The sequence below is a fragment of the Citrobacter sp. Cpo109 genome (genome assembly GCF_030332565.1).
GTDB lineage: Bacteria > Pseudomonadota > Gammaproteobacteria > Enterobacterales > Enterobacteriaceae > Citrobacter > Citrobacter portucalensis.
Map to the genome: position 1 here is coordinate 173,014 of NZ_JAOWHQ010000056.1, position 57,235 is coordinate 230,248.

Below are 57,235 nucleotides of genomic sequence, written 5' to 3' on the forward strand. Positions count from 1 at the left end.
CTGATGTTTTATATACGGGTTGCAGAATCGACCGGTTACCGCGCTGGCAAAAGAAGCTAACTCATCACGTGGCAAATCCAGTACCGGAATGATCTCTTCATAGATCGCTTTCTCCACGAAAGCACAAATCTCAGCGTCATTCATCGCCTCACCCACGGTGTCCAACCCTGCCTGCCAGGCAACAGGGACCAGCGCGGTGTGAGCACCGTTGAGAATCGCCACTTTGCGCTCTTTGTACGGTTTGATGTCATCCACGATCAGGACATTCAGCGGATACTTATCCAGACGTAGTTCTGCGGCTAATGACTTCGGCCCCTGAATGACAAACAGATAGAAATGTTCTGCGGTATCGAGGAAAGCATCATGATAGCCCAGTTCAGCTTCGAGCTTAGCTACCTCATCACGCGGATAGCCGGTAACAATACGGTCCACCAGCGTGGAGCAAAATGCATTGGCCTGATCCAGCCACTGAATAAACGCTTCCGGCAGCGCCCATTCCTGAGCGTAGCGCAGAACCAGTTCACGCAGCGCATCACCGTTATAATCAATCAGTTCGCAAGGGATGATAATCCAGCCTTTATCCAATGCGCCGTTAAAATAGCTGAAGCGTTCGAACAGCAGACGCGTCAGTTTAGCCGGATAACTAACCGCTGGCGCGCCGTCAAACTTATCGCCCGCGTGGTAACTGATACCTGCTTCCGTGGTGTTAGAGAACACAAAACGCATATCAGGATTATGCGCCAGCTTCAGGAACTCATCGTATTCGCTATAGACGCTGATTTCACGGTTAACTGAACGAATTAGACGGGCATCACTGACGGCCTCGCCCTTCTCATTCAAACCACGAATGATAGTGGTATAGAGGCCATCCTGCGTACTCAGCGATGGCGGGAAGGAACTTTCGATAGGACGAACAATGACCACACCAGCGTTCAGATCGGTATGTTCGTTGAGCAGATCTACCTGCCAGTCTACAAAGGCGCGCAGGAAGTTTCCTTCACCAAACTGAATAATGCGTTCAGGATACTGAGCACCGGGGAAATCGCGACGATTTAGTGTTTGCACAATGGGTTCCCTTTATGATTAGTCATACAACCTGATTGAATTGGTCCAATAGGTTAGCAAACTTTAATACATTGAAACCCTGTTTTGATCAATCCCCGGCGACAAATTAGAGCGTTTTATAGAAAAGTGTGGTTCCGGTCAGCGTCCCATCGGGCATTTGGGCATAGTCAGGTATCACCCCTACCTTTTTCCACCCGCAATTGTGGTAGAACAACTCCGCACCACTGCCAGTCGCCGTATCAAGCACCAGCAGCGTTTTACCTTGTTGACGCGCGCAACTTTCCAGTTCGTTCATCAATTCACGGGCCAGGCCACCGCGTCGCGCTGAGGGGTGAACCAGCAGTTTGGCGACATCAGCACGATGAGGTTGATTTTCGGGTTGATCGATAATGAGTTGGACGGTACCGACAAGCACCCCCTGCGCATTCTGCGTACCAAGAACGATCCGTTCTCCGCGAGAAACACTTTGCGCGACCTTCATCCAGAAAGGCTCTGATTTTTCGCGATTAAAGGGCAGCATAAAACTGATGGAGGCGCCGTCATTGACGCACTGTTCAAGAACATCGCTGAGCTCGTCGATTCGCGACAGAATCTGTGTCGCGCTCAGCACAAAGCAGGGTTTGCCGGAAGCCATGGTTTCTCCTTAGATTGACCCCTTCATACTGCTTTTAACAATTACACAACACAAGGGGGCATATCATAGGAAAATATTATCTATGGCTTGTTCATTTGGAGTACTAACCAGTGGTAAATAACCGTGACAACGTAACGTTGCTGTTCATCGTTTAGCACTACACCCTGAGGTATATCATGCCATTTCGCCAGACACCCTCGACAGCACGTCGCCGTAGCATGTTGAGCGATAAATACCGGGTGACCACGCATAGGAGTCTGTTTACCATCATTGGCGGGAAACGCAGGTGCTAGTCGTTTAGCTATAAAATCCGCAGCATGTTGTTCGATAACTGGTGCCCCTTTATCCAGACAATACTGCCTTTCTTTCTGACCAAGACGAAACCGCGAGCGAAACGTTGATTTCGCCAGCCGGACAAAAAGAGGATCGAGCGTTTTCATCAGTAGACCGAGCGCCCCAGCTGTTGTGTTAATTGTTCCAGCACGGCGATACCGGCCAGTGAATTTCCCGCCGGATCCAGTTCCGGACTCCAGACAGCAATCGCCATCTCGTGTGGCACGATCGCCACGATGCCGCCGCCGACGCCAGATTTCGCCGGAAGCCCAACCCGCCAGGCAAATTCCCCTGCGTTCTGATACATGCCGCTGGTCGCCATCAGCGCATTGATCTGCCGGGCCTGCATCGGTGTGACCACAGGCTCCGCAAGATGAAAGGCATGCCCTTGATTTGCCAAAAAGACAAAAGTCCGCGCCAGTTCCACACAGCTCATTTTCAGCGCGCAGTAGTGAAAATAGTTCTGCAAAACGGTGGGCACGTCATGGTGAAAATTGCCGAAGGATTTCATCAGCCATGCAATAGCGGCGTTACGCGCCGAGTGCTCAAACTCCGATCGCGCGACCGTCGCATCATAGGCGATATCCGAAACGCCGCTTAATGCCCGCACCACTTCCAGCATCCGTTGACGAGGTGCGCTTAGACGCCCTTGCAGCATATCGCAAACCACCAGCGCCCCGGCATTAATAAAGGGGTTGCGAGGGATACCCTGCTCCATTTCCAGCTGCACCAGGGAGTTAAATGGATGACCGGAAGGATCTTTGCCGACGCGCTGCCAGATCTCCTCTTCCTGATAGTGACGCATCGCCACGACCAGACTGAGCACCTTTGAAATTGACTGAATAGAAAAACGTTCTTGCGCATCTCCCGCCTGATAGTGCTGCCCATCAACGGTACAGATAGCAATACCCAGTTTTGAACCGTCGACGGAGGCTAATGCCGGAATGTAATCAGCGACTTTACCCTGACCAATCAGCGGACGAACCTGCTGCACAATGGTCTCTAAAATTGAATTGTCCATGGCCCTGGCCACAACATGCTCCTTGCTCGCAGGTATGAAAGGCCTGCGAGTATAACAGAGCTGAATACGCAACGTCAGGCCGGAAGGCGGAATCTGGCCACGGCCTGCATAAGCTGGTTAGATTCATGGTGAAGCTGTAAGGAAGAATCAGATGCAGCATTCACCAAATCACTGGTTTGTCGGGCTTCGCCGTTCAGGACATGGAGCTGACGGGTTAACTGGTGAATACTGTTCCCCTGATTTAACGTTGCAGTCGAAATGTCGTTCAGTAACGCGCCGAGGTTTTCCACCAGTGCGATAACCTGCTGCAAATTCTTATCCAGTCCGTTAACCGCGTGAAAGCCCTCTTCAATGCCCTGTAACGAGTGTTTAATCAGTGTCTGAATGTTTTGCGTAGACTGACCGCTTTTTCGCGCCAGCAGCCCAACTTCTTTCGCAACCACGGCAAACCCGCGCCCTTGCTCCCCGGCATGTGCTGCCTCGATTGCGGCGTTGAGAGCCAGGATATTTGTCTGAAATGCAATGTTGTCGATAAGCGTTGTAATCCCTCGCATTTCAGACGAGCGAGTCACAATCGCCTGCATTGACGCATTTACCGTCGCCATCATTCGGTCTCCACCTGCCGCAATATCACGCGCCTGCACTGCGCGTTGATTCGCCAGTTCAGCAAAGCCACTGTTATCCTCAACATGCGTTTCCAGAACCGAAATATGCGATGTCACAGTGCTCAACTCTTCACTTTGTTTTGCCGACTGCTGGTATAGCTGTTTATTGTTCTGCGCAAGTTCGTTGATATTTCCTACCATTGCGGTGGTGGCATCATTCACCTGCCGTACCAGCGCGCAGAGCCCCTGCTGCATTGCAGCAATACGCGAACTTAATTGCGTCACTTCCCGATTAAACTGACTCACCTGCGGGGCTGGCCGGGAAAGATCACCCGCCGCTAAAATATCGATATGATCGATCAGCCGTCGCAGCGGCATAATCACCCAACGGAACATACTACGCCAGACCAGAAAGGCGATAACCACCAGTACCAGAGGAATAAACAAAAATAGATTCTGTAAACGCTCAAGACTGGTCAACAGCTGCTGACGCCCAGCTTCCGCATGTCGCCCACTGCCCTGCTGAAAGCGCGCGTAATTACCGTTAAAGTCTGTCTGAAAGGCCTGCACGGGTACGGCAAAAAACGCATCAATGGAACCTGACTGCATCAGCCCGTCCGCCTGCTCCTTAATACCGCTATAAAAACGCTGATAGCTCTCTGTTAGATCCGGATCCGACTGCGGCTTCATATCCCGCCAGGCATCCCATGCAATTTTTGACTGCGCCAGCGCCCGATACGCCTCTTCCATTAACGGACGCCAACTCCCGTCCGATCCGGTGGCGGCATCCTGCATAAAATAAATCCCCGCACGGTTAAGTAAATCGCTGGCAGATAATAACGCCACCCGCGCTTCATCAACCTTTGCCTGCTGCAAAAGCGCGAGTTGATTACGCCCTTCATTCTGCTGTGCGTCACTGACTGAGGCCGAGAGCATCAAGGAGGACACGACCTGCAAAACTGAGAACAGCGCAATAATGCAAAAAATGCCGGTTAACAGACCGAACTGACGGGGTATTAGACGATGGGAAATTTGCGTTATGTTCATATTACTCTTCTGTATCAAAGCGTTAGTCGCGAGTGTACGGAGAGTAAATGACAGAAAAATTGCAGAAATAAGACAGGTGCCCCCAGCGGAGGCACCCACACCATCAAAGGCGGTTTTTCCAGACGGTCTGCACGTTACAAAACTCATGCAGGCCAAAGTGAGAAAGTTCGCGGCCAAAGCCACTTTTCTTCACACCACCAAACGCAACGCGGGCATCACTGGCGCTGTAACCATTGATAAATACGCCACCACACTCCAGGCGTGACGCCATCTTCTGCGCCAGCGCTTCATCCGCAGTAAACACCGTGGCGGATAAGCCGAAATCACTGTCATTCGCCAGCGCTAAGGCATGTTCAACATTCTTCGCCACGGTAATTGCCGCAACCGGACCAAACAGCTCCTGGCGGAACGCCGTCATTTCCGGAGTGACATCGCCCAGTACCGTCACGGCATAGTAACTGCCCTGACCCGCAATTTTTTCCCCGCCGAGCAGTAACCGTGCCCCTTCGGCAAGGGTGGCTTCTACCTGCTGGTGTAGCTCATCACGCAGATCAAATCGCGCCATCGGCCCCAGATCGTTTTCTTCGTTTAGCGGATCGCCCATTTTGAGCGCACTCGCAGCGGCCACAAAGCGTGAAGTAAATTCTGCCGCAATCCCTTCTTCGATAATAAAGCGCTTGGCTGCCGCACAAACCTGCCCTGTGTTCTGATAACGCCCAGCGACCGCCGCCTTAACGGCCAGATCGAGGTCAGCATCATTGAGGACAATAAACGGATCGGAGCCGCCCAGTTCAAGCACACATTTTTTCAGCGCGGCACCCGCCTGGGCGCCAATCGCCGCACCGGCACGTACGCTTCCCGTTACCGTTATCGCCGCGATACGCGGGTCATTGATCATTTGACTGACCCCGGCGTTATCGGCATTCACCCAACCGTAAACCCCCGCGAGTACACCAGCATCAGCGAAAACCTGCGCAATAATTGCTGCACAGCCGGTTACGTTAGGCGCATGCTTTAACAGATAGCCATTTCCGGCCAACAGAATCGGGACGGCACCTCGCATTACCTGCCAGAGCGGGAAGTTCCACGGCATGATCGCCAGAATGGTTCCTACCGGACGATACTCAATCACCGCCTGGTTATTCTCCACCAGCGTGGGTTCCGGATTGAGCATCGCCGGTCCATGCTCGGCGTACCAGTCACACAATGCAGCTGACTTGGCGACTTCAGCACGCGCCTGCTTAATGGGTTTACCCATTTCACGTGAGATACACTCCGCCATCTCTTCCGCACGATGGCGCAGAGCTTGCCCGATCTGGCGCAGCGTTTGCGCACGGTGCTCAACGGAAGTATGTTTCCATTCGTTATAGCCATTCGCGGCAAGGTTCAGCGCATGATCAATCTCTTCCGCGCTGGCCCACGGCGTCGCCGCCAGCCTTTCACCGCTGGCAGGGTCAATGGAAATCGCATGTGTTGCTGCTGTGATAGTCATAAGTGCCTCTCTTTATCGCAGGGTATGGTTATATCATGAGCATATTTACTCTTTCTGAAAAATGAATAATATTAACCATACCATTCACGAATAGAGAATATTATGGATCTGACGCAGTTGGAAATGTTCAATGCCGTCGCGGAGACTGGCAGTATTACGCAGGCCGCCGCGAAGGTGCATCGCGTGCCATCCAATCTCACCACCCGTATACGTCAGCTTGAAGCCGACCTGGGTGTTGATCTATTTATTCGTGAAAACCAGCGCCTGCGGCTTTCCCCATCCGGGCACAACTTTTTGCGCTACAGCCAGCGGATCCTGGCACTGGTTGAGGAAGCCAGGATGGTCGTCGCCGGGGATGAGCCGCAAGGACTCTTCTCTCTCGGCTCGCTTGAAAGTACAGCAGCAGTTCGCATCCCCGCCACGCTGGCTGAATATAACCAGCGTTACCCCAAAATTCAGTTCGCGCTGGCGACAGGTCCTTCAGGCACAATGCTGGACGGCGTGCTCGACGGTACATTGAACGCTGCCTTTGTCGATGGTCCAATTACCCATCCGGGACTTGAAGGAATGCCGGTCTACCGTGAAGAGATGATGATTGTCACGCCTAACGGTCATCCCCCCATTAAGCGGGCCAGTAACGTCAACGGTTGCAGTATTTACGCCTTTCGCGCCAACTGTTCCTATCGCCGCCATTTTGAAAGCTGGTTTCATGCCGATCGCGCCATGCCCGGCACCATTCATGAAATGGAGTCATATCACGGCATGCTGGCCTGCGTCATTGCCGGCGCGGGTATCGCACTGATCCCGCGTTCGATGCTGGAGAGCATGCCAGGGCATCATCAGGTCAACGCCTGGCCGCTAAGCGAGAACTGGCGCTGGCTGAATACATGGCTGGTCTGGCGCAGAGGTGCAATGACACGTCAGCTGGAAGCGTTTATTGAGGTGTTGAACCCTCAGTTATCACAGAGCCCGGAGTAACTGGCGCTCCTCAAAGAACATGAATACCTGTAAATCCGGGTGAAGTCATACGCCCGGAATTTCATTATTATTGAAATAGTTAAAAATACGAGGAATGTTCGGCAGCAAATTGTGGCGCCCTGCCAATGAAATGAGATCCGCATCACAAAATGATTGTATTTTCGCCAGCAAACGTTTTAAGATCGTGGCCTTACCTTTTCGCAGCTAATCCTCTTATTTGATATGACAACAGACACTGTTTCCCGCAAGGTCGCGTGGCTACGGGTAGTTACGCTTGCCATTGCCGGTTTTATTTTCAATACCACAGAGTTTGTCCCTGTCGGCTTGCTGTCCGACATCGCACAAAGCTTCAATATGCAGACCGCTCAGGTCGGGATCATGCTGACGATCTACGCCTGGGTTGTCGCCCTGATGTCGCTCCCTTTTATGTTACTTACCAGTCAGGTGGAGCGCCGAAAACTGCTGATCTGTCTGTTTGTTGTGTTTATCGCCAGTCATATTCTCTCTTTCCTGGCATGGAATTTTACCGTGCTGGTAATTAGCCGTATTGGTATTGCCTTTGCGCACGCTATTTTCTGGTCGATCACCGCATCGCTGGCGATCCGCCTGGCTCCTGCCGGTAAACGTGCACAGGCTCTCAGCCTGATTGCCACCGGCACCGCGCTGGCTATGGTATTGGGTCTGCCCATCGGGCGCATTGTCGGTCAGTATTTTGGCTGGCGCACCACCTTCTTCGCCATCGGCATGGGGGCGTTAGTTACCCTGCTTTGCCTGATTAAGCTCCTGCCCAAACTACCCAGTGAGCACTCCGGCTCTTTAAAAAGCCTGCCGGTGTTATTCCATCGTCCGGCATTGATGAGTCTGTATCTACTGACGGTGATTGTGGTCACCGCACATTACACGGCCTACAGCTATATCGAGCCGTTTGTGCAGACCGTCGCGGGTCTGAGCGCAAACTTTGCTACCGTGCTGTTGCTGGTTCTGGGTGGCGCGGGAATTGTCGGTAGCGTCATTTTCGGTAAGCTGGGGAATCTGCATGCTTCCGTACTGATTAGCAGTGCCATTGCCCTGTTGACGGTATGCCTGGTGTTGTTACTTCCCGCTGCTGACAGCGAAATGCACCTTGCTATCCTGAGTATTTTCTGGGGCGTCGCCATCATGCTGATAGGTCTGGGTATGCAGGTGAAAGTGCTGGCGCTTGCTCCTGATGCGACTGACGTCGCAATGGCACTGTTCTCAGGCATCTTTAATATCGGTATTGGCGCTGGCGCGCTGGTAGGCAATCAGGTGAGTTTGCACTGGTCAATGTCTACGATTGGTTACGTCGGCGCAGTGCCTGCCGTGGTGGCGTTGATATGGTCGGTGATTATCTTTCGTAAATGGCCGATATCGCTGGAAGAACAGCCTCAGCATTCGTAAAAAATGAGCCCGGTAGACATTACTGATTACCGGGCACAGTGTTCTAAGCGTAGGTTTTAATAATTTCCAGCACGCCGTTAATAATAAACTGCACGCCCATACACACCAGCAAGAAGCCCATCAGACGAGAAATCGCTTCGATACCACCTTTGCCGACCAGGCGCATGATCCCCCCGGAACTGCGCAAACAGCCCCACAGGATAATCCCAACAACCGCAAAAATAATCGGCGGCGCGATCATGATCACCCAGTCCGGAAATTCGGAGCCATGGCGCACGGTTGACGCGGAACTGATGATCATCGCAATCGTCCCCGGACCGGCAGTGCTTGGCATAGCCAGCGGTACAAAGGCGATATTGGCAGTCGGCTCGTCTTCCAGCTCTTCTGACTTGCTTCTCGCTTCCGGAGAATCATGTGCCTTCTGCTGCGGAAACAGCATCCGAAAGCCGATAAACGCAACGATTAACCCACCCGCAATACGGAGTCCGGGAATCGAAATCCCGAAGGTATTCATCACCAGTTGCCCGGCATAGTACGCCACCATCATGATGGCAAACACGTAAACAGATGCCATGAGTGACTGACGGTTACGCTCTGCGCTGTTCATGTTGCCCGCGAGGCCAAGGAACAACGCCACGGTGGTTAACGGGTTTGCCAACGGTAACAGGACTACCAGCCCCAGCCCTATTGCTTTAAACAAGTCCATCATAATGTCATCTTTCCTGTGCGTTAATCGTCAACGGCAAGTATACGGTGAAATCCAGAAGATAAGCCATTTTCGCGATGTAAGGATTCATTTTTCATCCGCACGTATAAACCATAATTATCAGATCGTTAAATTTCCATATTCCAGGTATTGAGTCTGATGATTTAGCAAAACGTGGCATTTGCGGATTCATTCGTTTGACTTATATTTGCCTAAGCAATAATATCAGCCGTGACTAACTACTTGCCAGGGCAATCATTGTGAAAAACACCAGTGATCTGTTTAACGAAATCATCCCACTGGGTCGTTTGATCTATATGGTTAATCAGAAAAAAGATCGTTTGTTAAACGACTATTTGTCACCGCTGGATATCACGGCATCGCAGTTCAAGGTGCTCTGCTCCATCCGTTGCGCGGTGTGCATCACCCCTGTCGAATTGAAAAAAGTGCTGTCTGTCGACCTTGGCGCCCTGACGCGGATGCTGGACAGACTGGCCTGTAAAGGCTGGATAGAAAGGCTTCCGAATCCACATGATAAGCGTGGCGTGCTGGTGAAACTCACCGAGCATGGCGCAGCAATTTGCGAGCAGTGTCATCAATTAGTAGGGCAAGACCTGCACCAGGAACTAACAAAAAACTTAACGGCGGATGAAGTAGCCACACTTGAGCACTTGCTTAAGAGAATCCTGCCGTAACCAGAAAGAGGTATGACGATGTCCAGACGCAATACTGACACAATCACTATTCATAGCATTTTGGACTGGATCGAAAATAACCTTGAATCGCCGCTCTCACTGGAAAAAGTGTCAGAGCGTTCAGGTTACTCCAAATGGCACCTGCAACGGATGTTTAAAAAAGAAACCGGTCATTCACTGGGTCAATACATTCGCAGCCGTAAAATGACTGAAATAGCGCAAAAACTAAAAGAAAGTAACGAGCCTATTCTTTATCTGGCAGAGCGTTACGGTTTTGAGTCTCAGCAGACGCTGACCCGGACATTCAAAAACTATTTTGATGTTCCGCCGCATAAATACCGTATGACGAATATGCACGGCGAATCACGCTATTTGCTCCCACTTAATCAATGTAATTGCTAAACGCCAGTTAACGACGTAACCGAGGAAATCATGAAACTTCTGTCTTATGCAATGCTGGCCCTGCTGTTTGTTGTTTCGGGCCAGAGCATGGCGGAACAGACCGCGCAACCTGCCACCCAGAACAGTCGCGACGCGATGATTATGCCCCCTGCGCACGATCAGTCCCCGTTCGATTTTAATCATATGGGTGCAGGCAGCGACAAGTCCGACGAATTAGGTGTGCCTTATTACAATATGCGCAACCTGTAATTATATTGCCCCGCCACTGCGGGGCTTTTTTTAGCCCCTCACCGACGCAACCTTACGCAACCGAAAGCCAAACACATTGATATACAACCCAGCCATGATCAGTAGCGCACCGAGCAGTTGCAATCCGGTCAGCGTTTCATCCAGCAGCACAACCGCACTCGCCAGTCCAACGACCGGCACCAACAGCGACAGCGGCGCTACACGCCAGGTCTCATAGCGTCCGAGTAACGAACCCCAGATACCATAACCCACGATGGTCGCCACAAACGCCAGATAAACCAGTGACAGAATGGTGGTCATATCTATCGCCACCAGACTTTGGGTAATTTGCGCTGGACCATCGAGAATTAATGAAGCAAGGAAGAACGGAGCAATAGGGATTAACGCGCTCCATACCACCAACGACATAACGGCTGGGCGCGAGGTATGCTGCATGATTTTTTTGTTAAAGATATTGCCGCAGGCCCAGCTTAGCGCCGCCGCCAGCGTCAGCATAAAACCGAGCATGCCAACATGCTGCCCGTTCAGACTGGACTCAATCAGCACCAGCACGCCAAATACCGCCAGCGCAATGCCTACCAGCTGTTTACCCTGCAGACGTTCGCCAAAGGCGAATGCCCCCAGAATGATGGTGAAAAACGCCTGAGCCTGTAATACCAGAGAAGCTAACCCGGCAGGCATACCGAATTTGATAGCGCTAAAGAGAAACGCAAACTGCCCAAAACTGATGGTCAGCCCATAGCCGAGCAACAGCGAAAGTGGGATTTTCGGCCTGGCAACAAAGAGTATTGCCGGGAACGCCACCAGTAAAAAACGCAGCCCTGCCAGCATTAAGGGGGGCATATTATGCAGCCCCACTTTGATGACCACAAAGTTCAGTCCCCAAACCACAACGACCAGTAACGCTAATAACCCGTCTTTACGCGACATACCACCGCCCCTGCAAATATTAAATTTTTGTAAACAAGTTAAGGTAACGGAAATCGTTGTGCCGTAACAGATCATTATTTCAGGTAGGCCACGCAAGGCATTTTCGGACAACTTATTGAGTGTACATCACAGTTTTAGCATGCTATTTGTTTCTTATATCTAAAAAAAACATAACAACATGCATTGTCGGGCAGGAAAATGAATATCTCTCTGAGAAGGTCCACTCTCGCGTTACTCGCGTCATCTTTGTTATTAACAATTGGCCGTGGCGCCACTCTGCCATTCATGACGATTTACCTCAGTCGTCAGTATGGCCTGGGTGTCGATCTGATCGGTTATGCAATGACAGTAGCACTGACTATTGGCGTCGTTTTCAGTCTTGGATTCGGCATCCTGGCCGATAAATTTGAAAAAAAACGCTTTATGCTGCTGGCAATTTGTGGCTTTGCGTCCGGCTTTATTGCGATCCCACTGGTGCATAACGTGGTGGTCGTGGTTTTGCTCTTTGCTCTGATCAACTGTGCCTACTCCGTCTTCGCCACGGTGCTGAAGGCCTGGTTTGCCGATAATCTGTCTGCTACCAACAAGACTAAAATTTTCTCGCTTAACTATACCGTGCTGAATATTGGCTGGACCGTTGGTCCACCGCTGGGCACGCTGCTGGTGATGCAAAGCATTAACCTGCCATTCTGGCTGGCTGCCGCCTGTTCAGCATTGCCACTGGTGTTTATCCAGACCTGGGTAAAACGTTCAACAGCACCATCAGAAGGTTTAAACGCCGCGGTGTGGTCCCCTTCGGTACTCCTGCGCGACCGGGCATTATTCTGGTTTACGTTATCGGCCTTTCTGGCATCGTTTGTTGGCGGTGCTTTTGCGTCCTGTATTTCGCAATACGTTATGGTGGTCGCCGATGGCGATTTTGCCGAGAAAGTCGTGGCGGTGGTCCTGCCCGTGAACGCCGCCATCGTAGTATCACTGCAATACGCACTTGGCCGCAGGCTCACCGCCACGAATATCCGCCCGTTAATGACAATGGGTACAGTCTTCTTTGTCGTTGGCCTGATCGGTTTCGCCTTTTCCGGCAACAGTCTGTTGTTATGGGGAATTTCTGCTGCCTTTTTCACTATCGGCGAAGTCATTTACGCGCCGGGCGAATATATGCTTATCGACAACATCGCGCCAGCAGGCATGAAAGCCAGCTATTTTTCCGCCCAGTCGTTGGGCTGGCTTGGCGCAGCGGTTAACCCATTAGTCAGCGGCGTCATTTTAACCACATTGCCGCCATGGTCGCTGTTTGTAGCGCTGATAGTGGCGATCGTTCTTGCCTGGGCGCTAATGATAAAAGGCATGCGCGCCAAGCCCTGGGGGCAGACGGCGGTCTGCTGATGAGTATAACGACAGAGCCGAAGCCGCTCTGTCGCATACCTCAGATAGCAACCAGTCCCCGTACGCCCTCGGCCTCCATATTTTTACCGTCGCCGCGTTGAATAATGCTGCCCCGCGACATCAGCAGGTATTTGTCGGCTAGCTGCTGCGCAAAATCATAGAACTGCTCCACCAGCAAAATGGCCATATCACCCCGGTGCGCCAGTTGAGAAATAACCTGACTAATCTCTTTAATTACCGAAGGCTGAATCCCTTCGGTGGGCTCATCGAGGATCAACAGCTGTGGGCGACTTGCCAGCGCTCGCCCAATCGCCAGTTGCTGCTGTTGCCCGCCGGACAAATCTCCGCCTCGCCGATGCTTCATCTCCTGTAAAACCGGAAAGAGCGCGTAAATATCATCTGGCACATGCCGGGCCTCCGGTGCTGAAAAACGGGAAAGACCGAGCAGCAGATTCTCTTCTACCGTCAAACGCGGAAAAATATCACGCCCCTGTGGAACATATGCCACACCGGCCCTGACCCGCTGATGCGGCTTCCAGTGAGTGACATTTTTATCCTGCCAGAGCACGCTTCCGCTACGGGCCGGAATAATCCCCATCAGACACTTTAGTAGCGTTGTTTTCCCCACGCCGTTACGCCCCAGCAGGCATGTCACCTCGCCGATACGCGCTTCAAAGCTCACCCCGCGCAGAATATGGCTGCCACCATAATATTGATTCAGTTCTTTCACCTGCAGCATATGAACTCCTTAACGCCCGAGATAGACTTCAATAACCTGCTCGTTGGCCTGCACATCGCGAAGGCTCCCCTGAGCGAGGACACGTCCCTGATGTAATACTGTGACGCGATCGGCAATGGTTTCAACAAATCCCATATCGTGCTCAACAACCATCAGAGAGTGCTTACCGGCAAGCTGGCGAAACAGCTCCGCCGTGTATTCCGTTTCCGCATCCGTCATCCCCGCCGCAGGTTCATCCAGTAGCAGTAAATGCGGCTCCTGCACCAGCAGCATGCCAATTTCGAGAAACTGTTTTTGCCCATGCGAAAGCAGTCCGGCGCGGCGGGTCCGCTCATTACCCAGCCGCAACAGCGCCAGTACTTCATCAATATGATCCTGTTGTTCGCCTGAGAGTCGTGCCCGTAGAGAACCCCAGACAGATTTATCATTTTTCAGCGCCAGCTCCAGATTCTCCTCCACCGTTAATGCTTCAAATACCGTGGGCTTCTGAAATTTCCGTCCAATCCCCTGACGCGCGATGGCGATGGGATCCAGCGTTGTTAAATCGGTCGACTGGTCGTATATCGCACGACCACTTTGCGGTCTGGTTTTACCGGTTATGACATCCATTAACGTCGTCTTCCCGGCGCCGTTGGGGCCAATAATACAGCGCAGTTCCCCGACGCCAATATTGAGAGAGAGATCCGTTAACGCCTGGAATCCGTCGAAATTAACGTTAATTTTTTCCAGTTGGAGTACCGGGTCCGTTTGTTCGCGAAACCGATCGCCCGGCATCTGGCGTGTAAAAAGTCCTTCATCCGGCTGCATTATTTGTCTCCTTTGCGAAACAGGCCAATCACACCACTAGGTAAAAAAAGCGTAACGCCAATAAAGATCAGGCCAAGAAACAGTTGCCAGTATTCCGGCATAATGACGGTAAACAGGCTTTTAGCACCGTTCACCAGTACTGCGCCAAATACCGGGCCGATCAGGGTTCCACGTCCGCCCAGAGCAACCCAAATCGCCGCTTCAATCGAGTTGGTCGGCGACATTTCGCTGGGGTTGATAATCCCTACCTGCGGGACATAAAGCGCCCCGGCCAGGCCGCACAGTACAGCTGAAAGCGTCCACACCAGTAACTTGAAACCTTTCGGATCGTAACCACAGAACATCAGACGGTTCTCGGCATCGCGCACGGCGGTCAGAATACGACCAAACTTACTGCGGGCCAGCGCAAGTCCCAGCCATATTGCCAGCACCAGCAGCATAACCGTCGCCAGAAACAGCGTGATCCTGGTTGACGTCGCGGTCACCGGAAACCCCAGAATGGTGGTAAAACCGGTAAAACCGTTATTTCCACCAAAGCCGGTTTCATTGCGGAAAAACAGCAGCATTCCGGCGAAAGTCAGGGCCTGGGTCATGATGGAGAAATAGACCCCTTTGATTTTTGAACGGAAGGCAAACCAACCAAATACCAGCGCCAGCAGGCCCGGCACCAGAACAACCAGCAGCATCGCCCAGAGAAAATGTTGCGTCCCCCACCAAAACCAGGGCAGCTCGCTCCACGACAGGAATGACATAAAGGCCGGTAATCCTTCGCCGGAAGCCTGACGCATCAGGTACATTCCCATCGCATAGCCCCCCAGCGCGAAAAAGATACCGTGTCCCAGCGAGAGCATTCCGGCATAGCCCCACACCAGATCCAGCGCAACGGCCACAATGGCATAGCAGAGAATTTTCCCGGCCAGCGTCAACGTCCACACCGATATGGCCAGCGGATGCTCCGCAGGTAACAGCGCAAGAAACGGCAGAATAATCAACGCCAGCAGTAAGCCCAGACCCAGCACGCGTGTTGCACGCGGCGCTTTACGCGCCAGCGTTATTGTCATTGGCATCGTCATCAGTCAATAACCCTCCCTTTCAGCGCGAACAGTCCCTGAGGTCGTTTCTGAATAAACAGAATGATCAGCACCAGGATCATGATTTTGCCGAGAACCGCCCCCACCTGAGGCTCCAGAATTTTATTGAAGATCCCCAGCCCAAATGCCGCAGCCACGCTCCCGGCAAGCTGTCCAACGCCGCCCAGTACCACCACCAAAAACGAATCGATAATGTAGCTTTGCCCCAGCTCCGGTCCTACGTTACCTAGTTGCGAGAGCGCCACGCCTCCCAGACCGGCAATTCCTGAACCAAGGCCAAAGGCCAGCATATCGACTCGTCCGGTGGGTACGCCGCAGCAGGCCGCCATATTGCGATTTTGCGTCACGGCACGCACGCGCAGCCCGAGGCGCGTTTTATTCAACAGCAGCCAGGTGAAGAACAGCACCAGCATGGCAAAGCCAAGCACCACTATTCGGTTCCATGGCAATATCAGATTGGCATAAGCCTGAATACCGCCGGAAAGCCATGCCGGATTGGCGACTTCCAGGTTTTGCGCGCCGAAAGTCATTCGCACCAGTTGGATGAGCATCAGGCTGATACCCCAGGTCGCCAGTAGCGTTTCAAGCGGACGGCCATATAAATGGCGTATCACCCCTCGCTCGAGCAGCATTCCTACTGCCGCAGTCAGCAAAAAGGCGACCGGAAGTGCAATAACCGGATACCAGGCTAACCCGTGCGGGAAAAACTGCCCCATCAACTGTTGCACCATCCAGGTACAGTACGCCCCGAGCATTAACATCTCGCCATGTGCCATATTGATGACGCCGAGCAATCCATAGGTTATCGCCAGACCCAATGCCGCCAGCAGCAAAATAGAACCCAGTGACAGTCCCATGAAAGCCTGCCCTAGAAGATCCCCAACCTTCATGCGATGCGAGATGGAATTCAGACTTTCGTCAGCGGCAGCACGCACTCGGGCATCGGGTTCATGTTCAGCCCGGGTGAATGGCTGCAGGCGCGCCTGAGTTTCAGGATCATTTGACGCCCCTAATAGTTCGATTGCCTGAAGCCTGACCTCCGGCGAGGTGCTACTCAGTTGCAGATTTGCCAGTGCAATAGCGAGTGCGGATTTCACATCACCATCTGACTCCTGAGCCAGTCGTTGTTGTAAAAACGGCAGCATGCCCGGCTGCGCCTCACGCTGTAATGCACGAGCTGCCTCTCCCCTTACCGTGACACTGTCACTTAAAAGTTGATGGACAGACAACGCTCCGGCTACCAAATTACGCAGGCGGTTAGTCAGGCGAGTTTTTTTTAGCTCTCCGTTTGGGGCTGTCGCTGTTCCTAACGGCTGTACGTGCGAGCCGTTCATGATGAAGGCATTTTTCGTGTTATCGGTCAGCAGGTTCTCATCTCGCAGCGCGCTGAGCAGCGGGATGCGCTGAACGTCGGGATTCACCGCCCATTGTTCAAGCAAGGCGGCCTGCTGAGCACGGTTGGCGGCGGTAAAGGAATCAGCATCTGCGGCCTGGGCTATCCACGGCAAAAACCACATCAGCAACAACACACCACGAATCAAGCGCATAGCTTTCATGAGCGTTCTCCAAAGCATTACCCTCCCGCAGGAGGGCGTTAGATCAGTTGCTGGCGGTTTTCACAGGCTGTTCAGATTTTTTATCATTACCAGCGATGTACGGACTCCACGGCTGGGCGCGGACCGGCTCATCGGTTTGCCACACCACGTTAAACTGGCCGTTGCCTTCAATCTCGCCAATCATGACGGGTTTATGCAGGTGATGGTTGGTCGCATCCATGGTCAGGGTAAAACCTGATGGTGCAGCGAAGGATTGCCCCGCCATAGCAGCACGAACTTTATCCACATCGGTAGTTCCGGCTTTTTCTACCGCCTGCGCCCACATGTGCAGGCCAACATATGTGGCTTCCATTGGGTCGTTCGTCACTACCGAATCAGCATTCGGTAATTTGTGCGCTTTGGCATACGCCCGGTAATCCGCGACAAACTTCTTGTTGGCCGCATTATCGACAGACTCAAAGTAGTTCCAGGCAGCAAGGTTGCCCACCAGCGGTTTGGTATCAATACCGCGTAGCTCCTCCTCACCCACGGAAAAAGCCACCACCGGCACATCGGTGGCTTTCAGCCCCTGATTCGCTAACTCTTTATAGAACGGTACGTTAGAATCCCCATTGATGGTTGATACCACCGCCGTTTTTCCCCCTGCGGCGAATTTTTTAATACTGGAGACAATGGTCTGGTAATCGCTATGTCCGAATGGGGTGTACACCTCTTCGATGTCTTTATCGGCGACCCCTTTTGAGTGCAAAAAGGCGCGTAAAATTTTGTTGGTCGTGCGCGGATAAACATAATCCGTGCCCAGCAGGAAGAAGCGTTTCGCGCTACCGCCATCCTCACTCATCAGATACTCAACCGCAGGGATCGCCTGCTGGTTGGGGGCTGCGCCGGTATAGAAGACGTTAGGCGACATCTCCTCACCTTCATATTGCACCGGGTAAAACAGCAGACCATTCAACTCTTCAAATACCGGTAAAACTGATTTACGCGAAACCGATGTCCAGCAGCCGAAAACTGCCGCCACCTTGTCCTGACTCAGCAGTTGTCTTGCTTTTTCAGCAAATAACGGCCAGTTCGAGGCCGGGTCAACCACCACCGGTTCCAGCTTTTTACCCAACACACCGCCCTGAGCATTTATTTCATCGATGGTCATCAACGCCACATCTTTTAGCGGCGTTTCGGATATGGCCATCGTGCCGGATAACGAATGCATGATGCCAACCTTAATGGTGTCGGCTGCCTGAACGCTAAAACTCACGCCCATTGCGACAACAGAGGCAGAAAGTGCAAAAGCTTTTAAAAATGTACGACGCTGCATAGTTTCACTCCTGAAATTAGACTTGCTGAAAGCTCCGGTGCAGCCGGGCAGACAAAACGGTGCAAATTAAGGGTGTTCAGAAGTGATAAGGCAAAAACGATGCCAGATATTAAAACCTCATATAAAATCAATAAATTAGCATCCCGCACACAAAAATCAGTATTACATCCCCCCCCCAAAAAGGATTAATCACACGAAAAAATGAACCACCATGAGACAACTCTGCATTATAAACGTGCAACAATCTGTGTCAGCATCACACCGTCATAACAGCGTCTCAGGGTTTAAAAACAAGGTTATTTGTGCGCAGATAAATGTGTCTCGTCACTATTATTTATTTTATTCGACGTGATCATGTCAAAAATTTACTTTTCAGTCGAAATAATCACACAGTTCAGTCTTTGTTTAAGATTGAATTGCTACTATAGTCATAAGCGAGGTGAACTTAAGGTAAGAGAGGAAACTCACAGATAAAGGAGCATTTACTATGCTGGGTAACATGAATATTTTTATGGCTGTTCTGGGAATTATTTTATTTTCCGGTTTTCTGGCCGCGTATTTTAGCCACAGATGGGATGATTGATGAACGGAGATAGTCCTGCACCGACCCGGCCCCTTGTTGCGTAGCTGCACAAGGGGCCATTTTTTTACCTGAATCGCGCTCGCTGTGCCTTTATCCTGATTTACAGATAAAAAAAACCGCCGGATATACCAGCGGTAAATGCTTGCATGGATAGATTTGTGTTTTGCTTTTATACGCTATCTGGCAATTCCCTGCGAAGATAACGGATAGTCAGCTAACCTATCATCGACAACCCCAATGAAAGTTAAACGAAACGCAACTACCTCAAAACGTTTTTCGAAAACTCACGCACTGAGGGGATACGAGGTTCCGTCATTGGTGTCCACCAACGCGATCCGCTCATTTTCATCCATAAACATGCAGCGATTCCTGCCAGTCTGTTTCCCCTGATACATCGCCCTGTCGGCCCGACCAAGCGCGGTATCCAGCGTTTCACCCTGTTGAACCCGGGTTATGCCTGCCGTCACCGTGATACCGATCTCTCCATCAGCGTAGGGAATTTTTTTCTGACCAATCAGACGACAAAGTCGCAAACCCGCCAGGCATGCCTGCTCGTCCGTTTTTGTTCTGATGATGATAATGAACTCTTCTCCACCGTAGCGGTACGCCGCCTCATCATATCGCGTCCATGACAATAAATTTGATGCCAGAGCGCGCAATACCACGTCACCGACCAGATGACCGTATGTATCGTTAACGTATTTAAAACGATCGATATCCAACAACAATATATAGAGATTAAGCGGTTCGGCGTCGAGCAACTGCCGATCAAAAGACTCATCGAGCATTCTTCTGCCAGGTAAACCTGTTAATACATCGATATTACTGCGGATACTCAATAAATATATTTTGTAGTCCATTACAGATGAGGTAAATGCCAGAAGCGCGTCCTGGAAACTGTCGAAATGCCATGAATGGCTACGTTTCTCCACTATAGCCAATAGCAACTCCTTGCCTAATAAATGCATCTTTTCGTGAGTGGCACTTATCTTGCTCACGTAACTACAATCATCCTCATTGTACCGCGATTGATTATTAAGCCACAGTCCAAATCGACAAACAAAATGCGAGTTTTCACCCATAATATCAGGCTGTGTTACATCTGAAGACACCACGCAGCGGAACATCTTTACCAGCCATTTGTAGTGGGCATCAATGGACTTGTTCAACTCAATCAAAATTGTATCTATTTCCTTCGTATTTCTCATCATCACGTTCTCTCTCCCTGTTCGAGCGTTTCTGATGGAATTATCTTAACGATAAAAAAGAAAATTTATGTAAATTTTTTAATAGTAATTAATAAGCCGCGATTAACAATAGCATTGCGCTATGCCACTGGTCGCGGCATAGCGTACATCACTCAGTTCATACCAGACTCAAATTGAACACGGCCATTGAGCCTTTTATTTTCGCGGATAGATAAAAACCGCTAAGAAAGCTGATGTGTATGCTTTAAACTTTTTATAGCTATCTTTTTCCGATTAGAGACCTAAATTGCAAGGTTACTTCTTAGGTAATATAAAAACCGGGCGTTACACCCGGTTGGGAATGCACGAAACGATAGTGAGCAGTAGGCCGGATAAGGCGTTTACGCCGCCATCCGGCAATCTGTTACAAGCAGCCGGATGGCGCTTCGCTTATCCGGCCTACAGCGTAATTCCCTTTTCAGCACAATGATGAATTTATCGGCGTCATTATGTTTAGCTAAGCTGAATTGAGGACTTTCCCCCTCTGAACAAACCTTACGCGCTCAAACCACGATGTTCCAGCATCGGCTCCATTCGGGGATCGCGCCCGCTCCACTGGTGATAGAGTTCAGCTAAATCAGTACTGTTACCGCGGGACAAAATAGCTTCACGGAACTTTTGCCCGTTTTCACGAGTTAATCCGCCCTGCTCTACAAACCACTGATAGCCATCATCGGCCAGCATTTGCGTCCACAAATAGGCGTAATAACCTGCGGCATAACCGCCGCCGAAGATATGGGCAAAATAGCTGCTACGATAACGAGGCGGCACAGCCTTGAGTTCCAAACCTTCTGCTGCCAGCGCCTGCTGTTCAAATTGATCAACCGAAAGAGATAACGCGCTATTTTCCAGACTGTGCCAACGCATATCCAGCAATGCGGCACTGAGCAGTTCGATCATGTCGTAACCTTTGTTAAACAGGCTGGCCCGCTGCATCTTATCCCGCAACGCCTGCGGCATTTGCTCCCCGGTATCAACATGACGAGCAAAACGAGCAAAGACCTGCGGATGACTCGCCCAGTGTTCGTTGATCTGCGAAGGAAACTCAACAAAATCCCGCGGAGTATTGGTTCCTGAAAGTGTGGCATAACGCTGAGTGGCAAACAGGCCGTGCAACGTGTGCCCAAACTCATGAAATAACGTAATAACATCATCCCACAATAACAATGCAGGCTGACCCTTTGCCGGTTTTTGATAATTACACACGTTATAAATAACCGGCCGGGTTTCATTGAGTTGCGATTGCTCAACAAAATTGCCCATCCAGGCACCACCGCTTTTCGATTCCCGGGCAAAGAAATCGCCGTAAAATAACGCCAGCCCTACGCCATCGTGATCGAATATTTCCCATACCCGAACATCCGGGTGATAAACAGGAATGTCGAACCGTTCTATAAATTTTATGCCAAAGAGTTGATTAGCTGTCCAGAAAACGCCCTCGTTCAGCACCGTATCAAGGGCAAAGTAAGGTTTGAGCTGCGCCTCATCAAGAGCATATTTCTCACGACGAACCTGCTCGGCATAAAATGCCCAGTCCCAGGCCTCGACGTTAAATTGCCCCTGTTCGTGATTGATAACATTCTGGATTTCGGCCTGTTCATCCAATGCCCTGGCTCGCGCAGCGGGAACAATCGCCCGCATGAAATTCAGTGCCGCCTCCGGTGTTTTTGCCATCTGATCGGCAATTTTCCATGCAGCGTAATTGGCAAAACCGAGTAGTTTCGCCTGCTGCATTCGGATCTCGACCAGTCGCTGAATAATCGCCCGAGTATCGTTAGCGTCATTGTTTTCTGCTCTCGTCCATGCTCGGTTGAACAGATTCTCACGGGTCTGGCGATCGCGTAACGCCGCAAGTGCCGGTTGCTGAGTCGTGTTCAATAGCGGGATAACCCAACGCGCTTCAAGCCCTTTCTCCTTTGCAGCTTCGGCGGCAACAGCAATTTCCTCTGCGCTGAGTCCGTCCAGGTAACGTGCATCATCCACCACCAGAGCACCGGACTTGTTCGCCGCCAGCAGACGTTGATTAAACTGGCTGGTCAACGTGGCGGACTCTGTATTGAGCGCTTTAAGGTTTGCTTTATCGACCTCATTCAGACGCGCGCCGGCTAATACAAAACGCTGGTGGATGACCTCCAGCAAGCGTGATGATTCGCTATCCAGCCCCAGTGAACCTCGCTGTTGCCAGACCGCTTCAACGCGCGAAAAAAGCGCGCCATTGAGATAAATATCATTGGCAAGGCTCGCCAGTTCCGCGGAAAATTCTTCGTCAAGGCGCTGTAGTTCATCGTTGGTGTGTGCCGCCGTCATAGCGAAGAAAATGCTGGTTACACGTGTGAGCAGCGTGCCGCTTTGTTCAAGCGCCAGCAACGTATTGGCAAAATCAGGGGCCTGCGGGTTTTGCACAATCGCCTCGATCTCTGCACGTTTTTGCCGCACGCCTTCATCGAACGCTGGGCGATAGTGCTGCACCTCTATCTGATCAAACTGCGGGGCCTGATACGGCAATGTGCTGTGGTGTAAAAAGGGATTCGTTAACGACATCTTCCACTCCTGAAAACGATTTGTTTACCAGAGTAGACTTCCCGGGAATCAACCGCAATCGCGTTACGCAGGAATAGCTCTGAACGGAAATGACGTGCTATGGTAGTACTACATAAAAAGCGTTGAGGAACAGTGAGATGATCGTTTTAGTAACCGGAGCAACCGCAGGTTTTGGTGAGTGCATTACGCGTCGTTTTATTGAGAATGGGCATAAAGTTATTGCCACCGGACGCCGCCAGGAGCGCCTGCAAGAGCTCAAAGATGAGCTGGGTGACCGCCTCTATACCGCGCAACTGGACGTACGTAATCGTGCATCGATTGAAGAGATGATGGACGCCTTACCCGCAGAATGGCGCAATATTGATGTTCTGGTCAACAACGCAGGTCTGGCGCTGGGCCTTGAGCCTGCTCACAAGGCCAGCATTGAAGACTGGGAGAATATGATCGACACCAACAACAAGGGGCTGGTTTATATGACCCGTGCCGTTCTGCCTGGTATGGTTGAACGCAACCGCGGTCATATTATCAATATCGGTTCTACCGCGGGCAGTTGGCCATACGCTGGCGGTAACGTCTACGGTGCGACTAAAGCGTTTGTTCGCCAGTTTAGCCTGAATTTACGTACTGATTTACACGGCACTGCAATTCGCGTTACCGACATCGAGCCGGGTCTGGTTGGCGGTACGGAGTTCTCTAATGTCCGTTTTAAAGGTGATGACGCCAAAGCTGAAAAAGCCTACGAAAATACCACGGCGCTGACTCCGCAAGATGTTACAGAAGCGGTATGGTGGGTGGCTTCTTTACCGGCTCATGTCAATATCAACACCCTTGAAATGATGCCTGTCACACAGTCTTTTGCCGGGCTGAGTATCCACCGGAGCTAATTTCTCTGCCCGGCCTTGTGCCGGGTATAGATAGCCTGAAAGAAGTGATAAAATATCCGGGTTAACTCTCTAAAAAGTAAGAATGAATGACCGTAGAAACGCAGCTCAACCCTACACAACCAGTAAATCAACAGATTTACCGTATTCTTCGCCGTGATATCGTGCATTGTCTGATTGCACCCGGTACACCGCTTTCGGAGAAAGAGGTTTCTGTACGCTTTAATGTGTCACGCCAGCCGGTACGAGAAGCATTCATCAAACTGGCTGAGAACGGTCTGATTCAGATCCGCCCGCAGCGTGGCAGCTACGTGAATAAAATTTCGCTGTCGCAGGTGCAAAACGGCTGTTTTGTTCGCCAGGCAATTGAATGTGCCGTGGTACGCCGCGCCGCATCGCTGATCAACGATCAACAGTGCTATCAGCTTGAACAGAATTTGCATCAGCAGCGCATCGCAATTGACCGAAAACAGATTAATGATTTCTTCCAGCTTGATGATGAGTTTCATCAGAAACTGGCTTTAATCGCCGAGTGCCAACTCGCCTGGGATACCGTTGAGAATATAAAGGCTACAATTGACCGCGTTCGTTATATGAGCCTGGATCATATTTCCCCGCCTGAAATGCTGCTACGCCAGCATCACGATATCTTTGCCGCCCTTGAGAAGCATGATGGCGATGCGGTCGAGCGCGCAATGATGCTCCATCTTCAGGAAATTGGTGAGTCCGTTCAGCTTATTCGTCAGGAAAATAGCGACTGGTTCAGCGAAGATTAATACTACGCTCACCTCACTCCGGGGTGAGTTTCTCCTGCGTTTTCCCCTCTCCCGCATAACTGCATAAAAAAAGCTGTGATTTTGATCGAAAACAAAAAAAATCATTAACGAGAAGCGTATTTATATTGCGCCCGTTACGTGGGACTAAAAGCCCACGGGCTTTGACGGTAAGTTGGAAAGGAGAAAACACCATGAAAACATACGATCGTAACCGTAACGCAATCACCACTGGCAGCCGCGTCATGATCAGCGACACCGGACTCACAGGCCGCATTACAGCGATAGATACCGATGGCCTGACCGCTGAGCAGATTCGCCGCGGGAAAACAGTGGAAATCGAAGGATGTGAAGGCAAATACGCCCCCCTCGAGCTGATTCGTTTAGGCATGAACTAATTGGTGTGAATGCCAGAAAACACAGCGCCATCTGGCCGTTGCAAGCCAGATGGCGACATAAAGCATAATCTTCGTTACTTCAGTTTTGCTGCATACTTCGCAACCGTCGCCTTCGCCCCTTCAGCCAGTAAAGTAAGATACGCTTGTGTGACCTGACGGTTGAACAGCTCAACCTGCGGCAGTTCGCGACCAAAAATAGCATCAATTGCCAGCAGCGCCTGAACGCGCTCTTCGCCCTCGTTACTGCTACGCACGGCATTCTGGATCACCGGCAACAATGGATCGCTAATTTCAATCGCCTGGCCCTGTTCATCCACACCACCGACGTAACGCATCCAGCCAGCGACACCCAGTGCCAGCAGCGCAAAGTCACTACCGTGCACAATGTGCCAACGAATGGAATCAAGCATACGCTGCGGCAGTTTTTGGCTACCGTCCATGGCGATCTGCCAGGTACGATGACGCAGCGCCGGATTGCTGTAGCGTTCAATTAACAGATCGGCGTAGCGCTGTAGGTCAACACCTTTTACTTTCAGCGTAGGTGCTTGTTCCTGCAACATCAGCGCACGTGCAGCAAGACGATAGTTTTCATCACCCATGCAATTGTTAATATGTTGATATCCCGCCAGATACCCAAGATACGCAAGGAAAGAGTGGCTGCCGTTGAGCATACGCAGTTTCATCTCTTCAAACGGAATGACATCAGCCACCAGTTCCGCCCCGGCCTTTTCCCATTCAGGACGGCCGGCAACAAAGTTATCTTCAATTACCCACTGGCGGAACGGTTCGCATGCCACGCCTGCCGGGTCGCGTACACCGGTGATATGTTCAATTTTGTCCAGCGTCTCCTGCGTAACCGCCGGGACAATGCGGTCAACCATGGTTGATGGGAATGTCACATGTTGTTCGATCCACGCGGCCAGTTCCATATCCACCGCTCGGGCATATGCAGTGACAACATTGCGCATCACATGACCGTTTTCTGGCATGTTATCGCAGGACATCACGGTAAAGGCAGCTAAACCCGCAGCTTTGCGACGAGCCAGGGCTTCAACCACCACGCCCGGCGCAGTTTTAGGCTGTTTGGGGTTTTGCAGATCGGCTGCAATCATTTGATTGTCTAACATCAGTTGGCCGGTCGCCGGAGAATGGCAGTATCCTTTCTCGGTGATGGTCAGGGAAACGATCGCGACCTGCGGTTCACACATCGCTGCCAGTACGCTTTCCAGACCATCAACCTGCGCATGCAATGCATTTTTCACCACACCCACGACTCTCGCAGTCCAGGCATCAGCAGACATCTCTGCAACGGTATACAGATTATCTTGCTGTTTCAGATCGAAAATCTGCTGCTCGCCGCCAATCAGGTTCACTTCGCAGTAGCCCCAGTCACTGCCGTGATCGGCGGCCAGAATGTCAGCGTAAACACCCTGATGTGCGCGGTGAAACGCGCCAAACCCCAGATGAACAATACGCGGAACCAGTTTTGTACGATCGTAGTCAGGAAGTGCAGCCTTAGCCGCTAAGAGCTTGTTTTGCATGGTATGGCCTACTTATAAATGAAATCAGGACTGTTCCAGAGTAACGCCTGTATGGTTGTATGTTTTGATTTGCATTAAGCTTTTTATGATTGGTATGACATCATGTAAAGCTGTGTAATAGCATGGGCAGCGTACGAGTACATCCGCCCATGCTACTGTCTTGTATCAGCTTGTCTGAGTCACCGAGCAACGAACCTTCTCGGCTTTTTTCACCTCGGCAGCATCCTCAAGTACGCTCAGGTCGCGATCTTTCACTTCTGGCATCAGCAACGCGGAAATTAAACCAATCAGTGAGTAAGCGATGACCATCACCAGAATTGGCCACCAGGAATTAGTCATGTTGCAGAAAATACCCGCCAGAACCGGACCAAAACCAACAGCAACTAACCCGCCCGCTTCTTTTGAAATCGCCATTCGCGTAAACCGGTTACGCGCACCGAACATTTCCGCCATGGTAATATTTTCGAGAGCAAATAACCCCAATACGGCAAAATTATGAATAACAATCAGTGCCGTCATAATGACACCCGGGCTATACGTTTTATCCACTACAATTGACAGCATCGGGTAAGCCAAAATAATTGCCGAGATATTCAGGATAATATAAGGCAAACGACGACCAAACTTATCAGACAACCAGCCAAGCAACGGTATTGTAATAAAGCCCAACACCGAACTGATCATTAAGGCATCAGTGGGTATAGATTTATCAAATAACAGCGTCTGCACTAAATAACCGGCAAGGAAGGTTTGGATTAATCCTGAATTACCCGCCTGTCCAAAACGTAGGCCGGTTGCCAGCCAGAAAGATTTACTGGTAAACATCGCCCCCAGCGTATTTTCTGACGAATTATTTAATGCTGGAGCGTTTTCTTCATCATTCACTTTCTCAAATACCGGGCTTTCTTTGAGATTCATACGCAACCAGATAGCAAAGATCATCACCACGACACTCGCCAGGAACGGAATGCGCCAACCCCAGGCTAATAACTCCTCACGGTCGAGCGCAAAGAACATCACCGCCCAGATAGCCGTTGCGCTAAGGGTTCCACAGTTGGTCCCCATGGCAACAAGTGAGGAAATAATGCCACGTTTACCTTTTGGCGCGTACTCGGCAAGCATCGTGCCTGCGCCCGAAATTTCAGCCCCTGCACCAAGCCCTTGCACGATACGCAGCGTCACCAGCAGCACAGGCGCAAAGATACCAATTTGTGCATATGTTGGCAGCACGCCAATTAAGGTCGTACAAATTCCCATCATCGTAATGGTAATAAACAGTACTTTTTTACGGCCGATGCTGTCTCCCATTTTGCCAAATATAAATGCTCCAACGATACGAGCAATATATCCTGCACCGTATGTACCCATCGCTAAAATAAGCGCCATGGCGGCAGACTGTTCCGGGAAAAATATTTCATGGAATACCAGTGCGGCACCCAAAGAATATAACTGAAAATCCATAAATTCGAGCGCAGTACCCAACCATCCGGATACGGCAGCTCTAACCAGATCTTTCGTGGATCTTTCGTGTTTTTCTTGATTCATATTGGCTATCTCTAAGAGGTAAGATGCGTACCACTTACTCGCAGTTATTTATATTATTCACTGAATGTAAGTAAGACTTTGCAGCAGTGCTGCTGATCTTTCTCAAACAATTCAATTGCGTCGGTAACGTGGTGATAGTCAAAAGTGTGAGTAATAAGTTGATTAGGATCGATAAGTCCGTTGACCAACCAATCAATCACAATCGGGAATTTGTTCGCATTTAATCTTGAGGAATAAATGGACAGTTCTTTCCCGGTAATGCCTTGTTGAATAATCTGACAAGGATCGCTGGAGAAGCCCATCAGAACAATTCGCGCGGCCGGCGATGCCAGCGTGATTGCCTCCTGTAAAATGGATGGATGGCAAGCTGCATCCACGATAATGGTCGGTTTTAGTCCGTTTTCCGCAAGGAACTCTTGCAACGAGTGCTGACTATTATTGATTGTCCAGTCTGCACCGCACTGCTTCGCCAGGGCCAGGCGCTCATCGATTCTGTCAGCAATCACTACGGTTTTGACCTTATAGACACGCTTAAGCGCCTGTACAGTGGTCAGTCCCATAGGCCCTGCGCCATAAATCAGCGCAATATCGTTTTCTGTTGGTTTAATTTGCCCGGTCACGTTTGCGGCGATAGTGAAAGGTTCCACCATAACGGCATGCTCATCAGGCACTGTATCGGGGATCGTCCAGGCATTTTTCGCTGGCACAACAGCGTACTCACTGAAACCACCATCGCGATGCACGCCCAGCACCACCAGCGATGTACAAACGTTAGGTTTACCAATTGAACAGGGATAACAATGTCCGCAGCTGATGACCGGATCAACGGACACCCGCTCACCTATTCGCGAATGGTCAACGCCATCACCTACCGCCTCTATCACGCCATAAAACTCGTGGCCAATCACGCGCGGGTATTGTGCAAATGGATTATGACCGCGATAAATATGACTGTCGGAGCCACAAATTCCCGCCAGTTTTACCTTTACCCTCACCTCACCTGCTAAGGGTTCTGGCACCGGTCGTTCGGCGATAATCAGCGTATTCGGTTTTTCAATTACGATACTTTTCATAGCAAATCACTCCTTACCAGTTCCACAGCGTGCCATCTTCCAGGCGAGCAACGGGCAGATATGCAGGGTCATACGGATATTTCGCCGCCAGTTTTTCGTCAAACTCGATCCCAAGACCAGGTTTGTCTCCTGGGTGCATATAGCCGTTATCAAAGGTCCAGTTATGTGGGAACACTTCCAGCATTTGCTCGGAATAGCCCATATATTCCTGTACGCCGAAGTTCGGCACCCACAGATCAAAATGCAGCGCGGCGGCCATGCACACAGGCGACAGATCGGAAGGTCCATGTGAACCGGTACGAACCTGATACAGCGACGCGAAATCGGCAATCCGGCGCATACCGGTGATACCACCCGCATGGGTGATGGTGGTGCGGATATAGTCGATCAGTTGTTCTTCAATAAGCTGTTTACAGTCCCAGATACTGTTGAACACTTCCCCTACCGCAATCGGCGTGACCGTATGCTGGCGGATCAGGCGGAAGCACTCCTGGTTTTCAGCTGGCGTTGGGTCTTCCATCCAGAACAAACGGTACTGTTCAATGCTTTTGCCAAAACGGGCCGCTTCAATTGGCGTCAGACGGTGGTGCATATCGTGCAGGAGATGTTCGTTGAAACCAAACTTGTCACGCACGGCAGCAAACAATTTTGGTGTGAAATCCAGGTATTTCTCCGTTGACCACAACTGCTCTTCCGGCCATTGCCCTTTGGTGGCGGGTTCGTAGGCCAGTCCTTTGCCTTTAGACATACCGTAAGTGGTTTTCATACCCGGCACGCCGCACTGCACGCGAATAGCTTTAAAGCCCATTTCTTTATGACGCGCATAATCTTCGAGTACGTCATCAACGGTATGGCCTGTGGTGTGACAGTAGACCATAACCCCTTCACGAGAAGCACCGCCGAGCAACTGGTACAACGGCATATTCGCCGCTTTCGCTTTAATGTCCCAGAGAGCCATATCCACCGCAGAAATCGCCGACATGGTGACCGGACCACGACGCCAGTACGCACCTTTGTAGAAAAACTGCCAGATGTCCTCAATACGATGCGCATCGCGACCAATAAGCTGCGGACACACGTGATCTTTCAGATACGACGCCACGGACAACTCGCGTCCATTTAACGTGGCATCTCCCAGCCCGGTGATCCCATCTTCTGTCGTAATTTTCAACGTTACAAAATTACGCCCAGGACAGGTGACAAACACTTCAGCCCCAACAATCTTCATTTCTTATTCCCTACATCTGTTCTTGTGATGCAGGAAATTTACTCAACTGAGCTACTACCATACAAGTATAAAGATCAAAAAAACGCTGTTTGATCACAAAAAAGGCGCTATGCGCGCCCCCATCCAGCCACAATGATCAACATGCCGCACAATGCCACCAGCGCGCCAGACCAGTCATATAAACTGAGTTTTACACCATCGACAATGCGTAGCCATAGCAGCGCGGTCACCACGTAAACACCGCCATAGGCTGCGTATACACGCCCGCTGGCTGCCGGATGCAGCGTCAGCAACCAGACGAATACAGCCAGTGATACCCCGGCGGGTATCAGCAACCAGGCTGTAGCCCCTCGCTTAAGCCAGAGCCAGGGTAAAAAGCAGCCAATGATTTCGCATAACGCGGTGACGAAAAAAAGAAATGTGGTCTTAAGCATTGATGTTATTCAGTTACCTTCGGTTTAACCATGATACGACAGAATCTCGTTAGCGTATCCATATCTACCGGGTGGGTATGCCCGCAAACTGGAATAGTGTAGAATTTAACCCTGTTTTATCGTTTTTACCCTTTCCCATAAAAGGAATTCACCATGAAAATTACACTGACCAAACGCCTGTGCCTGACGGCTATGCTGACGCTGGCTGCGGCTGTGTACACCTCTTCCGCATTTGCTGAAACCAGTAAACTGGTCATTGAATCCGGAGACAGTGCGCAAAGTCGTCAACAAGCCGCAATGGAAAAGGAACAATGGAACGATACGCGCCAGCTTCGCCAGAAAGTCAATAAACGTGCAGAGAAAGAATGGGACAAAGCCGATACGGCCTTTGATAGCCGTGATAAGTGCGAGCAGAGCGCTAATATTAATGCATACTGGGAACCTAACACCCTGCGCTGCCTCGACCGCCGTACTGGCCGCACCGTTGCCCCATAATCATTGCACTTTGAAGGATATTGAAAGGATACGATATGACTAGCGCCCTCAGTGTTAAGTTGCGCCCGCTGGAGCGTGAAGATTTACGATTCGTCCATCAGCTTGATAATAATGCCAGCGTAATGCGCTACTGGTTCGAAGAGCCTTACGAAGCGTTTGTTGAGCTGTCAGACCTGTATGACAAACACATCCACGACCAAAGCGAACGCCGCTTCGTGGTGGAATGCGACGGTGAAAAAGCCGGGCTGGTGGAGTTGGTTGAAATTAACCACGTGCACCGCCGGGCCGAATTCCAGATTATTATTTCGCCGGATTATCAGGGGAAGGGTCTGGCCTCACGGGCGGCTAAGCTTGCGATGGATTACGGCTTTACCGTGCTCAACCTCTATAAGCTGTATCTGATCGTCGATAAAGAGAACGAAAAGGCTATCCACATTTACCGTAAACTCGGTTTTATGGTGGAAGGCGAGCTGATTCATGAATTCTTTATCAACGGCCAATACCGCAACACTATCCGCATGTGCATCTTCCAGCAGCAGTATCTGGCAGAACACAAAACGGCAGGCCCTAACCTGTTGCAACCTACCGCTCAGTAAAGGCGATTAGTAGTAATCGATAGTGTTTTCAATCGAGTAATGATGCTCAACTGCCGGCTTCACGCTCTCGTCCACGATAACGAGCTGGCAGTTGACCGGATTTGCGTATTCATCGTATTTGCACGTTTGTTTGACATTGCCTAACGGATGATTGTTGAGCTGGCTCACCGCGGTGTAATCCAGCTTCTTCAACGGGTCGACCGACGGTTTGGCATCAACCTGTAAGGTATTGTCCTTACTGACGGTTGTTTTACCCAGCGGGTAGCCTTCGGCATCATATCGATACTGCACCTTCATCTCTTTCCCCGTTGCAGAAACGACAAAACCGTTATCGTCGGTATCCCACACCACACCTGCAGCAGGCAGTTCCGCCAGTTGGCATTTGCCCTGTAAACGGATCCGTTTTTCCAGCGTTTCGGCATCCCGATAGTAGTTAGCATCCAGGACCAGCGCCATACCGGTATTGTTTTCGATATCGTGCAGTTCAAGTGTATCGAAACACCCTTCCTGTGACAGGGTACCAGCGACGCGCTTGGTGACCTCACCTTTGTCGTTGAGCAGCGTCTGACTGAAATCTTTCACCGGCCCGCGCAGCGGATCGAAATCAAATTCATTGGAAAAACTGGCCATTTCCGGCGTAAAGGAAACCAGCCCTTTGGCATTATCACACCCAACCAGCACGACACACAGGAAACCTAACAGGGTCTGTTTCTTCACATTTTTCACCGGGATAAGAAGATAATTCTCAATCATATTAGCAAATACAGTTATTTACACCAGAAATGCTAATCTTAGTCTATGTCGATCATAAAGGAGCTGATGATGAAATACGTAACAGGAATTGCCACGATCTTACTGGCAGTTGCATCCCCACAGGTTCTGGCGGCACCTGCGTCATGTGAACGCGTGAAAAGCGATATCGAGCAGCGCATCATCAATAATGGCGTCGCAGAGTCCAGCTTTACGCTGAACATTGTCCCCAACGATCAGGCCGATCAACCTGATTCACTGGTGGTAGGACATTGTGCAAACGATACGCACAAAATTCTCTACACCCGGACTAACAGTGGAAACGCCCCTGCCAACAGCTCGCCTGCACAGGACGGGCACGTCGCCGAACCGCAATAAATCATACCCTCCGTACGCGGAGGGTTACTCCAGTTTGATATGCATTAAAATGCCATACTCATAAATGGGTAAACTCACTCTATTATTAGCATGCTATTAATTTCGCTATAGAGATTAATATATAGCGATAACTATAATGGAGTGAGTTATGTCTGATACTGAGCAATATGGAGGTATTAGCCGCAGGATGTTAGTGAAATCCTCGGCTATAGGTTCGTTGGCGCTTGCCGCTGGCGGGTTATCGTTACCTTTTGGGATGCGCACCGCAGCTGCTGCTGCGGTACAACAGGCGATACAACCGGCTGAAGAGAAAGTGGTTTGGGGTGCTTGTTCCGTGAACTGCGGAAGTCGTTGTGCCCTGCAACTCCACGTCAAAGATGACGAAGTCGTATGGGTGGAGTCTGATACGACCGGAGACGATATTTATGGTCAGCACCAGGTGCGCGCCTGTTTGCGTGGACGCTCAATCCGTCGACGGATCAATCATCCGGATCGCCTCAATTATCCTATGAAGCGCGTGGGCAAACGCGGTGAGGGTAAATTCGAACGCATAACCTGGCAGGAAGCACTGGATACCATCAGCACCAGTTTAAAAAATACCGTACAGAAATACGGTAATGAGGCCGTGTATATCAACTACACCTCTGGCATTGTCGGCGGCAATATTACTCGCTCCTCCCCTTATGCCTCGCTGGTCGCTCGATTGATGAACTGCTATGGCGGATTCCTGAGCCATTACGGCACATACAGTACCGCACAAATCGCGGCGGCAATGCCTTACACCTACGGCTCAAATGACGGCAACAGTACATCCGACATTGAAAACACGAAGCTGGTGGTGATGTTCGGCAATAACCCTGCCGAAACGCGCATGAGCGGCGGTGGCATAACATACTTCCTTGAGCAGGCCCGGGAGCGTTCTAACGCCCGCATGATCGTCATCGACCCGCGTTATACCGATACCGCTGCGGGTCGTGAAGATGAGTGGATCCCTATCCGTCCGGGAACCGATGCCGCACTGGTGGCGGGAATCGCCTGGGTCCTGATTAACGAAGATCTCGTCGACCAGGCGTTCCTCGACACATATTGCGTCGGTTATGACGAGAAAACCCTACCCGCTGACGCTCCCGCTAACGGACATTACAAGGCCTATATACTTGGCAATGGCGATGACGGTGTCGCTAAAACGCCCCAATGGGCCTCGCATGTCACAGGGATCCCGGCCGAGCGCATCATTAAACTGGCACGGGAAATCGGTAGTACAAAACCGGCGTATATTTGTCAGGGTTGGGGTCCACAACGTCAGGCTAACGGCGAACTGACTTCGCGCGCGATCGCAATGCTGCCAATCCTGACCGGCAACGTTGGCATCAACGGCGGCAATAGCGGTGCGCGAGAATCAACCTACACCATCACGATTGAACGTATGCCGCTGCCGGATAATCCCATCAAGACCCAGATATCCTGCTTTAGCTGGACCGACGCCATCGCCCGGGGTCCGGAAATGACCGCAACCCGCGATGGCGTGCGCGGGAAAGATAAGCTCGATGTACCGATTAAATTTATCTGGAACTACGCGGGCAACACCATTACTAATCAGCACTCAGATATCAATAAAACGCATGAGATCCTTCAGGATGATACGAAATGCGAAATGATAGTGGTCATCGAAAATTTCATGACATCTTCGGCGAAATATGCCGATATTCTGCTGCCGGACCTAATGACCGTCGAACAGGAAGACATCATTCCTAACGACTATGCAGGCAACATGGGATACCTCATTTTTATTCAACCCGCGACGTCACCGAAGTTCGAACGCAAACCGATCTACTGGATAATGAGCGAAGTCGCCAAACGCCTTGGCAATGATATCTATCAACGGTTTACGGAAGGCCGTACTCAGGAACAGTGGCTCCAGTATCTGTATGCAAAAATGCTGGCCAAGGACCCCGCGCTCCCTTCTTATGACGAGCTGAAAAAAATGGGGATCTATAAACGCAAAGATCCTAACGGGCATTTTGTCGCTTATAAAAAATTCCGCGACGATCCGCAGGCCAATCCGCTCAAAACACCCTCTGGAAAGATTGAAATTTACTCCAGCCGACTGGCGAAAATTGCCAACACCTGGGAGTTGCAAAAGGACGAAGTAATTAGCCCGCTTCCCGTCTACGCCTCCACGTTTGAAGGGTGGGACGATCCCAAACGCAGCGCATTTCCGCTGCAGTTGTTTGGCTTTCATTACAAATCCCGTACGCACTCCAGCTACGGCAATATCGATGTTCTGCAGGCGTCCTGTCGTCAGGAAGTGTGGATCAATCCCGTCGATGCCCAAAAGCGTGGTATTGCAAATGGCGATATGGTGCGGGTCTTTAACGATCGCGGGGAAGTACGTATTCCGGCCAAAGTGACGCCACGGATCCTGCCTGGCGTCAGCGCAATGGGCCAGGGTGCATGGCACGATGCAAATATGGCCGGCGACAAGATTGACCATGGCGCCTGCGTCAATACGCTGACAACACAGCGCCCTTCACCGCTGGCAAAAGGCAACCCACAGCATACTAATCTGGTCGAGATCGAGAAGGTTTAAGGACTAACCCATGACAACTCAGTATGGATTTTTTATTGATTCCAGTCGTTGCACCGGGTGCAAAACCTGCGAGCTGGCCTGCAAAGACTACAAAGACCTCACTCCTGACGTCAGTTTCCGGCGGATTTACGAATACGCAGGTGGTGACTGGCAGGAAGACAACGGCGTCTGGCACCAGAACGTTTTTGCCTACTATCTCTCCATCTCATGTAACCACTGCGAGGATCCGGCCTGCACCAAGGTTTGTCCAAGTGGTGCGATGCATAAGCGTGAGGATGGTTTTGTGGTGGTCGATGAAGACGTGTGCATTGGCTGTCGCTACTGTCATATGGCCTGCCCGTACGGTGCGCCACAGTACAATGCTGCGAAAGGACATATGACCAAGTGTGATGGCTGCCATGAACGCGCGGCAGACGGCAAAAAGCCCATCTGCGTCGAGTCCTGTCCGCTGCGTGCGCTGGATTTTGGCCCCATCGACGAACTGCGCAAAAAACATGGTGAACTGGCTGCCGTCGCCCCGCTGCCGGGTGCGCACTTCACCAAACCGAGTATTGTGATCAAACCAAACGCCAATTGCCGCCCGACCGGGGATACCACGGGTTTTCTGGCTAATCCAAAAGAGGTGTAAAATGGGAAATGGATGGCATGAATGGCCACTGGTACTGTTCACGGTGCTGGGACAGTGCGTAGCCGGGGCGCTGATCGTAAGTGGTTACGGCTGGCTGACCGCTAAGGATGGGCTGGTAAAACGACGTATCGTTCGCAGTATGTTTTTTCTCTGGCTGGTGATGGGCATCGCCTTTCTCGCCTCGGTCATGCATTTAGGTTCGCCGCTGCGCGCGTTTAACTCACTGAACAGAATTGGCGCATCGGCGCTGAGTAACGAAATCGCCGGTGGTTCACTGTTTTTCGCCGTCGGGGGCTTGTGGTGGCTGGTGGCGTTTCTCGGTAAAATGCCCGCAGCGTTAGGTAAAATCTGGCTGCTGTTGAGCATGCTGCTGGGCCTGGTATTTGTCTTTGCGATGACCAACGTCTACCAGATAGACACCGTCCCAACCTGGTATAACGGCTATACTACACTGGCATTTTTCATGACGATGCTGCTCAGTGGACCGCTTTTTGCCGCTCTGCTGCTGCGTGCTGCAGGTGTTTCTTTTAACGCCGCCAGATTCGCCGGTATCAGCGTGCTGGCCCTGCTGGTGACCGTGGCGGTTATTGTGCTGCAGGGACTGTCACTCGGCGAGATCCACAGTTCGGTACAATCCGCCAGCGCGCTGGTTCCCGACTACGGCAGTTTACAGGTCTGGCGAGTCCTGCTGCTGGCTGCGGGTCTGGGTTGCTGGATATGTCCGTTGATCCGTTGCAAAGGACCGTCCGTTGGCGGGTTGGCACTCGGATTAATTCTGGTGCTTGTCGGTGAAATCATTGGCCGCGGATTGTTTTACGGTTTACATATGACAGTCGGAATGGCTGTCGCAGGTTAACTTTCGGGTGCGGGGCAACCCGCACTGTTCAGGATTGTTTGCATGACCCATTTTTCACAACGAGACAACTTTTCTACTGCAGCGCGTGTGCTCGGCGCGCTGTTTTACTATGCCCCAGACAGTGCCGAAGCTTCGGCACTGGTCAGTGCGTTAAGAACCGATGGCTGGCAGGCGCAGTGGCCGCTTGAAAAGACAACGCTTTCGCCGTTAGCCGCTCAGTTTCAGGCTGAGGCCGATGAGTCTCTCCCGCAGGCCTGGCAACGTCTGTTTGTTGGTCCTTATGCGCTCCCTTCTCCGCCATGGGGATCCGTCTGGCTGGATCGTGAAAACGTGTTGTTTGGCGACTCCACGCTGGCATTACGTCAGTGGATGCGGGACAACGGCATCCAGTTTGCGATGCAGCAAAATGAGCCAGAAGATCACTTTGGTTCGCTGCTGTTGCTGACGGCCTGGCTTGCCGAGAACGAACGCCACACCGAGTGCGAGCAACTGCTGGCCTGGCATCTCTTCCCATGGTCATCACGCTTTCTTAATGTGTTTGTCGAAAAAGCCGACCACCCGTTCTACCAGGCGCTGGGTGAGCTGGCGCGTCTGACGCTGGCACAGTGGCAATCACAGTTACTGATTCCGGTAGCCGATAAGCCTTTGTTCCGTTAGTTTCGTCACAGGTAGGATGCGTCCTGCCTGTGGTGCATCCTGTTGCGCACGCTGAGCTTTTGCTTCTGTTACCTAATAGCCGCAAAATAGAGCGTCTGAATTTTCCAGTCTGGCCACTCATGCATCATTTACATGCTTACCCTGACCTGCGTGCCATGTTCCGCCGCCTGCTGATCGCCGCGTTGATTGGCGTCCTTGCTGCGCTGGCCGTCGCAGGATTTCGTCATGCCATGCTGCTTCTCGAATGGTTGTTTCTGAGCAACAACACGGGAAGTCTGGTCAACGCAGCGACAAACCTTTCGCCTTTAAGGCGTATGCTGACACCTGCACTCGGCGGTCTGGCGGCTGGATTACTACTGTGGGGTTGGCAAAAATTTAACCGTTTACGTCCGCAGGCTCCCACTGATTATATGGAAGCCCTGCAAACCGACGGACAATTTGACGTCAGTGCAAGCCTGGTGAAATCGCTGGCCTCGTTACTGGTCGTCGCCAGCGGGAGTGCCATCGGACGTGAAGGTGCCATGATTTTACTGGCGGCCCTGGCGGCCTCCTGCTTTGCTCAACGCTTTACCCCGCGTACAGAATGGAAGTTATGGATTGCCTGCGGCGCTGCTGCAGGTATGGCTGGAGCCTATCATGCTCCGCTGGCGGGCAGTTTATTTATTGCCGAAGTATTGTTTGGCACACTGATCCTCGCCTCACTGGGACCGGTAGTGGTATCCGCCGTAGTCGCATTACTCACCACCAATCTGCTTAGCGACAGCAATGCGCTGCTGTATACCGTGCACCTGTCGCGGGAATTACATGCTCTGGAATACGTTATGATTGTCAGCACCGGTCTGGCTGCTGGCATCTGCGGACCGCTCTTCATGTGGTTGATGACTGCCAGCCATAATGTATTTTTGCGCTTAAAACTCTCGCCGCCGTGGCAACTGGCGCTTGGCGGGCTGATCGTTGGCCTGCTTTCATTGCTCACGCCAGCGGTCTGGGGTAATGGCTACAGCGTGGTGCAGTCATATTTACTTTCACCACCGCTGCTGGCCGTGGTTAGCGGGATTTTTATCTGCAAATTACTGGCGGTGCTTGCCAGCAGTGGATCCGGTGCGCCAGGTGGCGTGTTTACGCCAACGCTGTTTGTCGGCTTGTCGGTGGGCATGTTGCTGGGTCAGGTATGGGGATTATGGCTTCCAGGCTCGGATGAAATTGCCATTTTGCTGGGATTAACGGGGATGGCCACACTGCTGGCGGCTACCACGCATGCACCTATAATGTCGACGTTGATGGTTTGTGAAATGACCGGGGAGTATCGCCTGCTCCCCGGATTACTGATTGCCTGTGTCCTGGCGTCGGTGCTGTCGCGTACGTTACGCCACGACTCTATCTACCGACAGCACGCTGCCGAGCATTGACAGGCGGATGTACTGCGACAGTTCACGCTGCTCTGCACGAGGCAGATAAGGCAGTTCACCGATCAGCGGTGCAGGTAATTTTTTACCCAGCACATCAATGATTTCCGCATAATGCGCCAGCCCAGGATTAATGCGATTCGCAACCCAGCCAATCAACGGCAGTCCGTCGCTGGCTATCGCCTGCGCGGTGAGGATCGCATGATTAATACAGCCTTCCTGGATACCCACTACCATCAGCACTGGCAGTTGTTCCTGCACCACCCACTCCGATAACGGACGCAGATCGTTCATCAAGCTCCGCCAGCCTCCGGTGCCTTCCACGACAACGTGTTCGACTTTTTCGCTGAGGCTTGCGAGACCGTTGGATAACAGGGTGTAATTGACCGGACCACTATGCGCCACGCTACTTTCATCTTCGCTCAACGCAATTGGGTTAATTGCCTCATAGGGCAGCTCGATAGATGACACACTTTGCAGTACCAGTGCATCTTTGTTGCGCAGACCTTCAGGCGTCTCTTTGCTGCCTTTGGCCACAGGTTTGTAACCTGCAACGCTTTTACCCCCTGACGCTAACGCTTGTAGTAATGCGCGGGAAACCACGGTCTTCCCAACAGAAGTGTCTGTACCTGTAATAAAGAAACGCTTCAGCATCACTAACTCCACCGTTATGCTTTGAAAATATAAGTCAGGAAAATAAAACAGTGGAGAAAGTCTAAGGTATGACGACCAGGATCAGCTTGAGATAGCGCAATTTTTCGTACAACAGTTAAAAAATGTTAACCCTGTAATAGACGAATCAACAAAGAACCGTTATACATCGCGTCCTTCACGAGTGCCGCCCCAGCCATCGTCCCCTGATTGGTAAACTGGGTACTTTCAACGACTATATGCTGACTGTAAGCCGGAAGCGCCTGCTGACGAATGCTGTCAGCGATGGTTGGGAACAAGATATCTGCCGCTTTACTGAGCGGAGAGCCAATCAATATCTTTTGCGGGTTGAACAAATTCACCATGATGGCAAGAATTCGACCGACGTGGGTCCCGACGCCGCTAATGATATCTTTCGCCAATAAATCACCCTGCATGGCCGCCAGACACAGCGCGTCTACCGTTAACGGTTGTCCGTGTAGAGAAGAACTCATTGACTGCTTCAGCCGCACCTGCGCCAATTCGAGCACGCTGTCGACGCTGGCGATTGTTTCCAGACAACCATGGTTGCCGCAGTAGCAGCGTTTACCGTAGGGATCGACCTGCGTATGGCCAATCTCCACCAGGCTACTGCTGCCTGCATGCAGCAAATGCCCGTCAGTGATCACCCCTGCACCCACGTTATGATCGATCACCACCTGAATGACGTCGCGAGCACCACGCGATGCGCCAAAAAGCGCCTCGGCCATCGTCCAGGCGCTGATATCGTGCTGAATATACACCGGCACACCGGTATGGTTCTCAAGCGCTTCGCCCAACGGCATCTCTTTGACATCTTCGTAAAATGGCATGCGATGAACGATACCGTTTTCAGTATCAATAATGCCGGGTAAGGTGATGGCAATGGAGGTTAAGCGCTCCAGCTTTTGCTGGTGGCGGATGAAAAACTGATCGACCTGCGTAATCACGCGATCCAGCAACGGTGTTTCGCTGACCAGCGCCATTTCAAGACAATCTTCAACCACCAGTTTGCTGCTCAGATCGCGTAGCGCCAGAAAAATCTCGCCGCGACTGATACGAATGGATAAGTAGTGCCAGGCTTCCGTTTCGACAACCAGCCCAACGGCCGGACGACCACGGCTACCCGCTTCCTTGATTTCCAGCTCTTGCACCAGATGCGCTTCGAGCATTTCGCGGACAATTTTGGTAATGCTGGCAGGCGCCAATTGTGCCAGGCGAGAGAGATCAATACGCGATACCGGACCCAGCTGATCAATCAGGCGATAAACCGCGCCCGCATTGGTCTGCTTAATTTGATCGATATGCCCAGGCTGACTATCAGCAACCACCACTTACTCCCTTTATTTTCGCGCTCCGAAATAATCTGCGGGCTATGGTGAAGCACTTCAATGGCTTCCGTCAACTTTTTACTTAGCCTTGTGATTTACTGCACATTTTCGCCCATTTTTAAACTAAATTAACCGCCCTGAACGGCCGCCAGCAACTGCTCACGAAAGCGTTGCGCGGCGTGACTTTGCTCATGATGCTTTGGCCACACTAACCACATTTCCGAGACAGCATCTTCTTCCGCTATCGGGATCCAACACATTTCATACAGCTGCACCCGTTTAAAAGAAGCAGGAAGTATAGAAACCCCTAATCCTGCGGCCACCAGCCCAATGATAGTCATCGCCTCGCCAACCTCCTGCGCAATCGTCGGTTTCAGTCCATAGCGACGCATCAGGCCCAGAATATCGTCATACAACCCTGTCCCCACATGGGGGTCAAAAAAGACAAATGGCTCATTCGCCAGTTCGGCCAACGTAACCACGGGTTTTTGCGCCAACGGATGCGCACGTGGGATCATTGCCATCAGTGGTTCATGCAGAATGATTTCACGCTCCAGCGTATCCGGTAGCTGCGTATTGCGCAGAAGTCCCAAATCCAGCGTTCCTTCATTGAGCGGGGCAATTTGCTCACGTGTGTTCATTTCACGGGTTTGCATATGCACTGCCGGGTAGCTTTGGCGAAACAGAGATAACGTATCTGAAACCGCTTTGATAAACGGCGCGGACGACGTAAAGCCAATACGCAATTCCCCTGCTTCTCCCAGATGCAAACGCTCAGCCCTGGCGGCGGCTTCATTAACCAGCCCGAGGATCTGCCGACTGTCCGCCAGAAACTGCTTTCCGGCAGAGGTCAGCGCCACGCTACGGTTAGTTCGGGCAAGTAACCGGGCGCCAACCTGCTGTTCAAGGATCTGGATCTGCTGGCTTAGCGGCGGTTGCGAAATGTTTAACCGCGCCGCCGCCCGACCAAAATGCAGCTCTTCGGCAACGGCCACAAAGTAACGTAAATGACGCAGTTCGATATTCATATTTTTAAAATATTATTTGAGATTATTAATATATTAGACAGAATATTGTGATTTTCATACTCTTATGGCTGGTCCTGTAGACGTAATTGAATGAGCAAGGATTTCAAGTGAGCCGTACAACAACTGTCGATACCGCGCCAACAAGCGATGTTGATGAACAGATAGTTACCCCGCCGGATGGTTTTATCAAACGCGGAACATCCCCATTTATGCGCGTCACGCTGGCGCTGTTTTCCGCCGGGCTGGCGACTTTTGCCCTCCTCTATTGCGTACAACCTATACTGCCAGTGCTTTCGCACGAGTTTGGGGTATCTCCCGCCAGCAGCAGTATTTCGCTTTCCATATCAACGGCGATGCTGGCGATAGGGTTGCTGTTTACCGGCCCACTTTCAGATGCTATTGGCCGCAAGCCGGTGATGGTTACCGCGCTGCTGCTCGCCTCTTGTTGTACGCTGCTTTCAACGATGATGACCAGCTGGCACGGTATTTTAATCATGCGTGCTCTGATAGGACTTTCACTGAGCGGCGTCGCGGCGGTAGGGATGACCTATCTGAGTGAAGAAATTCATCCCAGTTTCGTCGCCTTCTCAATGGGCCTGTATATCAGCGGTAACTCAATTGGCGGAATGAGTGGTCGCTTAATTAGCGGCGTGTTTACCGACTTTTTTAACTGGCGTATCGCGCTGGCGGCGATCGGCTGTTTTGCCCTTGCCTCTGCACTGATGTTCTGGAAAATCTTACCGGAATCCCGTCATTTCAGACCTACGTCGCTGCGCCCGAAAACGTTGTTTATCAACTTCCGCTTGCACTGGCGCGACAAAGGTTTGCCGCTGCTGTTTGCGGAAGGTTTTTTGTTGATGGGGTCGTTTGTCACGCTGTTTAATTACATCGGCTACCGCCTGATGCTCTCCCCGTGGGAGCTCAGCCAGGCGGTTGTAGGTTTGTTATCTGTGGCGTATCTGACTGGGACCTGGAGTTCGCCAAAGGCGGGTTCTATGACCACTCGTTATGGCCGTGGCCCGGTAATGCTCTTTTCAACAGGCGTGATGCTGGTTGGACTGTTAATGACCCTGTTCACATCGCTATGGCTGATCTTCGCCGGGATGCTGCTCTTTTCAGCCGGGTTCTTTGCCGCGCACTCCGTAGCAAGCAGTTGGATTGGACCACGAGCAAAACGCGCTAAAGGCCAGGCTTCTTCCCTGTATCTGTTCAGCTATTATCTGGGATCCAGTATTGCCGGTACGCTGGGCGGTGTGTTCTGGCACAGCTATGGCTGGAACGGTGTGGGCGGATTTATCGCCCTGATGCTGGTGTTGGCGTTGCTGGTCGGTGCGCGTTTGCACCATCGTCTGCACGTATAATCCACGATGCCCGGGTTCCGGGCATCACCTTCATCACCCTGGCTGTAACGTCTGAGCCGCCATCTGCAGAGCAACAACCGTCCCGTTCATCACTATATGCAGCAAAATTGGCATCAACAGACCGTTGCTTTTCAGTCTGGCCAGGATCAACACCTGCGACACAAGAAACAACATCAGCAACGTGCGTAGATCCACATACTGCGTATGCATGATGGCAAAAATGACCGATACCACCACTGACGACAGCCAGGTTTTATTATTGAACCAGTACTGGAACGCGTTGAATAAACAGCCTCTGAAAACAATTTCTTCATAAACTGGCGCGATAAATATCAGGGTCAACGTAGATAACCACAACGCATAACTACTTAAGGATATTTGGCTGGTCACCCACGCTTCAGTTTGTCTGAGACCCAAAATCAATGGCAGGATAAGCTGAATAAACAGCAGCGCCGCGAACAAAATGGCAAACCACCTGGCGTTGAAAATGCCTTTGCCCAGTCCCTCTCTTTTTCTAAAGAAGAAATAATACAGCGGAACCAGCACAACAAATTCCAGCGCAAACAGCAGCGGAAAAAGTAACCCTTTGGCAAGCAGGTCCTGACTCGCGGGGAAAAACAACGGGGTAAACGTGAGGCCAAACATCAGTAAAAACATTGAAAAGCAGCCAGCAACTGCTTTGGTCCTGGCGATATACAGGTTGTCGGCATCCTGTGACATACGATCTCCTTGCGCTCATCGAAGATAAGTTGATGAATTATCTATGCATGATAAAAATTCTCATTATCACTGACAACCTACCAACTTTTACGCAATGCCCATGGGTACAATGCCAAAACCCTCTTTACTCCGGAATTTCACCGTCAGCTACTCAGAGGAGAATCCGCCAGCGGCAACGAGAAACGGAAGCAAGCCCCTGCCGTTGAGCTAACCAGAAGGATATCCCCTCCATGCAGCTCGAGCATTCTACGCACGATCAGTAAGCCCAGACCGCCGCGCTCAGCCCGCTGCTCACGGGGAATTAACGCGGTCGGGCGCTGAAACAATACTTCTCGCACAGCTTCTTCTACCCCTGGCCCACTGTCCTGCACTTCGGCTAATAAACGGTCTTCATCACGCCAGACTTTTAGCCGTACTTCGCCTCCGTCAGGCGTATGACGGATAGCATTATCCAGCAAATTCGTCACGACTCTTTCTATCATCGATAAATCGGCATTCACCAGCGGTAACGGCCCCGTTACGTCAAGGTGCAACTGCAAATGACGCGTGGCAACAGGGAGATCAAATTTCTGTGCCACGTCCTGGATCAATTCACCAATAGCAAAACGTTCACGCTGCGGTTTTATACCGCCATGCTCCAGCCTTGCCAGCTCAAACAGCTGTTGTGACAGATGGCGAACTTTATGCCCCTGGCGCAGCGCGATGCTAAGATAATGCCGATTTTCCTCAGGCGTCATCGTATCGGCTTTCAGCGACAGCATTTCCAGATACCCCAACAGTGAAGTCAACGGCGTGCGTAAATCGTGCGAAATATTGGCAATAAACTCTCTGCGCTGACGATCGCTGTCTGCTAATAAATCCCACTGCTGGGCAATTTTCTGCGCTAACTCGATAAACGCATTGTTCAGCAGCGCTATTTCATTCTCCGGTACCGGTTCGGGATTTTTTTGCGCCAGCTGTTTGATGACGCTAATGCTGTCCTGTTCCAGTTTGACCACCTGCCCAGTCAGCCTTTTCACTGGATTCGTCACCCATCGCCACACCAGGAATCCAGCGATTGCACCAGCTAATAAAACCAGTATTAACGTCCAGGCCACGGTATTCCAGAGCGTTTTTTGCCAGGCGGTATTCGCCAGCATATTCAGGTCTTCACCCTGCAGAATAATGTACAAATAGCCATGTAGCTCACCGTTATATAAAACCGGCGCTGCGCTGAATACCTTTTGCTGACTGCTACGCGGATCGTTGCCATAGACGGGCAACGCATCTGAGTTAAGGAAATCCTGGATCGGCTGCACGCTAATTTTCTGCCGCTGGATATGCCCGGGCGGTGCAGCATCAGCAAGTATTTCACCTGATGGTGAAATCAGATACAGCTCCACGCTGGGGTTGAGCGTCATCAGGTGATTAAACAATCCTTTTAAGGTCTGGCGATTAATCTGCCCGCTGGTATCAATAAGCGACTCACTTTTGACAATCTTGCTCGCCAGCTCCAGCGAGAGCCTTTGCACCATGGCGTCACCATACTGTTTACTGCTGCGGATCTGGACAACACTGACGGTAACCGCACAAATCAGCATAATGGCGGTAAAGACGAGGGTCAGACGCTGGCTCAGCGACAGGCGATAAATCATGGCTGATGCTCCGCGTTAACCGCAGCAAGCTTATAGCCTCGTCCCCAAACCGTGAGAATAATTTCCGGCTCCGCAGCATCCTTTTCAATTTTGGTCCGCAGGCGATTAATATGACTGTTCACCGTATGCTCATACCCTTCATGCTGGTAGCCCCACACCTGATCTAACAGCGCCTGACGCGAAAAGACCTCGCCTGGATGACGGGCGAAAAAATAGAGCAGATCGAATTCGCGCGGCGTTAAATCGAGGGATTTACCATGCAGCCGGACTTCCCGCGCTAATGGGTCAATTTCTACGCCATGAACGGTGATAATCCCCGCCTCCATACGTAAGTTCTGACTCATCGCTTCCTGACGGCGAAACAACGCCTTTACCCGGGCCATCAACTCCAGCACCGAGAAAGGTTTGGCCAGATAATCATCGGCACCCATTTCCAGCCCCAATACACGGTGCGTTTCGCTGGTGCGGGCGCTGATGATAATGACGGGCAAATAAAAACTCATTTGGCGAATGCGACGACAAATCTCCAGCCCGTCGACACCCGGCAGCATCAGATCGAGGATAACGGCATCCCAGACGTGTTTCTCCAGTTGTTCAAGCGCACGAGCTCCGTCTGCCTCATGAACAATTTCGTAACCCTCATCCTTCAGGCTAAGCTGCAAAAGTGAGGCAATATCGCTGTCATCTTCCACCAAAAATATCTTTTTCGCGCCTGCCATCAGTGTCATCCCCCTCTCGTCGTGCTGAAAGCTTACCTCAGGCAAGGGGCGGAAGTTATCACAAAATTTTTAACTTTTCGTGAGGATCCAGGGATACGCATACGCGCAGTATGTCGTTATAGACACGTCAGACATCAACAGGGAAACGTCGCTTGTTTTCCTTAACATGAAAATAAGAAGGATAAGTCATGCTAAAAAAACGTCCACTTCGGGAAGCAGATGTTACAGCCGAGTCAGTATTTTTTATGCAACGACGACAGATCCTCAAAGCACTTGGGATAGGTGCTGCTGCGGCCACGCTGTCCTCCCCCACACAGGCTAATTTGCTGGATTGGTTTAAAGGCAACGATCGTCCACCGGCCCCCGCAGGCAAAGCGCTTGAGTTCACAAAGCCCGAGCGCTGGCAAAACAGCCTGTCACTGACGCCAGAAGACAAGGTGACGGGCTACAACAATTTCTACGAATTTGGTCTGGATAAAGCCGATCCTGCCGCCAATGCCGGTAGCCTGAAAACCGATCCCTGGACGTTAACCATCAGCGGTGAGGTCAACAAACCTTTAACCTTGGATCATGATGCGCTGACCACACGCTTTCCATTAGAAGAGCGTATTTATCGGATGCGTTGCGTTGAGGCCTGGTCGATGGTTGTGCCGTGGGTGGGTTTTCCGTTGCATAAATTACTGGCGCTGGTTGAGCCAACCAGTCACGCCAAATACGTCGCTTTTGAAACACGCTACGCCCCTGATGAAATGCCGGGTCAGAAAGACCGCTTTATTGGCGGTGGGTTGAAATATCCCTATGTCGAAGGTCTGCGGTTGGATGAGGCTATGCACCCACTCACACTTCTCACCGTAGGCGTATATGGCAAAGCATTGCCACCGCAAAACGGGGCGCCGATACGCCTGACCGTACCCTGGAAATACGGCTTCAAGGGCATTAAATCGATAGTCAGTATTAAGCTGACGCGTGAGCAGCCGCCGACGACCTGGAATATGTCAGCACCAAATGAATACGGATTTTACGCCAACGTAAATCCGCAGGTTGATCACCCTCGCTGGTCTCAGGCTACTGAGCGTTTTATCGGTTCCGGTGGCATTCTTGATGTACAGAGACAGCCCACGTTACCTTTTAATGGTTATGCCGATGAGGTGGCATCGTTATATCAGGGCATGGATCTTCGGGAGTATTTTTAAGTGAGGTTGACTGCAAAACAGATAACCGGCCTGAAAGTGCCGCTGCATCTCGCCGGTTTTTTACCCCTGCTATGGCTCTTCTGGGCCGCGCAGCATGGCGGGTTGGGTGCCGACCCGGGAAAAGATATCCAGCACTTTACGGGCATTACCGCGCTGAAGTTTTTGCTTGCTACCCTGCTGGTATCGCCGCTCGCACGCTATGCAAAGCAGCCTTTGTTATTTCGTACCCGGCGGTTGTTAGGTTTATGGTGCTTTGCATGGGCCACACTGCATATTACCAGCTATGCTCTGCTGGAACTGGGTATACAAAACCTGGGATTGTTGGGTCGTGAACTGGTTTCACGCCCATGGCTAATGCTGGGTATGGCCGGTTGGATTATCTTATTCCTGTTGACGTTGACCTCGACACAAGCCGCTCAGCGTAAAATGGGCAAACGCTGGCAAACATTGCACAACTACGTCTACCTGGCCGCCATTTTGCTACCGCTGCATTATCTGTGGTCGGTAAAAGTGTTATCACCGCTCCCTATTATCTACGCCATCTGTTTTGTGGTTCTGCTGGCTTTTCGCTATAAAAAGCTGTTACGGAAAACCGGGTACAAAGGTGTGTTTATGAAAAGTGAGTGAATCACGGTAAACTTCTTAACCACACCTAAACAGAACGAGAACAAAAAATGAGTAACAATGATAATTACCATCAGCTCACCCGCACGTTCCAGCGGCTCTCTCGCTTCTCCCACCTCTCGGCAATCGCCAGTTGGGACATGTTTACCATGATGCCGCCAGGAGGCAGTAAAGCCCGAGGCGAAGCGTTGGCCGAGCTGAGCGTGCTTGAACACCAACTGTTAACTGACCCGAAAGTGGCAACGTGGATCGCCGCAGCGCAACAGGAAGATCTCAACGATGTAGAACAGGCGAACCTGCGCGAAATGTCGCGACTGCATCACCAGGCATCCTTGTTGCCCGAATCGTTGGTAGAAGCAAAATCTCTTGCGGGAAGTCGCTGTGAGCATGCCTGGCGTAGCCAGCGACCAGCTAATGACTGGGAAGGATTTTCCGATAACCTGAAAGAGGTTGTGAAGTACAGCCGCGAAGAAGCCCGACTGCGCGCAGAAGCTAAAGGTTGTTCGCCGTATGACGCGCTACTGGACATCTTTGAACCAGGAATGACCAGCACTCAGTTGGATGTCCTTTTCGCAGACGTTAAAAGCTGGCTGCCCGATCTGCTAAACAAGGTGGTGGCAAAGCAGTCTCAGCAGTCGCTCATCGCCCCGGTAGGTCCCTTCCCAACAGCTGTACAGCGAGAGCTGGGTCTTGAAACAATGGCACAGCTAGGTTTCGACTTTACCGCTGGTCGGCTGGATATCAGTGCACATCCTTTCTGTGGCGGCGTACCAGAAGATGTTCGCATTACCACCCGCTATGATGAAAACGAATTACTCAGCGCGCTATTTGGCGTGATCCATGAAACCGGTCACGCGCGCTACGAGCAAAACCTGCCACGCAGCTGGTCTGGGCAACCTATTGCTCTGGCACGCTCAACCGCCATTCATGAGTCCCAGAGTCTGTTCTTTGAGATGCAGCTGGGACGCAGTAAAGCCTTTCTGATGCGGTTGATTCCGACTGTAACGCGCCACTTTGGCGATCAGGCAGCGTTTGAAGAAAGCAATTTCATCGCCTGGAACCAGCAGGTCAAGCCCGGGTTTATCCGTGTTGATGCCGACGAGGTAAGCTATCCCGCTCACGTGATCCTGCGTTATGAAATCGAACGTGCGCTTATTAATGGCGATATTGAAGTGGATGATATCCCGGCATTGTGGAACGAAAAAATGCAGTCCTGGTTGGGGCTGTCAACGATCGGAAACTATCGTAACGGCTGTATGCAGGATATTCACTGGACCGATGGCGGCTTTGGCTACTTCCCTTCCTATACCCTGGGCGCCATGTATGCGGCGCAGTTGTTCAGTGCCGCTAACCGCGCATTGCCTGATTTGAATCAGTCTATTGCACAAGGTGAGTTTGGTCCCCTGTTTGACTGGCTACGTCAGAACATCTGGCAGCATGGCAGCCGTTTTACCACTGAACAGCTTATTACCCAGGCCACCGGCGAACCGCTCAGCAGCCGTTATTTCCGCGCTCATCTGGAAACCCGCTATTTGTAATCTCATACCGTGAGTCATTGTACATATCGTTACACGCCGAAACCAATGACTCACGGAAGCCCTCTGATTACAGCGATATAGTTATTTCAACGGCCCCGCAGTGGGGTTGAATGAAAAACCAAATCGAGGGTATGAGAATGAAAAAAGTATTAGCTCTGGTTGTTGCCGCTGCTATGGGTCTGTCTTCTGCCGCGTTTGCTGCTGAGACAACTGCTACTACCGCTCCGACTGCTGCTGCAACCACCAAAGCAGCGCCGGCAAAAACCACGCATCATAAAAAACAGCACAAAGCAGCGCCGCAGAAAGCGCAGGCTGCCAAGAAACACGCTAAAAAATCCACCACTAAACCGGCTGTAGAACAAAAAGCGCCAGAGCAAAAAGCTCAGGCTGCTAAAAAACACACCAAAAAAGCGGCAACCAAGCCAGCAGCAGAACAAAAAGCACCAGAGCAGAAAGCTCAGGCCGCTAAAAAACACACCAAAAAAGCCGTAAAACACGACACCGCTAAACCAGCAGCTCAACCTGCAGCATAACGCATTTGTAGTCACTATGGCGTCCCCCACGCCATAGCATACGGCGCTAGATCGACCTGATGTAGCGCCGCCTTTCGGAGGGTAAAATGGTGTCACATTACCGCTTTGAGTTCATTCTTATTACTCTGATAATTTGCGCCCTCATCGCCATGCATTTTTATCTTTCCTGAGTGTAGTTATCTGATTTTACTCCCACTTTCTCGCCGTCCCGTCTATAGTATTAACTGAGGGTTTGCTGTTTATAATCATAATTCCCCACCAGAGTGTGATATGCATAAAACCATTGCTGTATTACTGGGCTCAATTTGTTTTTTTCCCGTTGGTGCGCATGCGGATCAGCCAGCAACGACTACCGCTGAAGCAGAAAACATAAAAACGCTGTTTTTTGGTCATGACGATCGCACAAAAGTGACTGATCCAACGCAATCACCATGGGACGCTATTGGGCAACTGGAAACCGCCAGCGGTAATCTGTGTACCGCCACGCTCATTTCACCGCATCTGGCCCTGACTGCAGGACACTGCTTGCTCGCTCCACCGAAAGGCAAACCGGATAAAGCCGTCGCGTTACGCTTTGTGTCGAAAAAGGGTGTCTGGCGCTATGAAATCCATGGAATCGAAGGACGGGTTGATCCCTCACTTGGTAAACGTTTAAAAGCCGATGGAGATGGCTGGATTGTGCCGCCATCAGCAGCCCCGTGGGATTTTGGTCTGGTGGTGCTGCGTTACCCGCCTTCCGGAATCACGCCCCTACCATTGTTTGAAGGTGATAAAGCGGCGTTAACCGCGGCGTTGAAAACCGCCGATCGCAAAGTCACACAGTCGGGCTATCCGGAAGATCATCTGGACGATTTGTACACCCATCAGGATTGTGTAGTGACCGGCTGGGCGCAGAATACCGTCTTGTCACACCAGTGCGACACGCTCCCGGGCGACAGCGGTTCACCGTTGATGCTGAAGACAGATTCAGGCTGGCAGTTGATTGGCGTACAAAGCTCCGCTCCAGCGGCGAAAGATCGCTGGCGAGCCGATAATCGCGCCATATCCGTGACCGGTTTTCGCGATAAGTTGGAAGCGTTGGCGAAGGAGTAACACATGCTGCCCGCATTAACGGGCAGCACGGATATTAGGCAAGTTTAATCATCACCATTCCGGCCAGCAGCAGCGCCACGCCAATCCAGCCTTTATTATTCAGGCGCTGACCAAACAACACCCAACCAGCCGCTAACGTCGCGGCAATCCCAAACCCGCCCCACAAGGCGTAGGCAACAGAAAGGTCAATACCTTTTACCGCCTGCGACAGCGCGCTAAAGGCCGCTAACACGGCAGCCAGCGACAGCACGCCATAAACCTTGCGGCGAAATCCATCAGAAAATTTCAAAAAGACGTTAGCGACTATTTCCAGCACGATGGCCATGCCAAGCCAGGCACCATGAACCCACTCAAACTGCTGCATGGGTCACCTCTTTGCTCGTTTTGGCAGGTTTTCGAGTACCAGACTTGATCAGCACAATGCCTAATACCAGCGAGACCAGTCCAGCCACTTTCATCGTGGACAAGGTTTCGTCAAATAACAACACACTAAACAGCGTAATAAATAAAATACCGATACCTTCCCACAAGGCATAGGCCACACCAAGGGCAATTTTTTTAACGGCGAAACTGAGAAAAATATACGATAAGGCGATCATTACCAGCATTAAAATAAAGCCCGAATTACCATGACCGACGCTTGCCCATTTCATTGACAGCGTGCCAGTAATTTCAGCCGCGATGGCCAGACCTAATAATATCCAGTAAAACATGATGCTTCTCCTGCTTGAGAATATAGTCCTTTAGGCCTACTGCATGCAGTAAACCAAAAAATAAAATTAGTTAGCTAAGCGCACAGCGCCAGCTCAGGCAGAAGAAGGGACTAAAGCGCGTTGCGCCAGTGTTGCTCACCCGCAAGCAAGAAAGTGGAGGAGGTACGAAGAAGTGTAGGTAAACGCAAAAACATCCTGAACATATTGTCCATAATATTACAATTATCCGCAGTGTTGCTTCTCATCATCGCGGATGATAATTGTCCTCGGTAGTTAAACACAGATGATTTGTATCATAGCTTCAAGACGAACTCAAAGTCTTTTCACTTCTTTACCTGCCCCGTTTGATTTTTGTTATAACGGCTCGACGCAAATCACTTTATTATGCAGATTCAAAAATGAAAAATGCGGGAATACACATGGCGAAACCGATCATCACGCTTAACGGTCTAAAAATAGTCATTATGCTGGGCATGCTGGTTATCATCCTGAGCGGTATTCGCTTTGCCGCAGATATCATCGTCCCCTTTATTCTGGCGTTATTTATAGCCGTTGTGCTCAATCCCGTTGTGCAGCGGATGGTCAAGCTTCGCATACCGCGCGTAATTGCGGTGTCATTGCTTATCGTTATTATTGTAATGTTAATGGTGCTGCTGTTGGCGTATTTAGGTACATCCTTAAATGAACTTGCGCGAACGCTACCGCAATATCGCTCTTCACTGGTTATCCCACTGAAAAATCTTGAACCATGGTTACAACGCGCAGGGATCGGCGTTTCCGTGGACGAACTCGTCAAATATATCGATCCGAACGCGGCAATGACGCTGGTGACCAATTTACTGGCGCAGCTTTCAAATGCTATGTCATCGATATTTTTACTGCTACTGACGGTAGTTTTTATGCTGCTGGAAGTACCGCAACTGCCCAACAAACTCAAACAAATGATGAGTCGCCCCATTGAAGGTATGGCGGCGATTCAACGCGCCATCGACAGCGTCTCCCACTATCTGGTGCTTAAAACGGCAATCAGCATTGTGACCGGGTTGGTCGCCTGGGGCATGCTTGCTGCATTGGATGTGCGCTTTGCCTTTGTCTGGGGATTACTGGCCTTCGCCCTGAACTACATCCCTAATATCGGTTCTGTATTGGCAGCCATTCCCCCTATCGCTCAGGTGCTGGCATTCAGCGGTCTTTACGATGCGCTGGTGGTTCTGGCAGGCTATCTGGTCATCAACCTGGTATTCGGGAATATCCTCGAGCCGCGGATCATGGGCCGCGGGCTGGGGCTGTCCACGTTGGTAGTATTTCTGTCGTTAATCTTCTGGGGCTGGTTGCTCGGTCCCGTGGGGATGCTGCTTTCTGTGCCGCTGACCATCATCGTGAAAATCGCGCTTGAGCAAACCAACGGCGGTCAAAGCATTGCCGTGCTGCTTAGCGATCTGAACAAAGAATGAGTTTTCGCCCCGCCATCGCGGGGCATTTCCTTTATCGTTTCGCGCGAAAAGCCAAAACGGCGCTTAACAGCGTAAATAGCGCTATTATCCACGCCATGGTCCAGGGCGTGCCATCACTGAAGGCCGCCAGCAGCAACGATGAGATAATACCGCTGCCATATTGCAACGCGCCAATCAGCGCCGAAGCTGAACCCGCAATGTTCGGTACCGCATCCAACGCCGCAGCAGTCGACGTTGCAGCAATAATGCCATTCATCGAGAAAAACAGAAAAACAGTGATGATAATGGCAACGACGCCACCTGATTCCAGCTTAACCAGCAGCGCAAGCACAACCGCAGCCAGCGCCGCCAGCAGCGTCGCATTTTTCAGCAGCTGTTCCAGAGCGTGCCGTTGCACCAGACGGCGGTTAACCACGCTCATAGCCATAACACCGATAATGTTTAGCGCAAACAACCAGCCGTAATGCTGTGGATCAACATGGTAATAGCTAATATAAACAAACGGTGACCCGGTAATAAACGCGTACGCACCGACGTAATAAAACGTCAGGCTCAGGGTATAGCGCATAAAACGCCCATTCGTTAACAACGAACGGTAATTACGAAATGCGCCAGCCAAAGAGGCTTTCACCCGTTTATCTTCCGGCAATGTTTCGGGCAGCCAGTTTAGGGAGATAAACATCAGCGCACCAATCACCACCAGCAGCCAAAAAATAGAGTGCCAGGTGCTCAGGCGAATAATTTGCCCGCCAATCAACGGTCCGGCGATTGGCGCAATCGCCATAACCAACACCAGGGTTGAGAGCATTTGCGCCGCACGAGTACGTGCAAAGAGATCGCGGATCATCGCTCGCGCCAGCATAGGCCCGGTACAGGCTCCAAGCGCCTGAAATACCCGCCAGAAAACAATTTGCGTGATGCTTGTAGACAGCGCACACCCTGCGGAACCAATGATAAATAGCACCATGCCGATAAACAGCGGCTTACGCCGCCCCATATGATCGCTAATCGGCCCCCAAATCAACTGTGCGATAGTAAAACCAATTAAGAAACCAGTAATCGTCAGCTCAACATTGCCATGTAAATCCCCGGCCATCGTCGGCATTGCTGGAAGATAAATATCGGTAGAAAGCGATGTAAAGGCCATCAGGCCACTGAGGATCAGAATAAAAGTAAGACCGGTCTGGCTTGCGGTAGTTACCGGTGAGGCATGTTCACGTGTACGCATAGTGCCCTGTCATGTTCTAAAAAGTCAGGTCGCAGTATATAGACAACGTATTGCCGTGATTAGACGGTTAAAACCGCATGAGTTTATGAACTGAAATCATGAATGGTGAAATCATAGGCGTCATATTTTGTGACTGACTTCCAACAATTACCTTTCAGAAATGAATTCTACTCATAGGTCCATGCGAATTTCACAGACTAATCGTATCAACACAGATTTGCTAATCTGCAGCCAATGCAACGATGATGCTCAGGAGAACCCAATGAATACAACAGTTTTGAATAACAGTGTTGAGATGCCCCTGTTCGGATTTGGCGTTTATCAAATGACCGATGCCAGCGAATGTGAGCAAGCCGTACGGGATGCCATTGATACAGGATATCGCCTGATTGATACCGCTGCCTCCTACCAGAATGAAACTCAGGTCGGCAACGCACTTAAGCAAAGCGGAGTCCCCCGCGAGGCGCTTTTTGTGACGACCAAACTGTGGTTACAGGATACCAACTATGCAGGCGCAAAGGCGCAATTCGCACGTTCTCTGCAACGGCTTCAACTGGATTATATTGACCTTTATTTGATTCATCAGCCCTATGGCGATGTGCACGGTGCCTGGCGTGCGATGGAAGAATTATATGAAGAAGGGAAAATCCGCGCGATTGGCGTGAGTAACTTTCATCCGGATCGTCTGGCGGATTTAATCGCTTTCAATCGCATTATCCCAGCCGTTAACCAAATTGAGGTGAATCCTTTTCATCAGCAGCCGCATGCAGTAGCCTGGATGCAGAGCCGGAATATTCAACCGCAAGCCTGGGCACCGTTCGCTGAAGGACGCAATGACCTGTTTCAGAACCCAGTCTTATCGGCTATTGGTGAAAAATATGGCAAAAGCGTTGGTCAAGTCGTGCTGCGCTGGATTTATCAACGTGGGATTATTTCGCTGGCGAAAACCGTGCGTAAAGCGCGGATGGCCGAGAATATTCAGGTGCTGGACTTTGCCCTAACGGCGGAAGAGATGACGCAAATTGCCGCGATGGACAGCGGAACCAGCGCGTTCTTCTCGCATCGCGATCCGGCTCGTGTGGAATGGATCACCCAGCGTAAACTGGATGTTTAAAAAAACGGCCTCCGCAGAGGCCGTCTTACTTTTACTGGCAATTACAGCGCTTTCAGGATCGCATCCACGCTAGCTTTGGCATCACCAAACAGCATATGGGTGTTATCTTTAAAGAACAGCGGGTTCTGCACACCTGCATAGCCGGTGTTCATCGAACGTTTGAACACGATGACGTTCTGCGCTTTCCACACTTCCAGTACCGGCATGCCGGCGATTGGGCTGCGCGGGTCATCCTGCGCCGCCGGGTTTACCGTGTCGTTGGCACCAATGACCAGCACTGTATCGGTATCGGCGAAATCATCGTTGATCTCATCCATTTCCAGCACGATGTCATAAGGTACTTTGGCTTCCGCCAGCAGCACGTTCATATGACCTGGTAAGCGCCCTGCTACCGGGTGAATACCAAAACGCACTTTGATGCCGCGCGCGCGCAGTTTCTCAGTGATTTCCGCGACCGGATACTGTGCCTGAGCCACTGCCATGCCGTAACCCGGGGTGATGATCACGGAGTGCGAGTTCTTCAGCATTTCTGCTGTGTCTTCCGCAGTAATCTCACGATGTTCACCCACTTCTTCATCAGACCCGGTAGAAGAACCGTCAGAACCAAAGCCACCCGCAATAACGCTGAAGAATGAACGGTTCATCGCCTTACACATAATGTAAGACAGGATCGCACCAGAAGAACCGACCAGCGCACCGGTAACGATCAGCAGATCGTTGCTCAGCATGAAGCCCGCTGCCGCCGCCGCCCATCCTGAATAGGAGTTAAGCATTGACACGACAACCGGCATATCCGCACCGCCGATGGAGGCCACCAGATGCCAGCCAAAGGCCAGTGCAATAATGGTCATCACCAACAGTGCCAGAACCTGCAGGCCCACGCTTTCGGTACGAACAAACACCACCAGCAGCAGGAAAGAAACAACCAGCGCCGCCAGGTTCATTTTGTGACGATTCGGCAGCATCAGCGGTTTAGAGGAAATCTTGCCGCGCAGTTTGCCAAAGGCCACCACAGAACCGGTAAAGGTTACCGCACCGATGAAGATACCCAGGAACACTTCCGTCAGGTGAATGTTCACCAGAATCGGTTCCAGGCCCGTATCGTGATACAGGTAGCTGTTGAAACCCACCAGTACCGCAGCCAGACCGACGAAGCTGTGCAGAATCGCCACCAGCTCCGGCATCTCGGTCATTTCGACTTTCTTCGCCAGACG

General features: G+C 51.2%; 59 protein-coding genes (2 of these 59 running past the window's edge). 27 read left to right on the forward strand and 32 right to left on the reverse strand.

Annotated features, from left to right (window positions below; genetic code table 11):
• From OGY71_RS10420 to sad, 6 genes are all read right to left on the reverse strand, one after another.
• Positions 1–1,065: the 5' portion of a tagaturonate reductase gene (locus OGY71_RS10420; protein ID WP_193133999.1), read on the reverse strand. The gene continues 387 nt to the left of window position 1, outside the view; the window shows 1,065 of its 1,452 coding nt (coding positions 1–1,065); it begins with the start codon at positions 1,063–1,065; its stop codon lies beyond the left edge, outside the window.
• Between the two features lie 106 nt (positions 1,066–1,171).
• Positions 1,172–1,699: a GNAT family N-acetyltransferase gene (locus tag OGY71_RS10425; protein ID WP_149280930.1), complete on the reverse strand. Its 528-nt coding sequence runs from the start codon at positions 1,697–1,699 to the stop codon at positions 1,172–1,174.
• Between the two features lie 80 nt (positions 1,700–1,779).
• Positions 1,780–2,139, reverse strand: a complete 360-nt coding sequence (locus OGY71_RS10430) for a DUF4186 domain-containing protein (RefSeq protein WP_193133998.1) — start codon at positions 2,137–2,139, stop codon at positions 1,780–1,782.
• The gene (gene glsB, locus OGY71_RS10435) at positions 2,139–3,065 is read right to left on the reverse strand and encodes a glutaminase B (RefSeq protein WP_003832944.1); all 927 of its coding nucleotides are present in this window, start codon (positions 3,063–3,065) and stop codon (positions 2,139–2,141) included. Before glsB ends, OGY71_RS10430 begins: the two co-directional genes overlap by 1 nt.
• Positions 3,066–3,127: 62 nt before the next feature.
• On the reverse strand, positions 3,128–4,705 hold the full coding sequence (locus tag OGY71_RS10440) for a methyl-accepting chemotaxis protein (RefSeq protein ID WP_193133997.1): 1,578 nt from the start codon (positions 4,703–4,705) through the stop codon (positions 3,128–3,130).
• Between the two features lie 103 nt (positions 4,706–4,808).
• Positions 4,809–6,197, reverse strand: a complete 1,389-nt coding sequence (gene sad / locus OGY71_RS10445; RefSeq protein ID WP_275370157.1) for a succinate-semialdehyde dehydrogenase — start codon at positions 6,195–6,197, stop codon at positions 4,809–4,811.
• Between the two features lie 102 nt (positions 6,198–6,299).
• Here sad and ptrR point away from each other — a divergent pair, with 102 nt between their 5' ends.
• Both ptrR and OGY71_RS10455 read left to right on the forward strand, forming a co-directional pair.
• Complete coding sequence (gene ptrR, locus OGY71_RS10450) at positions 6,300–7,175, forward strand: putrescine utilization regulator PtrR (protein ID WP_193133995.1); 876 nt, start codon at positions 6,300–6,302, stop codon at positions 7,173–7,175.
• A gap of 222 nt (positions 7,176–7,397) precedes the next feature.
• Positions 7,398–8,594, forward strand: a complete 1,197-nt coding sequence (locus OGY71_RS10455) for a sugar transporter (RefSeq protein ID WP_149335337.1) — start codon at positions 7,398–7,400, stop codon at positions 8,592–8,594.
• 43 nt (positions 8,595–8,637) lie between these two features.
• Here OGY71_RS10455 and OGY71_RS10460 read toward each other — a convergent pair whose 3' ends face one another.
• Positions 8,638–9,303 carry a MarC family NAAT transporter gene (locus OGY71_RS10460; protein WP_063941584.1) on the reverse strand — a complete coding sequence of 222 codons (666 nt, stop codon included), beginning with the start codon at positions 9,301–9,303 and terminating at the stop codon, positions 8,638–8,640.
• Positions 9,304–9,560: 257 nt separating this feature from the next.
• Between OGY71_RS10460 and marR the strand changes: the two genes are divergently transcribed.
• The 3 genes from marR to marB are packed head-to-tail and all read left to right on the forward strand — an operon-like array spanning position 9,561 to position 10,646.
• Entirely contained in the window at positions 9,561–9,995 is a 435-nt protein-coding gene (gene marR, locus OGY71_RS10465) for a multiple antibiotic resistance transcriptional regulator MarR (RefSeq protein ID WP_003832935.1), read from the forward strand.
• 18 nt (positions 9,996–10,013) lie between these two features.
• A complete protein-coding gene (gene marA / locus OGY71_RS10470; protein ID WP_003032424.1) occupies positions 10,014–10,397 on the forward strand; it encodes an MDR efflux pump AcrAB transcriptional activator MarA in 384 nt (127 codons plus the stop codon).
• 30 nt (positions 10,398–10,427) lie between these two features.
• Positions 10,428–10,646: a multiple antibiotic resistance protein MarB gene (gene marB, locus OGY71_RS10475; RefSeq protein WP_003832934.1), complete on the forward strand. Its 219-nt coding sequence runs from the start codon at positions 10,428–10,430 to the stop codon at positions 10,644–10,646.
• A 30-nt stretch (positions 10,647–10,676) separates the two neighbouring features.
• Here marB and eamA read toward each other — a convergent pair whose 3' ends face one another.
• Positions 10,677–11,576, reverse strand: coding sequence for an O-acetylserine/cysteine exporter (gene eamA / locus OGY71_RS10480; RefSeq protein WP_003832933.1), 900 nt, complete (start codon positions 11,574–11,576; stop codon positions 10,677–10,679).
• A 198-nt stretch (positions 11,577–11,774) separates the two neighbouring features.
• Here eamA and ydeE point away from each other — a divergent pair, with 198 nt between their 5' ends.
• Positions 11,775–12,962 carry an efflux MFS transporter YdeE gene (gene ydeE / locus OGY71_RS10485; protein ID WP_003832932.1) on the forward strand — a complete coding sequence of 396 codons (1,188 nt, stop codon included), beginning with the start codon at positions 11,775–11,777 and terminating at the stop codon, positions 12,960–12,962.
• A gap of 40 nt (positions 12,963–13,002) precedes the next feature.
• Here the strand turns inward: ydeE and urtE are convergent, their stop codons facing one another.
• From urtE to urtA, 5 genes are read right to left on the reverse strand one after another with little or no spacing between them, the layout of a single operon-like run.
• A complete protein-coding gene (gene urtE / locus OGY71_RS10490) occupies positions 13,003–13,701 on the reverse strand; it encodes an urea ABC transporter ATP-binding subunit UrtE (RefSeq protein WP_003832931.1) in 699 nt (232 codons plus the stop codon).
• A 9-nt stretch (positions 13,702–13,710) separates the two neighbouring features.
• Positions 13,711–14,508 carry an urea ABC transporter ATP-binding protein UrtD gene (gene urtD, locus OGY71_RS10495; protein ID WP_193133992.1) on the reverse strand — a complete coding sequence of 266 codons (798 nt, stop codon included), beginning with the start codon at positions 14,506–14,508 and terminating at the stop codon, positions 13,711–13,713.
• Positions 14,508–15,581: an urea ABC transporter permease subunit UrtC gene (gene urtC, locus OGY71_RS10500; RefSeq protein ID WP_286613280.1), complete on the reverse strand. Its 1,074-nt coding sequence runs from the start codon at positions 15,579–15,581 to the stop codon at positions 14,508–14,510. Before urtC ends, urtD begins: the two co-directional genes overlap by 1 nt.
• Positions 15,581–17,155 (reverse strand): urea ABC transporter permease subunit UrtB, encoded by a 1,575-nt coding sequence (gene urtB, locus OGY71_RS10505; protein ID WP_286613281.1) that lies wholly within the window; start codon positions 17,153–17,155, stop codon positions 15,581–15,583. Before urtB ends, urtC begins: the two co-directional genes overlap by 1 nt.
• Positions 17,156–17,198: 43 nt before the next feature.
• The gene (urtA, locus tag OGY71_RS10510; protein ID WP_148361994.1) at positions 17,199–18,470 is read right to left on the reverse strand and encodes an urea ABC transporter substrate-binding protein; all 1,272 of its coding nucleotides are present in this window, start codon (positions 18,468–18,470) and stop codon (positions 17,199–17,201) included.
• A 487-nt stretch (positions 18,471–18,957) separates the two neighbouring features.
• Between urtA and mgtS the strand changes: the two genes are divergently transcribed.
• Positions 18,958–19,053, forward strand: coding sequence for a protein MgtS (gene mgtS, locus OGY71_RS10515; RefSeq protein ID WP_003032406.1), 96 nt, complete (start codon positions 18,958–18,960; stop codon positions 19,051–19,053).
• A 284-nt stretch (positions 19,054–19,337) separates the two neighbouring features.
• Here the strand turns inward: mgtS and OGY71_RS10520 are convergent, their stop codons facing one another.
• Together OGY71_RS10520 and dcp are read right to left on the reverse strand one after the other, a co-directional pair.
• The gene (locus OGY71_RS10520; protein WP_003832923.1) at positions 19,338–20,264 is read right to left on the reverse strand and encodes a diguanylate cyclase; all 927 of its coding nucleotides are present in this window, start codon (positions 20,262–20,264) and stop codon (positions 19,338–19,340) included.
• Between the two features lie 531 nt (positions 20,265–20,795).
• Positions 20,796–22,841, reverse strand: a complete 2,046-nt coding sequence (dcp, locus tag OGY71_RS10525; RefSeq protein WP_286613283.1) for a peptidyl-dipeptidase Dcp — start codon at positions 22,839–22,841, stop codon at positions 20,796–20,798.
• Positions 22,842–22,978: 137 nt separating this feature from the next.
• On the opposite strand from dcp, the gene ydfG reads away from it, so the two are divergent.
• The 3 genes from ydfG to ydfZ all read left to right on the forward strand — a co-directional run bounded on the left by ydfG (position 22,979) and on the right by ydfZ (position 24,893).
• Positions 22,979–23,725: a bifunctional NADP-dependent 3-hydroxy acid dehydrogenase/3-hydroxypropionate dehydrogenase YdfG gene (gene ydfG, locus OGY71_RS10530; protein ID WP_003832919.1), complete on the forward strand. Its 747-nt coding sequence runs from the start codon at positions 22,979–22,981 to the stop codon at positions 23,723–23,725.
• An 86-nt stretch (positions 23,726–23,811) separates the two neighbouring features.
• Positions 23,812–24,498 carry a GntR family transcriptional regulator gene (locus OGY71_RS10535; protein WP_003032396.1) on the forward strand — a complete coding sequence of 229 codons (687 nt, stop codon included), beginning with the start codon at positions 23,812–23,814 and terminating at the stop codon, positions 24,496–24,498.
• A gap of 191 nt (positions 24,499–24,689) precedes the next feature.
• Positions 24,690–24,893, forward strand: a complete 204-nt coding sequence (gene ydfZ, locus OGY71_RS10540) for a putative selenium delivery protein YdfZ (RefSeq protein WP_003032393.1) — start codon at positions 24,690–24,692, stop codon at positions 24,891–24,893.
• A gap of 74 nt (positions 24,894–24,967) precedes the next feature.
• Here the strand turns inward: ydfZ and OGY71_RS10545 are convergent, their stop codons facing one another.
• The 5 genes from OGY71_RS10545 to OGY71_RS10565 form a co-directional block, all read right to left on the reverse strand.
• Positions 24,968–26,434, reverse strand: a complete 1,467-nt coding sequence (locus tag OGY71_RS10545; protein WP_218667435.1) for a mannitol dehydrogenase family protein — start codon at positions 26,432–26,434, stop codon at positions 24,968–24,970.
• Between the two features lie 165 nt (positions 26,435–26,599).
• Positions 26,600–27,979: an MFS transporter gene (locus OGY71_RS10550; RefSeq protein WP_003832910.1), complete on the reverse strand. Its 1,380-nt coding sequence runs from the start codon at positions 27,977–27,979 to the stop codon at positions 26,600–26,602.
• 53 nt (positions 27,980–28,032) lie between these two features.
• The gene (locus OGY71_RS10555) at positions 28,033–29,052 is read right to left on the reverse strand and encodes a Zn-dependent oxidoreductase (RefSeq protein ID WP_149335342.1); all 1,020 of its coding nucleotides are present in this window, start codon (positions 29,050–29,052) and stop codon (positions 28,033–28,035) included.
• Between the two features lie 13 nt (positions 29,053–29,065).
• On the reverse strand, positions 29,066–30,280 hold the full coding sequence (gene rspA, locus OGY71_RS10560) for a starvation-sensing protein RspA (protein ID WP_003832907.1): 1,215 nt from the start codon (positions 30,278–30,280) through the stop codon (positions 29,066–29,068).
• 107 nt (positions 30,281–30,387) lie between these two features.
• The gene (locus OGY71_RS10565; RefSeq protein ID WP_003832904.1) at positions 30,388–30,714 is read right to left on the reverse strand and encodes a YnfA family protein; all 327 of its coding nucleotides are present in this window, start codon (positions 30,712–30,714) and stop codon (positions 30,388–30,390) included.
• A gap of 153 nt (positions 30,715–30,867) precedes the next feature.
• Between OGY71_RS10565 and OGY71_RS10570 the strand changes: the two genes are divergently transcribed.
• Both OGY71_RS10570 and speG read left to right on the forward strand, forming a co-directional pair.
• The gene (locus OGY71_RS10570; protein ID WP_003032382.1) at positions 30,868–31,209 is read left to right on the forward strand and encodes a DUF1283 family protein; all 342 of its coding nucleotides are present in this window, start codon (positions 30,868–30,870) and stop codon (positions 31,207–31,209) included.
• Positions 31,210–31,244: 35 nt separating this feature from the next.
• The gene (gene speG, locus OGY71_RS10575) at positions 31,245–31,805 is read left to right on the forward strand and encodes a spermidine N1-acetyltransferase (RefSeq protein WP_149335343.1); all 561 of its coding nucleotides are present in this window, start codon (positions 31,245–31,247) and stop codon (positions 31,803–31,805) included.
• Positions 31,806–31,811: 6 nt separating this feature from the next.
• Here the strand turns inward: speG and OGY71_RS10580 are convergent, their stop codons facing one another.
• Entirely contained in the window at positions 31,812–32,522 is a 711-nt protein-coding gene (locus OGY71_RS10580) for a YnfC family lipoprotein (protein ID WP_149335344.1), read from the reverse strand.
• A 102-nt stretch (positions 32,523–32,624) separates the two neighbouring features.
• On the opposite strand from OGY71_RS10580, the gene OGY71_RS10585 reads away from it, so the two are divergent.
• The 6 genes from OGY71_RS10585 to clcB all read left to right on the forward strand — a co-directional run bounded on the left by OGY71_RS10585 (position 32,625) and on the right by clcB (position 39,073).
• Positions 32,625–32,933, forward strand: a complete 309-nt coding sequence (locus OGY71_RS10585; RefSeq protein WP_122973942.1) for a DUF1161 domain-containing protein — start codon at positions 32,625–32,627, stop codon at positions 32,931–32,933.
• 148 nt (positions 32,934–33,081) lie between these two features.
• Positions 33,082–35,523 (forward strand): selenate/tellurate reductase subunit YnfE, encoded by a 2,442-nt coding sequence (ynfE, locus tag OGY71_RS10590; protein ID WP_284961632.1) that lies wholly within the window; start codon positions 33,082–33,084, stop codon positions 35,521–35,523.
• A 10-nt stretch (positions 35,524–35,533) separates the two neighbouring features.
• Positions 35,534–36,151 (forward strand): DMSO/selenate family reductase complex B subunit, encoded by a 618-nt coding sequence (locus tag OGY71_RS10595; protein WP_003832893.1) that lies wholly within the window; start codon positions 35,534–35,536, stop codon positions 36,149–36,151.
• 1 nt (position 36,152) lies between these two features.
• Entirely contained in the window at positions 36,153–37,007 is an 855-nt protein-coding gene (locus OGY71_RS10600) for a dimethyl sulfoxide reductase anchor subunit family protein (RefSeq protein ID WP_126957144.1), read from the forward strand.
• A 42-nt stretch (positions 37,008–37,049) separates the two neighbouring features.
• Entirely contained in the window at positions 37,050–37,664 is a 615-nt protein-coding gene (gene dmsD / locus OGY71_RS10605) for a Tat proofreading chaperone DmsD (RefSeq protein WP_003832891.1), read from the forward strand.
• Between the two features lie 119 nt (positions 37,665–37,783).
• Positions 37,784–39,073 carry a voltage-gated ClC-type chloride channel ClcB gene (gene clcB, locus OGY71_RS10610; protein ID WP_032934569.1) on the forward strand — a complete coding sequence of 430 codons (1,290 nt, stop codon included), beginning with the start codon at positions 37,784–37,786 and terminating at the stop codon, positions 39,071–39,073.
• Here clcB and bioD read toward each other — a convergent pair.
• The 3 genes from bioD to ynfL form a co-directional block, all read right to left on the reverse strand.
• Entirely contained in the window at positions 39,029–39,724 is a 696-nt protein-coding gene (bioD, locus tag OGY71_RS10615) for a dethiobiotin synthase (protein ID WP_003832889.1), read from the reverse strand. The genes clcB and bioD overlap by 45 nt on opposite strands.
• A gap of 125 nt (positions 39,725–39,849) precedes the next feature.
• A complete protein-coding gene (mlc, locus tag OGY71_RS10620) occupies positions 39,850–41,070 on the reverse strand; it encodes a sugar metabolism global transcriptional regulator Mlc (protein ID WP_003832888.1) in 1,221 nt (406 codons plus the stop codon).
• Between the two features lie 128 nt (positions 41,071–41,198).
• Positions 41,199–42,098 (reverse strand): multidrug efflux transcriptional activator YnfL/SxtR(Kp), encoded by a 900-nt coding sequence (ynfL, locus tag OGY71_RS10625; RefSeq protein WP_003832887.1) that lies wholly within the window; start codon positions 42,096–42,098, stop codon positions 41,199–41,201.
• A 107-nt stretch (positions 42,099–42,205) separates the two neighbouring features.
• Here ynfL and ynfM point away from each other — a divergent pair, with 107 nt between their 5' ends.
• Entirely contained in the window at positions 42,206–43,459 is a 1,254-nt protein-coding gene (gene ynfM / locus OGY71_RS10630) for a multidrug efflux MFS transporter YnfM/SxtP(Kp) (RefSeq protein WP_003832886.1), read from the forward strand.
• Positions 43,460–43,492: 33 nt separating this feature from the next.
• On the opposite strand, the gene OGY71_RS10635 is transcribed toward ynfM, so the two are convergent.
• The 3 genes from OGY71_RS10635 to OGY71_RS10645 form a co-directional block, all read right to left on the reverse strand.
• On the reverse strand, positions 43,493–44,179 hold the full coding sequence (locus tag OGY71_RS10635) for a CPBP family intramembrane glutamic endopeptidase (RefSeq protein WP_003832885.1): 687 nt from the start codon (positions 44,177–44,179) through the stop codon (positions 43,493–43,495).
• 143 nt (positions 44,180–44,322) lie between these two features.
• Entirely contained in the window at positions 44,323–45,813 is a 1,491-nt protein-coding gene (locus OGY71_RS10640; RefSeq protein ID WP_149335348.1) for a sensor histidine kinase, read from the reverse strand.
• Positions 45,810–46,532, reverse strand: coding sequence for a winged helix-turn-helix domain-containing protein (locus OGY71_RS10645; protein WP_008784719.1), 723 nt, complete (start codon positions 46,530–46,532; stop codon positions 45,810–45,812). The genes OGY71_RS10640 and OGY71_RS10645 overlap by 4 nt, the downstream gene beginning before the upstream one ends.
• 188 nt (positions 46,533–46,720) lie before the next feature.
• On the opposite strand from OGY71_RS10645, the gene msrP reads away from it, so the two are divergent.
• The 6 genes from msrP (at position 46,721) to OGY71_RS10670 (ending at position 51,512) form a co-directional block, all read left to right on the forward strand.
• Positions 46,721–47,725 carry a protein-methionine-sulfoxide reductase catalytic subunit MsrP gene (gene msrP / locus OGY71_RS10650; protein ID WP_003832879.1) on the forward strand — a complete coding sequence of 335 codons (1,005 nt, stop codon included), beginning with the start codon at positions 46,721–46,723 and terminating at the stop codon, positions 47,723–47,725.
• Complete coding sequence (gene msrQ, locus OGY71_RS10655; RefSeq protein ID WP_149335349.1) at positions 47,726–48,352, forward strand: protein-methionine-sulfoxide reductase heme-binding subunit MsrQ; 627 nt, start codon at positions 47,726–47,728, stop codon at positions 48,350–48,352.
• Between the two features lie 47 nt (positions 48,353–48,399).
• Positions 48,400–49,887 carry a carboxypeptidase M32 gene (locus OGY71_RS10660; protein WP_149335350.1) on the forward strand — a complete coding sequence of 496 codons (1,488 nt, stop codon included), beginning with the start codon at positions 48,400–48,402 and terminating at the stop codon, positions 49,885–49,887.
• Positions 49,888–50,024: 137 nt separating this feature from the next.
• Positions 50,025–50,420: an acid resistance repetitive basic protein Asr gene (gene asr, locus OGY71_RS10665; RefSeq protein ID WP_048214236.1), complete on the forward strand. Its 396-nt coding sequence runs from the start codon at positions 50,025–50,027 to the stop codon at positions 50,418–50,420.
• Positions 50,421–50,506: 86 nt separating this feature from the next.
• On the forward strand, positions 50,507–50,590 hold the full coding sequence (ydgU, locus tag OGY71_RS23300) for a small membrane protein YdgU (RefSeq protein ID WP_049259791.1): 84 nt from the start codon (positions 50,507–50,509) through the stop codon (positions 50,588–50,590).
• Positions 50,591–50,690: 100 nt separating this feature from the next.
• Positions 50,691–51,512 carry a trypsin-like serine peptidase gene (locus OGY71_RS10670; RefSeq protein ID WP_063941568.1) on the forward strand — a complete coding sequence of 274 codons (822 nt, stop codon included), beginning with the start codon at positions 50,691–50,693 and terminating at the stop codon, positions 51,510–51,512.
• A 34-nt stretch (positions 51,513–51,546) separates the two neighbouring features.
• On the opposite strand, the gene mdtI is transcribed toward OGY71_RS10670, so the two are convergent.
• From mdtI to OGY71_RS23305, 3 genes are all read right to left on the reverse strand, one after another.
• Positions 51,547–51,876, reverse strand: coding sequence for a multidrug/spermidine efflux SMR transporter subunit MdtI (gene mdtI / locus OGY71_RS10675; protein WP_008784713.1), 330 nt, complete (start codon positions 51,874–51,876; stop codon positions 51,547–51,549).
• Positions 51,863–52,228 carry a multidrug/spermidine efflux SMR transporter subunit MdtJ gene (gene mdtJ, locus OGY71_RS10680; protein ID WP_162623449.1) on the reverse strand — a complete coding sequence of 122 codons (366 nt, stop codon included), beginning with the start codon at positions 52,226–52,228 and terminating at the stop codon, positions 51,863–51,865. The genes mdtI and mdtJ overlap by 14 nt, the downstream gene beginning before the upstream one ends.
• Before the next feature lie 107 nt (positions 52,229–52,335).
• Positions 52,336–52,506 (reverse strand): protein YdgV, encoded by a 171-nt coding sequence (locus OGY71_RS23305; protein ID WP_087050578.1) that lies wholly within the window; start codon positions 52,504–52,506, stop codon positions 52,336–52,338.
• 138 nt (positions 52,507–52,644) lie between these two features.
• On the opposite strand from OGY71_RS23305, the gene OGY71_RS10685 reads away from it, so the two are divergent.
• Positions 52,645–53,679, forward strand: coding sequence for an AI-2E family transporter (locus OGY71_RS10685; protein WP_003832866.1), 1,035 nt, complete (start codon positions 52,645–52,647; stop codon positions 53,677–53,679).
• Positions 53,680–53,710: 31 nt separating this feature from the next.
• Here the strand turns inward: OGY71_RS10685 and OGY71_RS10690 are convergent, their stop codons facing one another.
• Complete coding sequence (locus OGY71_RS10690; RefSeq protein WP_286613288.1) at positions 53,711–54,907, reverse strand: multidrug effflux MFS transporter; 1,197 nt, start codon at positions 54,905–54,907, stop codon at positions 53,711–53,713.
• 262 nt (positions 54,908–55,169) lie between these two features.
• Between OGY71_RS10690 and OGY71_RS10695 the strand changes: the two genes are divergently transcribed.
• Positions 55,170–56,021, forward strand: coding sequence for an aldo/keto reductase (locus OGY71_RS10695; protein ID WP_286613290.1), 852 nt, complete (start codon positions 55,170–55,172; stop codon positions 56,019–56,021).
• Between the two features lie 41 nt (positions 56,022–56,062).
• On the opposite strand, the gene pntB is transcribed toward OGY71_RS10695, so the two are convergent.
• On the reverse strand, positions 56,063–57,235 hold the 3' portion of the coding sequence (pntB, locus tag OGY71_RS10700; protein ID WP_003832859.1) for a Re/Si-specific NAD(P)(+) transhydrogenase subunit beta. 216 nt of this gene lie beyond the right edge of the window; the window shows 1,173 of its 1,389 coding nt (coding positions 217–1,389); its start codon lies beyond the right edge, outside the window; the stop codon is at positions 56,063–56,065.

Coding starts and splice junctions, on each gene's coding strand:
- OGY71_RS10425 (WP_149280930.1), bottom strand. CDS start 1,699: ATGGCTTCCGGCAAACCCTGCTTTGTGCTGAGCGCGACACAGATTCTG.
- OGY71_RS10430 (WP_193133998.1), bottom strand. CDS start 2,139: ATGAAAACGCTCGATCCTCTTTTTGTCCGGCTGGCGAAATCAACGTTT.
- OGY71_RS10440 (WP_193133997.1), bottom strand. CDS start 4,705: ATGAACATAACGCAAATTTCCCATCGTCTAATACCCCGTCAGTTCGGT.
- sad (WP_275370157.1), bottom strand. CDS start 6,197: ATGACTATCACAGCAGCAACACATGCGATTTCCATTGACCCTGCCAGC.
- ptrR (WP_193133995.1), top strand. CDS start 6,300: ATGGATCTGACGCAGTTGGAAATGTTCAATGCCGTCGCGGAGACTGGC.
- OGY71_RS10455 (WP_149335337.1), top strand. CDS start 7,398: ATGACAACAGACACTGTTTCCCGCAAGGTCGCGTGGCTACGGGTAGTT.
- OGY71_RS10460 (WP_063941584.1), bottom strand. CDS start 9,303: ATGATGGACTTGTTTAAAGCAATAGGGCTGGGGCTGGTAGTCCTGTTA.
- marA (WP_003032424.1), top strand. CDS start 10,014: ATGTCCAGACGCAATACTGACACAATCACTATTCATAGCATTTTGGAC.
- marB (WP_003832934.1), top strand. CDS start 10,428: ATGAAACTTCTGTCTTATGCAATGCTGGCCCTGCTGTTTGTTGTTTCG.
- eamA (WP_003832933.1), bottom strand. CDS start 11,576: ATGTCGCGTAAAGACGGGTTATTAGCGTTACTGGTCGTTGTGGTTTGG.
- ydeE (WP_003832932.1), top strand. CDS start 11,775: ATGAATATCTCTCTGAGAAGGTCCACTCTCGCGTTACTCGCGTCATCT.
- urtE (WP_003832931.1), bottom strand. CDS start 13,701: ATGCTGCAGGTGAAAGAACTGAATCAATATTATGGTGGCAGCCATATT.
- urtD (WP_193133992.1), bottom strand. CDS start 14,508: ATGCAGCCGGATGAAGGACTTTTTACACGCCAGATGCCGGGCGATCGG.
- urtC (WP_286613280.1), bottom strand. CDS start 15,581: ATGACGATGCCAATGACAATAACGCTGGCGCGTAAAGCGCCGCGTGCA.
- urtB (WP_286613281.1), bottom strand. CDS start 17,155: ATGAAAGCTATGCGCTTGATTCGTGGTGTGTTGTTGCTGATGTGGTTT.
- urtA (WP_148361994.1), bottom strand. CDS start 18,470: ATGCAGCGTCGTACATTTTTAAAAGCTTTTGCACTTTCTGCCTCTGTT.
- mgtS (WP_003032406.1), top strand. CDS start 18,958: ATGCTGGGTAACATGAATATTTTTATGGCTGTTCTGGGAATTATTTTA.
- OGY71_RS10520 (WP_003832923.1), bottom strand. CDS start 20,264: ATGATGAGAAATACGAAGGAAATAGATACAATTTTGATTGAGTTGAAC.
- dcp (WP_286613283.1), bottom strand. CDS start 22,841: ATGTCGTTAACGAATCCCTTTTTACACCACAGCACATTGCCGTATCAG.
- ydfG (WP_003832919.1), top strand. CDS start 22,979: ATGATCGTTTTAGTAACCGGAGCAACCGCAGGTTTTGGTGAGTGCATT.
- OGY71_RS10535 (WP_003032396.1), top strand. CDS start 23,812: ATGACCGTAGAAACGCAGCTCAACCCTACACAACCAGTAAATCAACAG.
- ydfZ (WP_003032393.1), top strand. CDS start 24,690: ATGAAAACATACGATCGTAACCGTAACGCAATCACCACTGGCAGCCGC.
- OGY71_RS10545 (WP_218667435.1), bottom strand. CDS start 26,434: ATGCAAAACAAGCTCTTAGCGGCTAAGGCTGCACTTCCTGACTACGAT.
- OGY71_RS10550 (WP_003832910.1), bottom strand. CDS start 27,979: ATGAATCAAGAAAAACACGAAAGATCCACGAAAGATCTGGTTAGAGCT.
- OGY71_RS10555 (WP_149335342.1), bottom strand. CDS start 29,052: ATGAAAAGTATCGTAATTGAAAAACCGAATACGCTGATTATCGCCGAA.
- rspA (WP_003832907.1), bottom strand. CDS start 30,280: ATGAAGATTGTTGGGGCTGAAGTGTTTGTCACCTGTCCTGGGCGTAAT.
- OGY71_RS10565 (WP_003832904.1), bottom strand. CDS start 30,714: ATGCTTAAGACCACATTTCTTTTTTTCGTCACCGCGTTATGCGAAATC.
- OGY71_RS10570 (WP_003032382.1), top strand. CDS start 30,868: ATGAAAATTACACTGACCAAACGCCTGTGCCTGACGGCTATGCTGACG.
- speG (WP_149335343.1), top strand. CDS start 31,245: ATGACTAGCGCCCTCAGTGTTAAGTTGCGCCCGCTGGAGCGTGAAGAT.
- OGY71_RS10585 (WP_122973942.1), top strand. CDS start 32,625: ATGATGAAATACGTAACAGGAATTGCCACGATCTTACTGGCAGTTGCA.
- ynfE (WP_284961632.1), top strand. CDS start 33,082: ATGTCTGATACTGAGCAATATGGAGGTATTAGCCGCAGGATGTTAGTG.
- OGY71_RS10595 (WP_003832893.1), top strand. CDS start 35,534: ATGACAACTCAGTATGGATTTTTTATTGATTCCAGTCGTTGCACCGGG.
- OGY71_RS10600 (WP_126957144.1), top strand. CDS start 36,153: ATGGGAAATGGATGGCATGAATGGCCACTGGTACTGTTCACGGTGCTG.
- dmsD (WP_003832891.1), top strand. CDS start 37,050: ATGACCCATTTTTCACAACGAGACAACTTTTCTACTGCAGCGCGTGTG.
- clcB (WP_032934569.1), top strand. CDS start 37,784: ATGCATCATTTACATGCTTACCCTGACCTGCGTGCCATGTTCCGCCGC.
- bioD (WP_003832889.1), bottom strand. CDS start 39,724: ATGCTGAAGCGTTTCTTTATTACAGGTACAGACACTTCTGTTGGGAAG.
- ynfL (WP_003832887.1), bottom strand. CDS start 42,098: ATGAATATCGAACTGCGTCATTTACGTTACTTTGTGGCCGTTGCCGAA.
- OGY71_RS10635 (WP_003832885.1), bottom strand. CDS start 44,179: ATGTCACAGGATGCCGACAACCTGTATATCGCCAGGACCAAAGCAGTT.
- OGY71_RS10640 (WP_149335348.1), bottom strand. CDS start 45,813: ATGATTTATCGCCTGTCGCTGAGCCAGCGTCTGACCCTCGTCTTTACC.
- OGY71_RS10645 (WP_008784719.1), bottom strand. CDS start 46,532: ATGGCAGGCGCGAAAAAGATATTTTTGGTGGAAGATGACAGCGATATT.
- msrP (WP_003832879.1), top strand. CDS start 46,721: ATGCTAAAAAAACGTCCACTTCGGGAAGCAGATGTTACAGCCGAGTCA.
- OGY71_RS10660 (WP_149335350.1), top strand. CDS start 48,400: ATGAGTAACAATGATAATTACCATCAGCTCACCCGCACGTTCCAGCGG.
- asr (WP_048214236.1), top strand. CDS start 50,025: ATGAAAAAAGTATTAGCTCTGGTTGTTGCCGCTGCTATGGGTCTGTCT.
- ydgU (WP_049259791.1), top strand. CDS start 50,507: ATGGTGTCACATTACCGCTTTGAGTTCATTCTTATTACTCTGATAATT.
- OGY71_RS10670 (WP_063941568.1), top strand. CDS start 50,691: ATGCATAAAACCATTGCTGTATTACTGGGCTCAATTTGTTTTTTTCCC.
- mdtI (WP_008784713.1), bottom strand. CDS start 51,876: ATGCAGCAGTTTGAGTGGGTTCATGGTGCCTGGCTTGGCATGGCCATC.
- OGY71_RS10685 (WP_003832866.1), top strand. CDS start 52,645: ATGGCGAAACCGATCATCACGCTTAACGGTCTAAAAATAGTCATTATG.
- OGY71_RS10690 (WP_286613288.1), bottom strand. CDS start 54,907: ATGCGTACACGTGAACATGCCTCACCGGTAACTACCGCAAGCCAGACC.
- OGY71_RS10695 (WP_286613290.1), top strand. CDS start 55,170: ATGAATACAACAGTTTTGAATAACAGTGTTGAGATGCCCCTGTTCGGA.